The following is a 56,407-nucleotide window of genomic DNA, read 5'->3' on the forward strand; positions in this document are numbered from 1 at the left end:
GGTGGCTTAGGTAAAACCTGTCAACCTATTTTAGGACGTGACACTGTCCCGTCCTGCGCAGGCCAGTCGAATTCTGCCCTTGCGCAAAGAAAAAGACCGGGAGCCCCATGGGCCGCCGGTCTTTTATTGTTGTGGAACAGTCTATTTTTTCAGCTCGATGCCAAAACTCTTTATCTTCCGGTGCAGATTGGAGCGTTCGATTTCGATCGCCTCCGCCGTGCGGGAAATGTTCCAGTCGTTCTCCTCCAGCTTCTGGATGATGAACTCCCTTTCGAAATCCTCCTTGGCTTCCTTGAAGGTCACCGCGCCGGGATCCCCGTTCGCCGCCACGGCCACCCGCGGGGCGCCGCGCCGGTCGAGGATGCCCGCCGGCAGGTCCCCCTCGGTAATCAGGGTGCCCGGGGTCATGATCACCAGGCGTTCGACGATGTTCTTCAGCTCCCTCACGTTGCCCGGCCATGCATGACGGACCAACGCGTCCAAGGCTTCCGGGGTGATGGTCTTGGTTGCACGACTCTCCTTGCCGCAGAAGTATTCCAGAAAATGCCTGACCAGGAAAGGGATGTCGGTTGGGCGCTCGCGCAGCGGCGGCACATGAAAAGGAAGGACATTCAACCGATAATAGAGGTCCTCGCGGAAATTGCCGCTGCGGATCTCCTCCTCGAGGTCCTTGTTGGTGGCCGCAATGACCCGGACGTCGACTTCGATGGTGCGGTTGCCGCCCACCCGTTCGAACTTTCTCTCCTGCAGGATGCGTAGGACTTTGGCCTGGGTCTTGAGGCTCATGTCGCCGATTTCGTCGAGAAACAGGGTTCCCTCGTGCGCCTGGTCGAACTTGCCCTTGCGGGCGGCGGTGGCCCCGGTAAAAGCCCCCTTTTCATGGCCGAAAAGCTCGGATTCGATAAGCTCCTCGGGGATGGCCGCGCAGTTGACCTCGACGAAGGGCTTGTCCCGCCGCCGTGACTGGTTGTGGATCGCCCGGGCGACCAGCTCCTTGCCGGTGCCGTTTTCCCCGGTGATGAGAACCCAACCAGAGGTGGGCGCGGCAATGGAGATCTGTTCCTTGAGCCGGGCAATCGGCTGGCTGTTGCCGATCATCTCATGCTCCTTGGCAAATTTCGCCTTCAGGGAGCGGTTCTCCTCCACCAGGTCCCCCACCTTCATGGCGTTCTGGATTCCCAGCAGGACCTTTTCCAGGGATAGCGGCTTTTCGATGAAGTCGAAGGCGCCCAACTTGGTCGCCTTGACTGCGGTTTCGATGGTGCCGTGCCCGCTCATCATGATCACCAACTGTTCGGGGCTGGTTTCGCGGATGCGGCGCAGCACTTCGAGGCCGTCCATGCCGGGCATCCAGATGTCGAGCAGGATCAGGTCAGGGTTCTCCTCCAGGGCGAGGGGCAGGGCCTCTTCGCCATCTTTGGCAAACAGGGTGCGAAAGCCCTCGTCCTGAAGGATGCCCTTGAGGCTCTCGCGGATGCTCGCTTCGTCATCAACGATCAGAATGGTTTTCATGATGGTTTCCTGTATTCAATCCAGGCTGCCCGGGTAGGGGTTAAACCTGGGTGGCGCTGTTGCCGTTGACCGGCAACTCGACGATGAAGCGCGTACCCTTGGGCTGATTGTCCTTGACCCGGATGTAGCCGTTGTGGTCTGAAATGATGCTGGATACGATCGCCAGACCGAGTCCGGTGCCTGACTTTTTGGTGGAAAAATAGGGCTCGAACAGCCGCGGCTTGTCTTCGGGGGCGATGCCGCTGCCGGTGTCGGAAACGGTGAAGGTGGCCATCTGCAAAGACGGGTTGTAGCTCGACTCGATGAGGATCTGCCCTTGGCCGTCGATGGCGCCTACGGCGTTGTCGAGCAGGTTGATGGCCACCCGCTTGATCTGGTCGCGGTCGAGATTGAACATGGGGACTTCGGGGTCCGGCTGAAACTGGAACTCGATCTCCTTGTGGCCCTCCTGGTAGAGAACCAGGGCGTCGCTGAGGATCTGGTTGAGATTATTGGGGGCCGGATTGCTGGCCGGCATTCGGGCGAAATTGGAGAACTCGTTGACCAGGTTTTTCAGCTCATCGACCTGCTGCACGATCATGTGGGTGCACTCGTCGAAGACCGTGTCATCGCCGCTGAACCGGTCGAGGTAGCGGCGGCGAAGCCGCTGCGCGGAGAGCTGGATGGGGGTCAGGGGGTTCTTGATCTCATGGGCGATGCGCCGTGCCACCTCGCGCCAGGCCGCCATGCGCTGGGCTTTGAGCAGATTGGTCAGGTCGTCGAAGACCACAACGGTGCCCATGAATTCGCCGCTTTCGTCGCGCAGGGTGGTGACGTTGACCAGCAGGGTGATGCGCACGTCCTGGATCGGCACGGTGATCTGCTTGCGGATCGAGTCTTTGCCCGACTCCACCAGCTCTTTCAGAAACTCCTTGATGATCGGCAGGTTGCCCGCCCCGACGACTTCCCGGAAGTTCCTTCCCAGGACCTTGCCGGTCTTGATCTTCAGCATCCGCTCGGCGGATTTGTTGATGGTGGTCAGATTGCCCTGCTTGTCGACGGAAATGACCCCGGCGGTGACGTTTTTCAGGACGATCTCCATGTAGCGGCGGCGCTGGTCGAGCTCCATGTTGTAGACCTGGAGTTCCTTGTTGGCCTGCTGGATCTCCATTTGCCCGCGCCTCAGGTCGGCGGTCATCTTGTTGAAGGCCTCGACCAGCGTGCCGATCTCATCGTCCGAGCGCGGCTCGATGCTGACTTCCAGGTCCCCCTCGGCGACCCGGCCGGTGGCCACGGCCAGCTCCTGGATGGGGACGGTGATGCCCCGGGCCAGGTGAAACCCGAACCAGGTAGCGAGGAAGATGATGATCAGGGCGATCAGCAACAACACGATGACGTAGCCCGACTGGATCTTGCTTTTCAGCAGCTTGGTGCTCTTGTACTGCTCGAAGGAAGCGCTGATCTCCTTCATCTTGTTGACCAGCGAGTAGGGGACGTAGTAGTTGACCACGACTACCCCGACCACATCTTCGGGGTTGAAGGTGGAGTAGACCGGGACGATGCCCCGGATCAGGTCGGCCTTGCCCACCGGAGTGATGCGGGTGAAGCGGTTGCCCTGGAGCCCCTCGCGGATGTTGTCCGAGCCGGGATCGGTGAATTCGGCGGCGGGCACCTGAGGGTTGGAGGCCCTCACCAACTCCTCGTAGGTGGCGGAAAAGACCTCGACGATCCCCAGGTTGTATTCCAGCTGTTTCTGCTTGATGACCTGGCGCAGCTTGGGGAGGTTGGCATCGTTGAGCAGCTTCTCCTCTTTGACGATGCGGGCCAACTGTTCGGCGTAATACAGGGCGTTGGTGGCCGAGTTCTTGTAGTAGGTCTGGGCGACCTCAAGTGACTCCTGCAGAGAGGCTTCGATCTGGTCGTTGAACCAGTTTTCGATGGAATTGGTGATGAAGCCCGCCGAAACAAAGAACAGCAGCATGGTCGGCACCAGGGACAGGGCGATGAACGCCACCACCAGCTTGGTGCGCAAGCGGGCCCCGGGAACCTCTCGTCGTCGTTCCAGAAGCAACTTGAAGAGGTTGCGGAAAACCAGAAAGAGAAACAAGATGATCAGCAGGATGTTGATGTTGATCAGGGCCAGAACCAGGATGCTGTTGGAAAGCGGCAGTCGGGACGCCAGATCGAACAACTGGGACTCGAAGCGCGAGAGCAGCGCCACGACCCCGATGATCATGAGAATCAGCAGCAGTTCCCTGCGTCGTTTTCGCGCTTCGGATTTTGGTCTGACGGTCTTGCCTGGGGGCGGATGCATGGGGACCCTCGGAACGTTTTGCTAATCTAAGGGCTTGATTTTACGAAAAAAACCATCTGAATGCAAGCAGCATGAACGAAAAAAGGCAGCCAGGGGCTGCCTTAAATTTTTCCAGGAAGAATTTTTCCGGCCTCAGGCCTCGGAAAGGGCCAGTTCCGAACCGATGAGCGGAACCCCGCCGCGCAGGGCTTCTTTCAGGTCCGCCTCGGTAAATTCCACGAGCTTCCAGCAATCAGGAGAGGCCAGGATCTGCTCGACCATCTTGTGGTTGATGTCGTGCCCCGCCTTGAAAGCCTTGAAGTGGCCGAGAATCGGGTAGCCGACCAGGCTGAAGTCGCCGATGGAATCGAGGATCTTGTGGCGGACGAATTCGTCGGAAAACCTCAGGCCCTCAGGGTTGAGAATCCGATCTTCTCCGATAACCACGGCATTCTCCAGCGAACCGCCGCGAGCCAGGCCGTTGGCCTTGAGGTATTCGACTTCCTTGTAGAACCCGAAGGTCCGCGCCGGGGCGATGTCGCGGCGGAACAGTTCGGGGGAGAACTTGATGGAGCGATGCTGCAGCCCGATGCAGGCGTGATCGAAGGCGATGTCGAAGGTAATGCGGAAGAAGCGCGAGGGAATCAGGGTGACGCGCTTTTCACCGTCGATGACGGTCATCGGTTTGCGTACGGCCAAAAATTTGCGGCTGCGGGGCAGGCTGCGCACGCCGGCCTCCTCGATCATCTGCACGAAAGGCGCTGCGCTGCCGTCCATGACCGGGACTTCAGGCCCGTCGATGTCGATATGCAGGTTGTCGATGCCGAAACCGGTAAGAGTGGCCATCAGGTGCTCGATGGTGGAAACCGTCAACCCGCTTTTGCCGATCACGGTGGCCAGGCGGGTATCCACGACGTTGGCCGAGATGGCTTCGATGGATACGGTCCGATCCCCCTCGGTCCGGTGGAAGACGATGCCCGTTCCGGCATCCGCAGGGCGCAGGTTCATGTTGATGCGGCGCCCCGAGTGCAGCCCGATACCTGAAATGAGCACGGGATGGGCGATGGTACACTGGTATATCATTGAAAGAAAAATCCTCCACAAAAGCGGTAGCACAATTTGCAGAGATGGACTTGCAAAGACTTTGCCATCTTTTTTGTGGTTGCAAGTTGTTGAAAATGCGAAGGATTATTGCGCCGGACGATGGGCTTTCTGTGGTTAATTTGCAAGGCGGAAGGTCGGGTGTGTGGTTGCTGCAACACAGCCACAGGGTCGCTGGGGAGTCCTGCAGGGATACTAGGAGGGTGTCGGACTATACGGGCCGAAGCGAAAATTTGGAAGCTTGAGGCCAGAATTCGGCTCGTTTGAGAGCTCATAGCCATAGCTATGGGCCGAAAAGGAGCTGAAATCCGGGCCAAGCAGCCGAATTTGCAGCCGGCTCATCGATAGTCCGACAGCCTCCTAAAGGCGCCCCGAGCGCAGGATGGCAATGGCGAGCCAGAGACCGAGAAAGCCGGCGATGGAGTAGCCCAGGATGCCCAGGGCCGGAAACCCCAGCAGCATAGGGCCTTTCTCGGTCTGCATGATCAATGAGGAGCCGATGATCAGAGCCGCGATGATCAGGCTGAAGGACAGCCGGTTGCTCGATTTGTCGAGGTCATTGATCAGTTTCTCCAGCCCGCGGTGCTCGAGGTCGATCTTGAACTTGTTGCGATTGACCCGGTTGATGAATTCTTTCAGATCCCGTGGCAGGTTCTTGGCCAGAGCGGAGTAGGACTGCGCCACACGAAACAGTTCCTTGGAGAGACTCGTCGGGGAGAGCCGGTCGCGAACCATCCGGGTCATGAAAGGCCTGAGATGTTCAACCATGTTGAAATCCGGGTCCAGTTGGCGACCGATCCCCTCTATGGTCACCAGGGCCTTGCCGAGTAACATCAGGTCCGCGGGAAATTTGATCTGGTAGCTGGTCAGGATTTCAATGAACTCCACCAGCAGTTTCCCGGCGTTGATCTCCTGCAGGGGGATCTCGTAGTAGGCGTCGATCAATTCGCCGAGGTCGCGCTTGAGGGCTTTGAGATTGACCTCGTCGGTGACCTCCCCGGAGTAAAGAAGCTGGCTGATTACCGCGTCCACGTCCCGTTGCAGGATGTTGACCAGCAGGTCGATGAGCTGGTTTTTCAGGTCGTCGTCGACCCGCCCGACCATGCCGTAGTCGATGAAGCAGACCCGGTTCTCGTCCAGCACGAATATGTTGCCCGGGTGGGGATCGCCGTGAAACAGCCCGTGCACCAGCACCTGGTTGAGAATGGCGTCCGCCCCGTTGCGAGCGATGATCTTGCGGTCCAGCCCCGCTTCGGCGAGCCGGTCGAAATCGGAAATCTTGATCCCTTCGACCAACTCCATGGTCAGCACCCCTTCGCCGGTCGCCTCCCAGAACACCTTGGGGACATAAACGGTCTCATCCTCGGCGAAATTGGCCGCGAAACGGTCGATGGTGTGCCCCTCACGGCTGAAGTCCATTTCGCGGTGAATGGTGCGGCGGAATTCTTTGACCACGCCGATGGGATCGTAGATTTCTCCGGTAGGGATGTGGTGCTCGATGAGGTAGGCCAGCCCCATCAGGATGTCCAGGTCGGTTTCGATGACTTTTTCGATGCCCGGGCGGCGCACCTTGACGACCACGTGCTCGCCGCTGTTCAGGCGGGCCTTGTGGACCTGGGCGATGGAGGCGGCGGCAATGGGGACCGGGGAAAACTCGGCGAACAGCTCCGCCACCGGATAGCCGAGTTGACGCTGGATCTGCTCCTGGATCTCCTCCAGGGGGATGGCCGGCACCTTGTCCTGGAGCTTGCGGAACTCGTCGGCGTATTCCCGGGGAATGATGTCGGGGCGGGTGGAAAGAATCTGTCCGAGCTTGATGAAGGTCGGGCCGAGTTCCACCATGGCCAGGCGCAACCGCTCGGGCTGGGTAAGGCGTTCGATCTCCTTGGGGGCGGTCCCCAGGGTTACGATCTTTTTTCCCAACTCCAGGTAATAGTTGATATTGAGCTGTTCGACGACGTGGCCGAAGCCGTACTTGATCAGGATGCCCAGGATGTTCCGGTAGCGCCGGATTGAGCGGATGTTGCGGTTGATCCGCGAAAAGGTCAGCATGCGTAAAAACAGTCCGCCGGGTTATTCACCCTGCTCCTTGAGCTTTTTCTCCAGGGTCTGGACTTTTTTGCGCAGCTTTTCGAACTCCTCGAGGGTGACCACGCCCATGCGCTCACAGGCATTGCGCACTTCTTCCCGGGCCAACTCCTCGAGCTTCTTCTGGTTTTCCTTGGCGGTTTGCTGAAGTTTGTCAAAAAAAGCCTTGCCTTCCTCCTCGGTAACGTTGAAGCGCTGCTTCATTTCCTGAACCAGCTCCTCGGCTTTTTTCTGGCTGAGGGAGACGGCGCCCATGCCTGCCAGCAGGGTTTTCTCGAGCAGTTCGAACATGGTGACCTCCTGTAAGGGCTTGTAATTTTAACTAGTTAAATACTAGCACAGCAAGCCATCCTTTCAATGGCCAAAATTGCCCTGGCCATCCCCGAGCTCAACCTCCTACCAGCCGGAGAATTTCCGGCATCCGGGCGCGGGTTTCCAGCTCGCCGGCCCGGATTGCCTCGGCGGCGCGGTTGAACTCCAGCAGGGTGATGCCGTTCAGATCGGGGCGGATGACCAGGTCGGCCTCGTTGCGGTCGAGCTGCAGGGCGTTGATCTGGTTCTCCATGATTGCCACGCTCTGGGCGAAAATACGGAAGATCCCTGGAGGCTTGCGCCTGGGACTGGGAGCCGGGCTTGGCTGGGTGAGCTTTTCGCGGGGATTGGAGCGAAGAATTTCGCGAAAGATTTTTTCCACCCCCTGCGAGGTCAGAAATTCTCTCAGCCCGCTGGGATGCACCTCCTTTTTCCCCTCCATGGGCAAAAAGGTCTCCGTCGGGCGTTTGCGGACTTCCGGGATGGCGCAGACCCCGATCACCACCTCGGCACCCAGCTCGTAGGCCACATCGACCGGCACCGGGTTGAGCAGACCGCCGTCGATTAGAAAACGTTCCCCGAAGGGGACCGGGGTGAAGATGCCCGGGAAGGCGACCGAAGCCCTGAGTGCCTCGAGGAGGTTGCCGCGGCGGATGACCACCGCTTCGCCGGTTTCCACGTCGGTGGCCACCACCCCCAGGGGGATTTTGAGCTCCTCGAAGGTGCGCGCCGGCAGCATCTCGGCCATGAAGCGGGTCAGCTTGCGCCCGTCGATGAGTCCGGAGGTTGGGATGGTCGGGTCGAGGAGCTTGGCGAGATGTTGCCAGTCCACCCCCCGAGCCACCTCTTCCATCTGCGCTACACCCACCCCCGCGGCGTAAAGCGCTCCGATGAAGGCGCCGAAGGAGGTCCCGGAAAGCACGTCCACCTTGACCCCGCCGGCTTCAAGCGCCTTGAGCACGCCGATGTGGGCCATTCCCCGCGCGGCGCCGCTGCCGAGGGCCAAGCCGGTTCTGCGGGGGGAAGGCTGAGGGTTCATCGTCGGGCCACCTTCAATAGGGATGGTTCGCCCTCAGCGGCGAAACAGCCAGAGCAGAAAGGAGACCAGCACAGAGAGCAGAATGCAGGTCGAAAGGGGAAAGTAAAAGGAAAAATTGTCCCGTTGGATGCGGATATCCCCCGGCAGTTTGCCCAGGAAGGGAAGTTTGCCGCCGTAGAGATACAGCAGTCCCGCCGCGATCAGCACCAGGCCGGCCAGGATGAGCAGCTTCCCGGGGTGCATGGCTCAATTCCTGTTTTTCGGGCAGTAGCGCTCTTTTTCCGAAAAGATGCAGCCGCAGTACTGCTGCCGGTAGAGCCCCATGGCCTTGGAGGCGTCGATCCCCTCGCGCCAGCCACGGCGAAAATCATCGTAGACGAAGACCAGTCCGTATTTTTCCGCCAACTCCTCGCCGAATTCGCGAATCCGCTCATGCTGCTGGTAGCGCGAATAGAGCAGGCTGGTGGAAAAGGCCTCGAAGCCCTTTTCCGCCGCCATGCGCGCCGTGGCCTCCATGCGCGAGCGGTAGCAGTAGTCACAGCGCAGGGCTGGGTTGAGGGCGACCTCGCCGAGAAATTCCTCAAGCAGGTACTCCTCATTGTAGAGCACCTCGAGTTCGACCCGTGTGGCGTACTCCCGCACGGTCTCCAAGCGCCGCTGGAATTCGAGAAAGGGATGGATGTTGTGGTTGAAAAAGTACCCGGTCACCGCGTGGTTCTGCTCGCGCAGGACCTTGACGGGGAAAATGGCGCAATTGGCGCAGCAGAGGTGAAGTAGAACGTTCATCGACCTGCCCTGACGTTGAAAGGAAAACCAAGCAAGATCCCCTATTCTAGCAGTTTTTGGCTTTTAGGGAAGGGGTTTCTCCCTCCAACTCCTTACTCCTCGCCGAGGGGCTCCTTAATAAGCCGGTGTTTGATCCGCTGAGTCAGCCACCAGACCGAGCCGAGCATGAAGGGGACCAGGGTGGCCAGGACCACTTTCTTGTCGAGGTGCAGCGCTTCCAGGGGGACCCCGTTCAGCACGTAGCTCAGCAGGCCGACCAGGTAGTAGCTGATGGCCGCAACCGAGAGTCCTTCGACGGTCTCCTGCAGGCGAAACTGCAGCCTGCCGCGCCGGTTCATGGCTGCCAGCAGGCTTTTATTCTGCTCCTGCAGGGTCAGGTTGACGCGGGTGCGCATCATGTCGCCGGCCCGTTCGATACGCTTGGAAAGATCCTCCATCCACCCCTGCACCGACTGGCAGGTACGCAGGCCGGGAGTGAGGCGCCGGGTCATGAATTCGGCCACCGTCATGTGCCCGTTCACCGCCTCTTCCTGGATATTCTGCAGCCGCGTCAGAACCAGTTCGTGATAGGCCCGGGTGGCCGAAAAACGGGTGTTGGTCTCGGCCCGGTAGGATTCGAGCCGCGCCGAGAGGGTCGAAAGGCGAAACAGCAGGTCGCGGTTTCCTTCGCCGGTTTCGATGTGTGGGATCTGCGCCAGCATCTCGGCCAGCTGCTGGTCCATCGCGTTGAGTTCCGGCGAGATGCGCTTGGCCAGGGGCAGCGAGAGCTGGGCCAGCAGACGGTAGGTCTCCAGCTCGACGATGCGCTGGACCAGCCGCCCCATCTGGTAATCGGAGATCCCCCGGTTCTGGATGAGAAAGCGCCCGAAGCCGTCGCTGTGCAGCTTGAAGGCGGTGCAGAGCAGCGCCTTGCCTTCCTTGGGTTGGCTCATGATCAGCCGCTGCCCTTCGAAGTAGCGGGTGAGCGCATCGTGGTCCATGGGCAGCTCCCCGTCGTCGACGACGATATGGAAGGCGGCCACCGCCTGGCCCGGAAGCTGGGCGGTCCAGTCCTGGGGAATCATTTCGATCACCGGGTGGCGAAACGGCTCGGCCCCGCATCCCGCCGGGCGCAGGAAGGTCAGGGAGTAGAATTCCATGTGCCGCTCCCAGCGGACCGTGAATTCGCCGAAGTTCTGCTCGAAGGAGACCGTCTCGGGGCCGGGCTGATTGACGCTGTAGCGCCGGCACAACTCGCAGAGCAGCCGAAACGCCTCGTTCAATTCGGCCGGCTGGGCCTTGAGCGCCAGGTGGGAGATCTGCTGGGGCGTGCTGATGATCTGGAAGGGGCGGGCGTGCAGTTCGTCGTAGAGATTGTCCCGCAGCGGGTGCGTGGAGAAAGGGAGGCAGAAATATTCGGACATGGGATGACCCTCGAAAAATGAAAAATGAGTTGCCGGGAAACAGCTGCCCCCGCCATGGCGGGGGCAGGGGGCGGCTTACGCCTGAATCCTAACCATAATCGTAATGGATAGAGAATTCAACCCGGAGAAGAAAGTATACGGGATCCGGCCCATCACCCGGTCCGTCGCTCGCGCAGAAAGTCCGCCAGAATCCTGGCCGTGTGGGATTTGCGCTTTTTCCGGGCGAGGGTTTCGGGCGGCCCCTCGGCGACGATGCGGCCGCCGCCGTCGCCCCCTTCGGGGCCGAGGTCGATGAGCCAGTCGGCTTCGGCGATGACGTCCAGGTTGTGCTCGATGACCAGCACGGTGTTGCCGGCCGCCACCAGGCGGTGCAGCACCCGGATCAGTTTTTCGACGTCGGCCATGTGCAGGCCGATGGTCGGCTCGTCGAGGATGTAGAGGGCGTGGTTGGGGCCGAGGGTTCCCGCCGGCGGTTCGGCCAGGTCCGGGCGCACCTTGGCCAGTTCGGTGACCAGCTTGATGCGCTGCGCCTCGCCGCCGGAGAGGGTGGGACTCTGCTGGCCCAGGGTCAGGTACCCCAGCCCCACGTCCTGCAGCAGACTCAGCGCGTGGTGGATCTTGCGATGGGCGCTGAAAAACTCGGTGGCCTGGTTGACGGTCATCTTCAGCACCTCGCCGACGCTCTTGCCCTTGAAGCGCACCATCAGGGTCTCGGCGGAGAAGCGGGCTCCGCCGCAGGCCTCGCAGGCCACCTTGACATCGGGGAGGAAGCTCATCTCGATCTTTTTCATCCCCTGCCCCTCGCACTCCGGGCAGCGTCCCCCCTTGACGTTGAAGGAGAAGCGCCCCGGCCCCCAACCGCGCATCTTCGCCTCGGCTGTGGCGGCGAACAGGCGGCGGATCTCGTCCCAGAAGCCGACGTAGGTGGCCGGGCAGGAGCGGGGGGTCTTGCCGATGGGGGTCTGGTCGACCTCCAGCAGACGCTTGACCTGCTGCCAGCCGCGGATCTCCCGGCAGCCGCGCAGCGGCGGCGTCTTGCCGGCGCGGCCGCGCTTTTCGGCGAGCAGGCGCTGCAGGTTGGCGTGCAGCAGCTGGCGCACCAGGGTGCTCTTGCCGCTGCCGCTGACCCCGCTGACGCCGATCAGCCGTCCCAGGGGGAAGGCGACATCGATCCCCTTGAGGTTATGCAGGCCGGCGCCGAGGATCTCCAGCAGCGGCGTCTCCCCGCTGCGCCGCTCCACCAGCGGGTGACGCAGCGGCTCGGCGAGAAAGCGCCCGGTCAGCGAGTCGGGGGCGGCCATCAGCTCGGCCACCGTCCCCTCGGCGACCAGGTAGCCGCCGTTGGCCCCGGCGCCGGGGCCGAGATCGACCACGTGCTCGGCGCGGCGGATGGTCTCCTCGTCGTGTTCGACCACCACCACCGTGTTCCCCTTGCCCTCGAGCTTGGCCAGGGTGTCGAGCAGCATGCGGTTGTCCCGCGGGTGCAGGCCGATGGTCGGCTCGTCGAGGATGTAGCAGACCCCGCGCAGGTTGGAGCCGAGCTGGGCGGCGAGGCGGATGCGCTGGGCCTCGCCGCCGGAGAGGGTCGGCGCCGAGCGGTCGAGGGAGAGGTAGCCGAGGCCGACCTCTGCGAGAAACTGCAGGCGGCCGCTCAACTCGGCGACGATGTCCCGGGCGATCTCCCCCTCGCGACCCGCCAGGCGCAGGTCGGCGAAGAAGGCGCCGGCCTCGGTCACCGGCAGGGCGGTCAGCTCGGCGATGGAGCGCTCGCGGAAGCGGATCGCCAACGCCTCGGGACGCAGCCGCTGTCCCCGGCAGACCGGGCAGGTCTGTTCGGACCCCTCCCACCACTCGTTCCACCAGATCTCTTCGCCGCTCTGTTCGGCGTCGAAGCCGGGGAGCACCAGCCCGGTGCCGTAGCAGGAGGGACACCAGCCGTGTTTGGAGTTGAAGGAGAACAGCCGCGGGTCGGGCTCCTCGAAGCTCTTGCCGCACCCCGAGCAGGCTCGCCGGGTGGAGAAGAGCAGGCCGTCCTCCCTGGCCGGGTTCCGTTTCGGCCCGCCGCGTTTCTTGGCGCCGGCCGGAGCCGGAGCGCCCCCCTCGCTGACCTGCACCACCCCTTTGCCGAAATCGAGGGCGCGGGCCAGCAGCTCGCGCAGCTGTTGCTCGGATTCCGGGGCGACGAGGATCTCGCCGAGGGGCAGCTCGATGTCGTGTTCCTTGAAGCGGTCGAGGCGCGGCCAGGGGTCGGTGGGGGTGGCCAGGCCGTCGACCCGCAGGTGGTCGAAGCCCTTGGCCGCCGCCCACTTGGCGAGGTCGGTGTAGTACCCCTTGCGCCCTTTCACCAGCGGCGCCAGCAGGGTCAGGGTCTTGCCGCGGAAATCGCGCAACAGGCGCTCGAGGATGATCTCGGAGGTCTGCGGTTCGATGGGCAGATCGCAGTCGTGGCAGTACTGGGTGCCGAGCTTGACGAACAGCAGGCGCAGAAAATGGTAGATCTCGGTCAGGGTCGCCACGGTGCTCTTGCGGCCGCCGCGGCTGGTGCGCTGCTCGATGGCCACCGTGGGGGGGATGCCGAAGACCGCGTCGACCTCGGGGCGGGCCGAAGGCTGCACGAACTGGCGGGCGTAGGCGTTGAGCGATTCGAGGTAGCGGCGCTGCCCCTCGCCGAAGAGGATGTCGAAGGCGACGGTGCTCTTGCCGCTGCCGGAGATGCCGGTGATCACCGTGAAGCGCCCCCGGGGCAGGCAGATGTCGACGTTCTTGAGGTTGTGCTCCCGCGCCCCGTGCATGCAGATGCGGTCGGTGGCGTGGGGCGGCGGCGCCTCCTGGACCAGCACCGCGGCCTCCGGCGGGCGGGCGGTGCCGGGGGTGGCGGCCCGGCGGTAGTCGCGCAGGGCGGCGCCGGTGTGGCTGCGGGGGTGGCGGGCCACCTGGTCGGGGGTGCCGGTACAGACCAGCTCCCCGCCGGCCTCGCCCCCCTCGGGGCCGAGGTCGATGAGCCAGTCGGCGGCGCCGATGACGTCGAGGTTGTGCTCGATCACCACCAGCGAGTGCCCCTCGGCGAGCAGGCGGCGGAAGGCGCCGAGCAGCTTGGCGATATCCTCGAAGTGCAGGCCGGTGGTCGGCTCGTCGAGCAGGAACAGGGTTTTCCCCTGGCCGCGCCCCTTGGCCTGGGCCAGGTAACCGGCCAGTTTGAGGCGCTGCGCCTCGCCCCCCGAAAGGGTCGGCACCGGCTGGCCGAGCCGCAGGTAGTCGAGCCCCACCGCCGCCAGCGGCTCCAGGCCGCGCAGCACCGCCGGGTTGGCGGCGAAAAAGGCGAGGGCCTCGGCGACGGTCAGCTCCAGCACCTCGGCCAGGTCGCGGGCCTCGCCGGTAGTGGCCGAGTGCAGCTTGACCTCGAGCACCTCGGCGCGGTAGCGGCGGCCGTTGCAGTCGGGGCAGCGCAGGTAGACGTCGGAGAGAAACTGCATCTCCACGTGCTCGAAGCCGTTGCCGCCGCAGTTGGGGCAGCGGCCGGTGCCGGAGTTGAAGCTGAAGGTGCCGGCGGTGTAGTCCCGCTCGCGGGCCAGGGGCTCGGCGGCGAAGGCCTTGCGGATGGCGTCGAAGACCCCGACATAGCTGGCCGGGTTGGAGCGGGTGGTCTTGCCGATGGCCGACTGGTCGACCAGGGTCACCTCGTCGATCAGCCCCAGGCCGCGGATGGCGCGGTGGACGCCGGGCAGCTCCGCCGGCTTGCCTAACTCCTTGCTCAGGGCGTTGTAGAGAACGTCCTGGATCAGGGTCGATTTGCCCGAACCCGAGACCCCGGTCACCACCACCAGGCGGTTCAGGGGCAGGGCGACGTCGATCCCCTTGAGATTGTGGGCCGCCGCGCCGAGCACCTCGAGCTGCGGGTGCGACTTGCCGATGGGGGTGGGCCGGTGTTCGGCGAGCACCGCCCGCTTGCCGGTCAGGTACTGGGCGGTCAGGGAGTTTTCGGCGCCGGCCAGCTGCGAGGGAGGGCCGAAGAAGACCACCTCGCCGCCGCGCTCGCCCGGGCCCGGGCCGAGATCGAGCAGGCGGTCGGCGGCGTGCATCACCAGCGGGTCGTGCTCCACCACCAGCAGACTGTTGCCGGCATCGCGCAGCCGCCGCAGCACGGCGACGATCCGCCCCATGTCCCGCGGGTGCAGGCCGATGGAGGGCTCGTCGAGGACGAACAGGGTGTTGACCAGCGAGGTGCCCAGGGCGGTGGTCAGGTTGATGCGCTGCACCTCCCCGCCGGAGAGGGTCCGGGACTGGCGGTCGAGGGTCAGGTAGCCCAGCCCGACCTCCTGCAGGTAGGCCAGCCGCCCGCGCACTTCGGCCAGCAGCAGCTCGGCGGCCTGGTCGAGGGGGGCGGGGAGCTTCAGGTGTTCGAAAAACGCCCGGCAGCGGTCGATGGGCAGCAGCATGACGTCGTGCAGGCAGAGCCCGGGGGGAATCGCGGCGCCCTCCGCTTCCCCGGGGCGCAGGCGCTTTTCGGCCGGCAGCACCCGGTCGGCGTCGCCCTGGCCGCCCAGGCGCCAGTAGAGGGCCTCGGGCTTGAGCCGGGCGCCCCGGCAGGCCGGGCAGAGATCGTAGGAGCGGTAGCGCGAGAGCAGCACGCGAATGTGCATCTTGTAGGCCTTGGACTCGAGCCAGTCGAAGAAGCGCTGCACGCCGTACCAGTGGCCGCTCTCCCAGGACTTCCAGGCTGCATCCCCCTGCAGCACCCAGCGCTGCTGCTCGGCGCTCATCTCCCGCCAGGGGCGATCCACGGGCATCCCCGCCTTGGCGGCATAGCGCAGCAGGTCGTCCTGGCACTCGCGAAAGCTCTCGGTCTGCCAGGGCTTGACCGCCCCCTCGGCCAGGGTCTTGCCCGCGTCGGGGATCACCAGGTTGAAGTCGACGCCGATGGTGCGGCCGAAGCCGCGGCAGCTCTCGCAGGCGCCCACCGGGGAGTTGAAGGAGAAGAGGTTGGGGACGGGGTCGGCGAACTGCAGGTCGCAATCGGGGCAGTGCAGGTCGGCCGAAAAGCGCCAGGGCTCCCCGGGCTCCCCCGCCGCGTTGACCGGGTAGACGGCAACCCGCCCATGGCCGACCTTGAGGGCCGCCTCCAGGCTCTCGGCGATGCGCGCCCGGTCGCGGGCGCGCAGCCGCACCCGGTCCTGCACCACCTCGATCAGATCCGGTGCCTCGCGGTGGATGCGGGTGTAGCCCTGGGCCGCCAGGTGCCCCTTGACCTCCTCGGCGGTGAAGTTCTCCGGCACCGGCACCGCGAAGGTCAGCAGCAGGCGCGGTTCGTCCCCGGCGCTGCGGGCCAGCAGGTCGCGGAAGATGCTCTCGGGGGTGTCGCGGCGCACTTCGCGGCCGCAGCCGGGGCAGAACAGGCGGGCGGCGCGGGCGAACAGCAGCTTGAGGTGGTCGTTGAGTTCGGTCATCGTCCCGACCGTGGAGCGCGAAGTGCGCACCGGGTTGGTCTGGTCGATGGCGATGGCCGGGGGAATCCCCTCGATGGCGTCGACCTGCGGCTTGTCCATGCGGTCGAGGAACTGGCGGGCGTAGGGGGAGAAGGTTTCGACGTAGCGGCGCTGTCCCTCGGCGTAGACCGTATCGAAGGCCAGGGAGGATTTTCCCGAACCGCTCACGCCGGTGACCACGATCAGTTCGCCGAGCGGCAGGGCCAGGTCGAACCCCTTGAGGTTGTTCTGGCGAGCCCCCTTGATGACGATGGCGTTGTCGTGACTGGACATGGAAGCTCCGCGGGTTTGGAGGGCTGCGGCCGGGCTACTCTTCGACCAGGGGCCAGGGGGGCAGCGGTTGGCTTTCCCAGATCCTTTCCACCATGGCGGCTGCAGCCCGGGGGTTGGCTACCCGTTTATGTGCCAGGCGTACCAAGGCCCGGCGCAACTGGCGCAGATCCTCGAGGTAGCGTTCGAGAATCTCCGCGACCACCTTGCGCTCGGCGGGCATGGAGAAGCCCCCCCTGCGTTCCCCATGGGAACATAATACCAGCGCCCGGGCGGTTTCCGCACCCTCGACTTCGAGCTCGTTGCCCTGCTCGTTGTAGAGGGTATAGCGGCCGAAGAACTCCTCACCGGCGCGCAAGGGGCCGGCAATGCGAAAGTCGACCATGCGTGGCCGGTAATAGTCATACAGGTAATGATCGGGAAATTTCGGCAGCCCGTCGACAAAAACCTGTGCCGCAATCTCCCCGGCCGGGTCGTCCTGGGGCTGCTCCTGGGCGCGCTCCTGGCTGCGTTTGCGCGAGCGCGAGACAGCAGCGGTCTCCACGGGGACCTCCTGGCCGATCCAGGGGGCGATTTCCCGGTCGAGTTGCGCGGCGCCCGGTGCCGGTTCTCCATCCCGCCACTCGAACTGCCGCAGGTTGGCAAGGATTTCCCGGGGCGGCAGCGGCCATCCCCATCTCAGCGCTTCGCGCTCCAGGTAGCTGCGCTGGGGCAGGGGCGCCCCACCGCTGACCACTTTCCAGAGATGGCGACCCAGGGTCGTACGGCTGAACAGGAAGGCCTCCCGGTCCAGGTTTTTCGGCCAGCCGTTTTCTATCGGCATGGCCAGGAGCCCATCCTCGAGCAGCTTGAACAGTTCGGCGGAAAGTTCCAGGGCCAGGGGGAGCAGGCTGCGTGGCCCGGCTGCCAGGCGTTGCGCGGAGAGCTCCCTGGGGCCGCCGGGACCATCGACATGGCAGGGGGGGGCGCCGGATGGTCCCTTGACCAGATGCAGGGTCGTGCTGCCCGACTGATCGGCGGCGATCCTTAGCAGCTGAAACTCCTCGCGAAGCAGCTCGAAGAGCGGTTCGCCGAAATCGGCGGTCAGCCAGCCGGCCGGTATCCGCAGGTAGAACAGGCTCCCCTCGGCCCCCAAGCCCAGCAGGTGAATGAACTCCCAGACCCAGCGCGGGGTCTGCGGGCGCAGCGGAAACCTGCGGGTCGGCCAGGAATTGCGCAGCTGGGCGGTCAGGGCCTGGCGCTGCCTGGGCGGCGGAATGGTCTCGTCGCCCAGGGCGCCGACAATCCCCCGGGCTTCGGGCGGCGTGACCATGGTCAGCGGGGAGAATGCCTGCGCCAGCAAGGGTGGCTCCTGGCGCGTGCTGCGCAGCAGGGCGAGGTACCCCAGAAGGGGCTGGGGGGCGGAAACCATGAGCTCCTGCCCGGTTTCCCCGGGGAGTCGGTCCGGATTGACCAACAGCAGGGGCGCCGGTGCCGGCCGCTCCTGCTCCGGCAGGGGAAATCCTCCAAGGCCAGGTCCCTCGTGCAGCAGCAGCAAGTCCAGGGTTTGCCGGAACCGCTCGCGGTTGTCGCCGAGGCGCAGCTGGATCAACCGGCGGAACAGGTGGTGGAAGCGTACCGCGCTCTCCGCCGGCAGGGGCAGTTCATGGCGCCCCGGGGAAAGCGCATCTCGGAGTCCCTCGGGCAGTGTGTCGAGGGCAAAGTGCATGGCCCGCTCGAGTCCCTCGGGCTGGACCGCTGCAGGCAGGCGGTCGAAGAGCAGCAGGGCGAGCATGCGCAGCAGGGTCAGGTGCCCCTTGCCGCTGGCCAGCAGGTGGGCGTCCCCGGCTTCGCTTTCCAGGCGGTTTTCCCCCAGGGCGACGCGGTAGGCTTCATCGAGGTAGGGGACGGCGGAAAGCAGCGTGCCCTTGAACAGGTTGCCCAGAAAATGGGCCGAAAGGGCATTCGGAGGGACGGCACCGAGCACCGACAGAAGCTTCAGCTCCTCGAGCACCCGGACCAGGGATTCGCGGAAAATGACCGGCGAGGCTTCCTCCGCTGCCGGCAGAGCCAGGCTCTTGCCGCGAACCACGCCCTGGGGATGGTCCTCCCAAAATACGATCTCGCGGTCCGACCAGGTGACAAAGTGCTGCAGACCCAGGGCCCGAGCGCACTGGCACCCGGCATCGGTGACCTCCTGGGATTGCCGCTCCGGCACCAGCAACACCCCGCCGGCCATGAAACTGTCCCGGTTGATCCAGAAGACCAGCGGCGGGGCCTGGATCCCCCCCTCGGTCCACAGGGGCGGGAAGGTCTCAACCTTGCGGAAGGGGAGCCGGCCTTCTTCGATGGCCGCTTCGGCCCAATGTGCCAGTTGTCCGGTGAAAAGCTTAAGAGTGTTCTGGTCCATGCAAATCAGCGGCGGGCGGAGGGGAATCGGAGCCGGCCTGATATTCAGGATGCTCCCCGGGACAATATTTGAATTCGCAGGTCAATGGCTTGGCTAAGGCCAGGCCAGAGTTCACGGATGCAGCAAAAAGATAAAGGGCCGCCACGACGACGGCCCAGGGGGTGACTCAGCAGGGCTAGTGCGTAACTCCCCCCATGGCCGAAAACGTTAACACAGATAGTGACCGGCGCCAACGATTTTATGCGGCTTTGCGGGGCTGGCGGCCGGTCAGCGCGGGGAGTCCTTCAATTCCATTTCAATGGTCAGTTCCTTGAGACGCCGAATCTGTTGGTCCAACCGATCCCGCTCACTCCGACACCGGTCATTGACCTTTTGCAGCTGTTTAAGGTCGGCCTGCTGTTTTTGCGACTGTTCCAGGATGCTGGCGATGCTTTTTGCCCGCCGGGCCCAGGGGCTTTGCGGGTAGCTGCGCTGCAGTTCCACGAAGGGCTGGGGGAGCTGCGAGGCCGGCAACTGGTCGAGCCCCTGGCGGAACAGGGCTTCATCGTATGGCAGCACAACTCCGCAGCCGCACAGGGAGCCGAGCAGGAGCAGCAGGTAAACACCCCTCCGGATCATCGCTTGTCGCGCCTGTCGAAGAGAAAATTGCTCCCCGGTTTGTCCTTGAGGTATTTTTTCAATTTGGCGCTTTCCCGGCTGATCGCCTCAGGTGAGGGATGGCTCAGGTTGTCGGTGCAGACCACCGCGACCGAGATGGTCATCAGGGGGAATTGCCGCTCCACACCGTAGCGGTCGTGGGCCACAAAGGAACCCGCCTGGCGGTCTTCCGCCGAGTAGAATTCGGGAGCCAGCCGGTCGAACGCCTCAACCAGGCCAGGTGCCAGCATCTCGGCCCGTTCGGTGGTGGTGATGACCACGTAGTCATCCCCCCCCACGTGGCCGACCAAGTCGTCCGGGGCCCCGATTTCCTTCACCAGGCTGTTGATCATTCGGCCTACCCGGTTGATCACGTCGCTGCCGGCCTGATAACCGTAGCGGTCATTGTAGGCCTTGAAGTTGTCCAGGTCAATGTAGACCTGGGCGAAGGGGCTGCCGGCGCCCAGGCGCCGGGACATCTCCTGGTCGATGGCCAGGTTGCCCGGAAGCCGGGTCAGGGGGTTGGCGTCAAGATGCAGCTGGTCCAGTTCCCGCAGCTTTATCCCCATCTCCCCGAAGGCCCGGGCGAGCTGGCCGAACTCATCCCGGGAGCTGTTGCCGATCTGGTAGTCGAAACTGCCCGCTGCAATCTCGCGGGTGGCGGAGATCAGCCCGGAGACGGAGCGGTGAATATAGAAGATGACCGACAGGGCGACGGGGGTACCCAGGGCCAGCCCCAGCAGCGCAAAAAAAATGGCCCGATGAAACGCTTCGGCGCTCCTTCGAGTCAGCTCCTGGAGGCTTTGGTCGATGTGCGCACCACGTTCGGCCAGAAACGTATCTAAGGCGCCGATCAGCCCGTCGATGCTGGCAATCAGGGCACTTTTACCCGCCTCGCTGTTCCCAGGGGGGGGCTGCTTGGGGGCGGCGAGCTCCCCGTCGAGGATCAAGCGGTATTCGGTGACGGCAAGGTGAAGCGAATCGGGGAGCCCTCCCTGCAGGGGGAGCCGGCTCAATCTATCCCAGTTGTCCGCGAACTCTTCACCGCGGCGGACGAGCAGTTCGCGCAGCGCCGGGTCCTTGAGCAGCAGAAACTGTCTTTCCACCCGCTCCTGGGACAACAGATTCTGGCGCAGATCGCGGGCAATGCCCAGGGCGGCGAAGTCGCCGGCAACCAGCGCTTCGGTCCTGTCGGTCTGCTCGCCGAGGCAGGCCAGGGCATAGAGGATCGCCAAGGCTCCGAACAGAGCCAGCAGCAGATAGCTGAGGGCGATTTTGTGGGTGACGGTCAGTCGTGATGGTCGGCCCATGATTCCATTGCGCCGGCGGGCAGCCCCGCTGCTCAGGAGAAAAGCCCGCCTTCCGACCCTGGTTCGGCCGGCAGCCGGTGAAAGTGGCGGTAGGCCAGGGGGGTTGCCGTCCGCCCTCGCGGGGTGCGGTTGAGGTAGCCCTGCTGCAGCAGATAGGGCTCGATGACATCCTCGATGGTGTCTTTTTCCTCGCCTACCGCGGCGGCCAGGGTCTCCAGGCCGACGGGGCCGCCGGAAAACTTGTCGATGATGGTCAGCAGGATCTGCCGGTCCATGTGGTCAAAGCCGCACCGATCCACCTCCAGACGCTCCAGGGCCCGGTCGGCCACGGCGGCGGTGATGGTCCCGTTGGCTTTGACCTGGGCAAAATCCCGCACCCGGCGCAGCAAGCGATTGGCAATGCGGGGGGTGCCGCGGCTGCGGCGGGCGATCTCCAGGGCGCCCTCGGTTTCGATGGGCACGCCGAGGATGCCGGAGCTGCGGCGGACAATGGTGGCAAGTTCTTCCGGGGTGTAGAACTCGAGCCGCGACATGACCCCGAAGCGATCGCGCAAGGGGGAGGAGAGCAACCCGGCACGGGTGGTGGCCCCCACCAGGGTGAAGCGGGGGATGTCGAGCTTGATGGTGCGCGCCGAGGGGCCTTGGCCGATGATGATGTCGAGCTGATAGTCCTCCATGGCCGGGTAGAGGATCTCTTCCACCACCGGCGAGAGGCGGTGGATCTCGTCGATGAACAGCACGTCCCCGGCCTCGAGGTTGGTAAGGATCGCCGCCAGGTCACCGGTCTTCTCGATGACCGGCCCCGAGGTGCTCTTGATGCCCACCCCCATCTCGTTGGCGATGATGTTGGCCAGGGTGGTCTTGCCGAGCCCCGGCGGGCCGTAGAAAAGCACGTGGTCCAGGGCCTCGGCGCGGTTGCGGGCCGCGGCGATGAAGACCTCGAGGTTCTCCTTGGCCTTGGCCTGGCCGATGTACTCGACCAGGCTGCGCGGGCGCAGACTGGTCTCGTAGCTATCGTCGTCACCGGTTGTGCCGGCGGTAATCATGCGATCGGACATAAGACTCGTTCGAGGTTCGAGGTCTTTGCGTTCAACAGGGAACGTCGAACAGGATTTATTTGGCCAGCACTTTCAGGGCTCCCTTGAGGATCTCTTCCACGGGGGTGTCGGCGGGGATCTCCATGGCCTCGAGGACTTTTTTCGCCTGGTTTTCCTTGTAGCCCAGGTTGAGCAGGGCCGACAGGGTGTCGTCAAGGGCGTTGGCCGGAGCCTGAGCGGGGGCGGCTTTGCGGGCTCCCGCGGAGGGGGCCAGGCCGAGTTTGCCGATTTTTTCCTTGAGCTCGAGCACCAGGCGCTCGGCGGTCTTCTTCCCGATGCCGGGGATCGCCGAGAGCCGCTTGATGTTCCCCTCGGCCAGCGCCGCCATCAACTCATCGGAAGGGATGTTGGAGAGGATGTTGACCGCCAGCTTCGGGCCAACCCCCGAGACGCCGATGAGCAGGCCGAACATCTCCTTCTCGCCCGGGGTCAGAAACCCGAAGAGCTGGATCGCGTCCTCTTTGACGTGGGTGTGCACGTGCAGGCGGACCTTGCCTGTTTCGGGCAGGGAATAGAAGGTCGACAGGGGGATCACGACGCGGTAGCCCACCCCGCCGACGTCGACGATCAAATGGTCGATGGATTTGTAGGCGATCTCGCCGGTGAGCAGGGCAATCATGGAAAACCAGTGATCAGTAATGAGTGATTAGTGATTGGTGAAAAGCCACTGCAAAAATCATCGCTTTTTTGCCAGTGCTTGTTCGAGCCGATTGCTGAGGCCGGCGCTGTGGGCGTGGCAGATGGCGACGGCGAGGGCGTCGGAGGCGTCCTCCTGGGCGATCTCGGGCAGGTTCATCAGGACCTTGACCATCTGTTGAACCTGCTGCTTGGCCGCCTTGCCGTAGCCGACCACGGCGTTTTTTACCTGCAGGGCGGAGTATTCGTGGACCGGCAGCCCATGGTTCACCCCCACCAGCAGGGCGGCGCCGCGGGCATGGCCGAGCTTGAGAGCCGAAAGGGCGTTCTTGGCGACGAAGATGCTTTCCACCGCCACCGCCTCCGGGGCGTAGTCGGCGATCACCCGGCAGAGCCCGTCGTGGATCAGCTTGAGGCGGTCGGCCAGATCGGCATCGCTGCGGGTGAATATGGCCCCGTTGTCGATGTGGATCAGGCGGTTGCCCTGTTTTTCGATTACCCCGTAGCCGGTTATCCGACTGCCGGGGTCGATTCCGAGAATCCGCATAAATTCAGTGGGCAGTGGACAGTGGACAGTGAAAAAACTGATCACTGTTCACAGGTCACTGGTTTTACCCCATCACCTTTTCGATCTCCTCGTCGGAGATGTCGAAGTTGGCGTAGACGTTCTGGACGTCGTCGTTGTCCTCGAGCTTGTCCATCATCTTGAGCATCTGCTCGGCCTGCTTGCCTTCGAGCTGGACCATGTTCTGGGGGAGCATGGTGACTTCGGCGGTTTCCCATTTAAGCCCCTTGGCCGCGAGGGCCTCGCGGACGTCGATGAAATCCGCCGGGTCGGTGATGACCTCGTAGGCATCCCCCTCGTCCTTGACGTCCTCGGCGCCGGCTTCCAGAGCCGCTTCGAAAATCGCCTCGAAATCGCTGTCGGTGCTGAAGGCGATCAGCCCCTTGCGGTCGAACAGGAAGGCGACCGAGCCGCTGACCCCGAGGTTGCCGTTGTGCTTGGTGAAGATGTGCCGGACGTCGGCCACGGTGCGGGTGCGGTTGTCGGTCATGAACTCGACGATGATCGCCACCCCGCCGGGACCGTAGCCCTCGAAGGTTCCCTCCTCGTAGTTGACCCCCTCCAGGTCGCCGGTCCCCTTCTTGATGGCCCGGTCGATGTTGTCCTTGGGCATGTTCTCGCCCTTGGCCTTGTCAACCGCGGTGCGCAGGCGGGGGTTGGAGTCGAGGTCGCCGCCGCCGATCTTGGCCGCGACGGTGATCTCCTTGATCAGTTTGGTGAATATCTTGCCCCGCTTGGCGTCCTGGGCGCCCTTGCGGTGTTTGATGTTGGCCCATTTGCTGTGTCCTGCCATCTGTCTCTGCTCCTTGAGGTATTTCTGTGTGGCGGAAAACCGTTCAATCCTAGCATGAAAAAATGGTGTCCGACAAGGCCTTTCCCCGCCCGGGAGGCGGCCCCCGCCGGTTTACGGGCAGGGGAATCCTGTCGGCCTGCGAGCGGAGGATGCCGGCGAGTGGAAGCGCGCGAAAGTTGGCCTGTCGGCACAGAAAAGCCGACCCTCGCGGGCCGGCTCTGTGTCTGAACGGCTGTTTTCACCGGAGCCTTCAGTGCTCCCTTGGATAATTGCGATATTCGATGACCCTGAGCTGATCGTTGATCTTCTTGACCCCCTCAAGCCCCTTGACCAGGTTGATGGCGGCATCGTGTTCATCCTGGCCGTGGATGTGCCCGGAGAGGGTGACTACCCCGTCCTTGACCTTGATTTCCAGGTGATGGCCGTCGAGGTCATGGGAGGAGAGGATGGCGATCTCGGCCTTCTTGCGGATGATCAGGTCGGCGAGGACCTTTTTCGAGGCCCCCTTCTGCTCGACCAGGTTGGGATCCTTGACCCCGTCGCAGATGAGCTTGACCGCGGTGTCTTCGTTGATGCGCGAGGTGTTGATAATCAGATCGTAGTGCAGCGGGTCGGCCCAGTCGCGGTCGAAATAGTACTTGATGAACCCTGCCCGCTGCTGGTCGCTCTTGCGGACCAGGGTCCTGGCCAGGTCGGGGTCGAGCCATTCCCGTTCGGCCCAGCGTTCGACGCGCTCTTCGAAGGGGGCGATGATGCGCACCCGGAATATGTGGCTGACCCCCTTCAGAAGGTCCTGACCGCCGCGCCCGTAGATGATCACGTTCCCCTTGAGCGCGTATTCCAGAACGATCAGCTCGATCTGGTGCAGATCGACCTCGATCTGCTCGTCGAGCTTTTCCACGAAGGCCGGCGGCTTTTCGTCGGCTTTCTCCAACGCCTCGGGCGTCAGCCCGTAATCGGGGGCAACCTTGCGGATCGCTTCGCCGTCAACCAGGGTATAACCCAGTTTTTCCGCAGCCTTGTGCGCAATGGGAATGCCTGCGCTGCCCATTTCCCGCGAGATGGTGATGATGGCCATATCTCTCCCCTATCCATGTAATATTGCAACAGAAACGGAATCAATTCTAACAAGCTTTGCGCAGCTTGAAAAGAGTTAATTCCGATTCGGCCCCTCGGCGGGAGGCGGGGTCAGTAAATCGGCTTGTGGTCGAAGAAGTGTTTTGCCTCGATGAAGCGCACCGTGCGGCTTTTCGAGCGCATGACGATGGAGTGGGTATCGGCACCGCCCGAAAAATAGCGGACCCCGCGAAGCAGATCGCCGTTGGTGACGCCGGTAGCGGCAAAAAAGACGTCGCCGCGGGCCATGTCCTCGGTCGCGTAGACGCGATCGAAATCCTCGATCCCCATGGTGCGGGCCCGGTCGCGTTCCTCGTTGCTCATGAAGACCAGGCGCCCCTGCATCTCCCCGCCCATGCATTTAAGGGCCGCTGCCGCCAGGACCCCTTCGGGTGCTCCGCCGATCCCCATCAGCAGGTCGACGCCGCTGCCCTCGACGGCCGCAGCGATGGCCGGGGCTACGTCGCCGTCGCTGATCAGGTGAATCCGGGCGCCGGCCTTGCGGATCTCGTTGACCATCTTGTCGTGCCGAGGCCGCTCCAGGATAACCACGGTGAGGTCCTCGACGTAACATTTTTTCGCCTCGGCCACCCGTTTCAGGTTGGTGGCGGGCGAGGCGTTGATATCGATCGCCCCCCGGGCCGAAGGGCCTACGGCGATTTTCTCCATGTACATGTCCGGGGCGTGAAGAAAGCCCCCGCGCGGCGCCAGGGCGATGGTGGCGATCGAACCGTTCATCCCCTTGGCGCAGATGTTGGTCCCCTCCAGCGGGTCGACGGCGATGTCGACTTCGGTCCCCTCGTTGCCGTTGCCGACTTTTTCGCCGATATAGAGCATCGGGGCTTCGTCCATCTCCCCCTCGCCGATGACCACGATTCCGTTGATCTCGATGGAATCCAGCGTACGGCGCATGGCATTGGTGGCCGCCTCGTCGGCTGCGTTCTTGTTTCCCTTGCCGACCCAACGGCCACAGGCCAGGGCTGCTGCTTCGGTGACCCTGACCAGTTCCAGTGCCAGGTTGCGATCCATGTGTGAAGTCCTCCTTTAAGTCGGGTAGCCGCGAACCCGCAATCCTGGAGTCCGGGCCGTAACTGAATGGCCGGTATCATGGCATGAAACCAGGGGAAAGACAAGTTTTGGGGTGAAAGTATATGCAAATTTGCATATAATGACGGCAAAGCGATCGGTTTCCGCAATCAACCCGCGCAAGGAGGGCTGCCGCCAATGCGAGGCAAATTCATGATTTCCCTGTTGTTCCTGGTGGCGACCATCGGCTCCGCCTGGGCCGCTCAGGTCGGCCAGGTCAACTCAGCCGAGTCCCAGAAATTGCTGCGCCAGCATCCCGGGCTTTTCCTGCTCGATGTCAGGACGCCCGAGGAGTACCGGGAGGTGCGGCTGGAGGGGGCCCGGCTGATTCCCATCGACCAGGTCGTGGCCCGGCTTCGGGAAATCCCCTTCGACAGACCGGTTCTGGTCTATTGCGCGATAGGCTCGCGCAGCAGCCAGGTCGCGGATTATCTCGTTCGCCAGGGCCATCCCGAGGTTTTCAACATGACCGGCGGCATCTGGGGTTGGCAGCTCAGGGGGTACCCCGTGCTCAAGGGGGCGCCCTGATCCGTTATTCGTGGCGCCGTAGCCGTGGCGGCTTCTGGCGCCGCCGCGCAGCAGGGTAAACAGCATTGCGGCCAGCAGTAGGGCGGCAAGCAGCAGCAGCCAGATAGTTTCCTTTTTCATCCGTTTCAACCCTGATTCCTCCTGCGGCGGCTGCAGCCGCCGGAAAGGGACGTGCCATGCCACAAGGCGATCTGTTTGTCTGGGCTCACCGGGGGGATTCCGCCCATGCTCCGGAGAACACCCTGGCGGCTTTTGCCGCCGCCGAGGCGGCCGGTTGCGACGGCATCGAGCTCGACGTGCACCTGTGCCGCGACGGGGTGCCGGTGGTGATCCACGACGAGACCCTGCAGCGCACCACCGATGGCCGGGGGCGGGTGGCCGCCACCTGGCTGCGCCAGCTGCGGGAGCTCGACGCGGGAAGCTGGTACGCTGCGGCTTTTGCCGGTGAGCGCCTGCCGACCCTGCGGGAGGTCCTCGAATGGGCCGAGGACCGGCTGCGGATCAATATCGAAATCAAATCCGCGGCGGCAGGGATGGCGGTGCTTGACCTGCTGGGTGATTTTCGGCGGGCCCGGGTGCTGATTTCCTCCTTTGATCATAAGCTGCTCGCCGCCCTGCGCCGCGACGCGCCAGAACTGCCCCTCGGCTTTCTGGTCGATTCCCGATTCTGGCGCGCTGGCCTCAGGCGTGCCGTGGCCAGCGGCGCCGAGAGTTTCCACCCCCGCCAGGACACCCTCAGCCGGGCCATGCTCAGCGCCTGTCGCGATGCGGGGCTGGCCCTTTACCCCTGGACCGTCGACGATGACAAACGGCTCAGCGAGCTGCTCAGGCTGGGGGTGGACGGCGTCTTCACCAACGACCCGGCCCGCGCGATTGCCTGTGCCCGCCCCCGCCGCCGGCCCGGCCCGGGCTGGTAACTGCCGGTTTTGACAAGCAGTTCGCCCATGCTAAACTGGGATAGCATATAGCCCTCAGTTTTCCCCGTAAGGAGCAGTCACCCGCGGCCCGCTGGGCAAGTTCCCGGTCCTCGGGGCATATCAAATAATGCTGACCAGTCTGACCAGCGTCAAGTCCATCGTCTTCGATCTGGACGGTACGCTTTACACCAGCGACGGAATCGCCCGGGAGATCCACCAGGCGGCTGTCCAGGTTGTCGCCGAATCCCGAGGCATCTCGCCCAAGGAAGGGCAGAGCCTGCTGGACTGCTCCCGGCGGCGGCTCGGCGAGACCCTCGAGGAGGAGCCGACCCTGACCCGCATCTGCATGGAGCTGGGGATCGAGGTCCGCGACCTGCACCGCGCTTTCCGCCGCAACGTTCATCCCGAACGTTACCTCGAAGCCGACCCCGTGCTCTACGCTTTGCTCGATTCTCTGCGCGACGATTTCGATTTATACATCTACACCAACAACAGTCTTCCCCTCTCCCAGAAAATTCTGGCGCTGTTGGGGGTGGAGGGGCTGTTCCGGCGCCTGTTCACCATCGAGTTCACCTGGGTTCCGAAACCCGACCTCGAATCCCTGCACAAACTGCTCGAGGAGATCGGCGGCCAGCCGGATTCCTTCCTGTTCATCGGCGATCGCCATCAGGTCGATCTGAAAGCGCCCGCCAGGCTCGGCATTCCCACCCTGCAGGTTAATGAAACCGCGGACCTGCTGCAGATTCACAAGCTTCTGGGGATCATTCCCTGATCTTTGCTTGTCATTCCTGACCTGCTGGGTTAGAATCCCCCCCGCTTAAAAAATCACCAGGAGGAAAGCAATCGTGGATTCTGCGGCCGGCAGCGAGCAGGCGGACAACAATCCCCGGCTGGAAGCATTTATCCGCCAGCGGGTGCGGGAGGCGGGGGGGATCACCTTCGCCGAGTTCATGGGGCACTGCCTCTATCACCCCGAGCTCGGCTACTACACCTCGCCCCGCGAGCGAATCGGCAAACAGGGTGACTTTTTCACCTCGAGCAGCGTTCACGCCCTGTTCGGCCGGCTCATCGCCCGGCAACTGGTGCAGATGTGGGAGTTGCTCGGCAAGGGCGCTTTCACCATCGCCGAGCAGGGGGCGGGCGAGGGGCACCTGTGCCTGGACATCCTCGATGCCCTGGCTCAGGAGGCGCCCGAATTCTACCGCTGCCTGCGCTACTGCCTGGTGGAGATCGGTGCGAGCAGCCGTGAGCGGCAGCGCGCGCGCCTTGGCGCCCACCTGGAGCGGGTGCACTGGTGTAAACTGGACGAGCTGCAGGGGATGGAAGGGTGCGTTCTCTCCAACGAGCTGGTCGACGCCATGCCGGTGCACCTGATCGAGAAACAGGAGGGCGCCCTGCGCGAGGTCTTCGTGGTCGAACGCGACGGGGCTTTGAGCGAAGAGCTGCGCGAACCCTCATGCCCCGCCATCGAAGCGCACCTGCTGCGGCTGGGAACCGGCCCGGTGGAAGGCAACCGGGCCGAGGTCAACCTCGAGGCGGCGGACTGGATGCGCCAGGTGGCCGGGCTGCTCAAGCGCGGCTTCGTCGTCACCATCGACTACGGCTACCCCGCCGAGGAGCTCTACGCCCCTTTCCGCCGCAACGGCACCCTGATGTGTTACCACCGCCACACCACCAGCGAGGATCCCTATCAGCGCTTCGGCAGCCAGGACATCACCGCCCATGTCGACTTCACCGGGCTGCAAATGGCTGGCGCCGAGGGCGGGCTGGAAACCCTGTACTTCGGGGAGCAGTATCGCTTTCTCCTGGGGCTCGGGTTTCTCGAGTCCCTGATGGAGATGCAGGCCCGCGAGACCGATGAAAAGCGCGCCATGGCCCTGCGCATGACCTTGAAAAACCTCATCCTGCCCGATGGGGGCATGGGGTCGCTGTTCAAAGTGCTGGTCCAGGGCAAGGGGGTCGGCCGCCCCCGGCTGCTGTGCAGCAGGAACATAGCCGATATCCCGCTGCCCGCCGGCGGCATGTTCTGAGCACCCACACCGGAGCGGTTCCGGGGTATAATAGGTGCGTGACAGGTGCATCTTGCAAGGCCCCTTTGCGGGGTTATACTAAAACGTAACGAGCCAGGAGGAATGCATGAAAGAAAAAGTCCAGGAAGTTCTGAACATGGTCCGTCCCGCCCTGCAGGCCGACGGTGGCGATGTCGAGCTGGTCGACGTGAGCTCCGAAGGCGTGGTTTCGGTCAGGCTGACCGGCGCCTGCGGGTCGTGCCCCATGTCGACCATGACCCTCAAGATGGGGATCGAGAGAACCCTCAAGGAAAAAATTCCCGGCGTCAAAGAGGTGGTCCAGGTCTGAGTTGATGACTCTTTGCATGGAGGAGCCTTCCATGATCAAGGTAAAAACCTTCGGTGAGCCTTTGCAGCCCTTCAAGACCCACAAGGAACTCGATGAGCTCGATCAGCGGGTAAACCGCTTCATCCAGGAGAAGAACATTACCAAGGTCATTTCGGTCAGCGACACCACCACCAGCGACACCACCGGGGCGAGCATCGGCCTGGTCCGGGTGCTGGTTTACGAATCCTGACCCCTCCATACAGGAAATCTTGCGGAAAAGGAGCTCACACGGGCTCCTTTTCTGTTTAACCTGCCTGTTGGCATTAAACGGGTTACAAGGTTCGGAAAAAATGCTATGAAGAGAGCATTGTCCAAGCGGGCAGACCCGCGTTTTGACAGGAGGAGCGAAACACCGTGAACGGTTCCCATGACACCCATTCCAAGACCATCGGCTACATCCTCTGGATCTTCGGCTTTACCGGCGCGCACCGCTTCTATTACGGCAAACCGGTTTCGGGTACCATCTGGTTCTTCACCCTGGGGCTGCTCGGCATCGGCTGGCTGATCGACCTGTTCCTGATCCCGTCCATGGATCGCAAAGCCGACCTGCGCTTCACCCCCGGGCGACTCGACTATAACGTAACCTGGATCCTGCTCACCTTCCTTGGCCTGTTGGGCATCCACCGCATGTACATGGGCAAATGGCTCACCGGCATTCTCTACCTGGTCAGCGGCGGGCTGTTCGGTATCGGCTATATCTACGACTACTGGACCCTCAACGACCAACTGAGCCAGATCAACCGGGGAGGATGATGCCGGCACTGGATACCATGCTCCATTCGCAGTTGTTCAACCAGGTGCTGCTCTCCGCCGCGATTCTGGCGGGGGGAACCCTGGGCGGTTTTATCCTCTGCTACCTGATGGGCAGCTTCGCCGACCGCCGCCACATCAAGCGGCGGCGCACCCTCTACCTGCAGAAATTTGTCCGCTACAGCCTCGGCGTCGCCATCGTGCTGCTGATCTGCCTGGTCTGGGGGATCAATCTTTCGGCGGCCTGGGTGGTTCTCACCTCCCTGTTCGGCATCATCGGCATCGCCTTGTTCGCCCAGTGGAGCATTCTGAGCAACGTCACCTGCTGTTTCATCCTGTTTTTCTCCGCCCCCTTCAAAATCGACGACTTCGTCACCGTCAAGGACGGCGATAACAGCGTCACCGGCCAGGTCGCCGACATGACCCTGTTCTATGTCCGGCTGCTGACCGGGGAGGGCGAGCTGGTCAACATCCCCAACAACCTGATCGTGCAGAAGACGGTTTTCACCCATCGGCAGGGCACCACCGCCCAGCAGAACCCGGGCTGAGGGGCCCCAGGCCGCCGCCCGCCAGGTTTGATCATGCCCAGATACCTGTTTTCTTTTATCTCCCTGTTTGCCGCCGTGCTGGTGCTGATGCTCGGCAACGGACTGTTCGGTTCGTTTCTCAGCCTGCGTATGGTCGCCGAAGGGTTCTCCGAGCAGACCATCGGCCTGGTCATGGGCGGCTTTTACGTCGGCCTGGTCTCGGGTTCATTTTTCTGCCAGCGGCTGATCCAGCGGGTGGGCCACGTGCGGGCCTTCACCGTCTACGCGGCGATCAACACGGTAGCGGTGATGCTGCAGGCGCTGCACGTCGGCCCCTTCTGGTGGGGGGCGTTGCGGGTGGTCAGCGGCGTGGCCATGACCGGGATCTACATGGTTGTCGAGAGCTGGCTCAACGAATGCGCCAGCCCCCAGACCCGCGGCCGGGTCTTCTCTGTCTACATGGCGTTGACCTTCCTGGGGATGGGGGGCGGGCAGTTCCTGCTCAATTTCAGCGATATCCGCGGCCAGGACCTGTTTCTGATCGTGGCGGTGCTCTTCACCCTCTGCCTGGTGCCGGTAGCCGGAACCAGGACCGTGCACCCCGAGCTGCCCGAATCGGCCCATTTCAACCTGGGCAAGCTGTTCCGACTGGCGCCCCTGGGGATGCTCGGCTGCCTGAGCGCCGGCCTGGCCAATGGCTCCTTCTACACCCTCGGCCCGGTGTTCAGTCACCAGATGGGCTTTCCGGTTTCCGGGGTCGCCTGGTACATGGGGATCACCATCCTCAGCGGCCTGCTGCTGCAGTGGCCGGTGGGCGGACTCTCCGACCGCTTCAACCGCCGGTTGGTGCTGGGGGGGCTGAGCCTGATGGTCTGCCTGATCAGCCTCGCCATCGTCGCCGCGGGGGAGAGTTCCCTGCCGCTGCTGCTGGGCTTGACCGCGGCCTACGGCGGGATCGCCTTCACCATCTACCCGGTTTCGGTGGCCCTGGCCCACGACGGGCTCGAGCGAGGCGACATCGTACCGGTCAGCGCCGCCCTGATCCTCTCCTTCGGGGTCGGAGCCGGAATCGGCCCGGTGGCCGCCTCCTCGCTGATGGCCGCCTTCGGCCCCATCGGCATGTACCTGTTCATCGCCGGCTGCAGCGGCCTGTTCGGTGCCGGTGCGCTTCTCTACCGCCCCCGCCGGCCGACCCCGTTCGAAGAGCAGGTTCCCTATGTTCCCGTCCCCCGCACCTCCCCGGTGATAACCGCCCTCGACCCGCGGGTGGAACCCGCCGAAGAGGACGATTTGACCCAGAAGGCCTAGGTCCTGAGCTGGGCCTGGCATGATTCTGGCTATTGTCGGCAGGCATGGGCCGTTGGGGGATGCCAGGCAAGGAGGAGGGAGAATGACGCGGAAGACTCTCGGGCTGCTGCTGGCGCTCGGGCTTTTCGGCGCGCCCCCGTGCGACGCGGAAAAACTCTACCGTTACCGGGATCCGGCGGGGACCCTGAGCTTCAGCGACCGGCCGCCGGCCGGCAGCGTCCCTTACGCCGTGGAGCAGGTCCGGGTGAGCCAGCCGCCGCCGCGGGTGACGGTGGAGAACCGCGGCAGCCGCACCCAGCCGCTGCTCTACGCGGTCAACGAATACCGCGGCCCGGTGGAACTGGAGCTGGCCTTCGAGTCAAGCGAGAACCTGGCCAGCGACCCGCCCCTGCCGCTGAGGGTGGTGCTTCCCGCGGGTGGCGAAACCCGGCTCGCCGCTTTTCGCCCCCTGCGCTCCGACCGCTCCTGGTCGTACCGTTACCGGTACCGCTACGTGGTCGGCGACCCTGGCGCCCGCCATGCCCCTCCCGGGCCCTACCGGCTGCCGTTTTCCGCCGACGCCAGTTTCCGGGTTTCCCAGGGATTCCGGGGGGACTTCAGCCATACCCAGCCCCACAGTGAATACGCCGTCGACATCGCCATGCCCGAGGGGACGCCGGTGCTGGCCGCCCGTGGCGGGGTGGTGATGGAGATGGCCAACGATTATTTCTCCGGCGGCATCGACCAGCCCGCCTTCGCCGAGCGGGCCAACTACATCCGCATCCTGCACGATGACGGCACCATGGGGGTCTACGCCCACCTGCAGCTGGAAAGCGCCCAGGTCGGGGTCGGCTCGCGGGTCTCGGCCGGCCAGCTGCTGGCGCATTCGGGAAACACCGGCTTCTCCAGCGGCCCGCACCTGCATTTTGTCATCGAACGCAACCGGGGGCTGGAGATCATCTCGGTCCCCTTTGCCTTCGCCGGGCCTGACGGCGAGGAGTTGGAGCCCCGCCAGGGTCAGGTGCTGGGCGCCCGTTAGAACCTCACCAGGAGAGACGCTTTGACCGATCATGCCGAGCGACCATCGATTTTCGAGCAAAGCTACCCGGTGCGCAGTTTCGAGGTGGATTTCACCGGCCTGCTGCGCCCGGTGGCCCTGCTCAATTACCTGCAGGACATCGCCGGCGAGCATGCCGACCGCCTCGGCTTCGGGGTCCGGACGCTGCTGGAGCGGGGCCTGACCTGGGTCCTCTCCCGTTCCCACACCCGCATCCTGCATTACCCCCGTCAGGGGGAGACGCTGCGGGTTGCCACCTGGCCTTCGGCCCGCCAGGGGGTGTTCGCCCTGCGCGATTTCGAGGTTCACGACGGCCAGGGGCGGGTGGTGGCGCTCTCCTCCAGTTCCTGGGCCCTGCTCAATATCCAGACCATGCGCCCGGTGCGCCTGGAGGGGAACCTGCCCGATTACCCGACCCGGGGGCGGCGGGCCCTGGAGGTCAGTTTCGACCCGCTGCCCGAATTGACCGATGCGGAACTGGAACTGCCGTTTCGGGTGCGCCTGGCCGATCTCGACATCAACCTGCACGTCAACAACGCCATTTACGCCGCCTGGGCGCTCGAGGCGGTCCCCGAGGAGGTGCTCAAGACCTTCCGTCCCGAAGAAATCGAGATCGGCTTCCGCTCCCCGGCGTTTTATGGTGATAGAATTCTCTCCAGAAGTCGCGCGGTCGGAGCGGCCGACGCCCCATGCTTTCTGCACCAGCTGCTCCACGAGCAGGAGGCCCGGGAGTTGACCCGGCTGCGCACCCGCTGGAGGCCGCTCGGGGAGTTCTGATCCGCCAGGCTCCGCCCCTGCGGTTAAGGCCAAGGAGGCCGCGTGAGCCGTCCCCGTTTTGTCCACATCTTCCCCTGCCTGCCCCTGGCCTGGCTGCTGCTGGTTCTGCTGCTTGCGGCCTGCGCCCCCCAGCGCGGCTACGAGGCCGCCTTGGTGCTGGCCGACATTGCCGCCCGCGACAAGCCCAGCCGGCTCAAGGAAACCACCCCCACCCCCATTCGCCGTCCCCTGCACTTCAGCGTGGAGGGGCGCAGCTACCAGGGCGACCTCTACCAGCCGGTGCCGGGGTCGCTGGCGGCCATCCTGCTGGTGCCCGGCGCCGCGGAAACCGGCAAGGACGACCCGCGCCTGGTGGCCTTTGCCCGCAGCCTGGCCCGGGCCCGCTTCACCGTGCTGGTCCCCGACCTGCAAAGCCTGCGCGAACTCAAGGTCAACCCCGGCAACGTGGGCGAACTGACCGACGCCTTCAGTGCCCTTATCTCCCGCCCCGATTATGCCCCCGGGGGGCGGGCCGGCATGCTTGCCTTCAGCTACGCGGCGGGCCCGGCGCTGCTGGCGGCGATGGAGCCGTCGATCCGCGAGCGGGTCCACTTCGTGTTCGCCGTCGGCGGCTACCACGACCTGCCCGGGGTGCTCGGCTTCTTCACCACCGGCTATTTCCGGGAAAACGGCCGGCTGCGCCATCTGGAGCCCAACGAGTACGGCAAGTGGGTTTTCGTGCTGAGCAACCTGCACCGGCTTTCCGAGCCGGCCGATCGCCGGAGCTTCGAGGCCATGGTCGAGCGCAAGCAGGTCGACCTCGCCGCCGACCTGAGTGATTTGGCCGCCGACCTCTCCCCGGAGGGGGAGCGGCTCTACGCCTTCATCACCAACCGCGACCCGGCGCGGGTCGCCGAACTGATCGGCGGGCTTCCCTCTAGCATCCAGGAAGACATCGAGGCCCTCGACCTGGCCGGCAAAGATCTCTCGGAACTGCGGGCGCGGCTGATCCTGGTGCACGGCTACGACGATCCCATCATCCCCTATACCGAAAGCATCGCCCTGGCCTCTGCGGTGGGCAAGGAGCAGGCGAGCCTGTTTCTCGCCGAAGGGCTGGCCCACGTCGATCTGCAGCCGGGGCTGGTCAGCCGCTGGCGGCTCTGGCGGGCGATCGACGCCCTGCTTGCCGAGCGCGGAACCGATCCCGCCTTGCTCCATTGACTAACTACCGGACTCTGGTAACGTGCAGGCAGGGGCCAGGAGGGCTCTGCAGGCAGCCTGGCGGGACCGAACCGATGGAGGATCGCATGCGGATCGACAGCGGCGTGTTCGAGCAAGGCGGGATAATTCCGGCTAAATACACCTGCGACGGGGCGAATGTTTCGCCGCCGTTGGACTGGTCCGGGCTCCCCGGCGGGGCGGCCAGCCTGGCGCTGATCTGCGACGACCCCGATGCGCCCGTCGGCACCTGGGTGCACTGGGTGGCCTACAACATTCCCGTCGACCGTCCGGGGTTCGGGGAACATATCCCCGGCGAGAGGCAGCTGGCCGACGGCTGCCTGCAGGGCCACAACGACTTCAAGCGCATCGGCTACGGCGGGCCCTGTCCCCCCAGCGGGACCCACCGCTATTTCTTCAAACTCTATGCTTTGGACTGCAGGCTTGCCCTGGCTGCCGGGGCCACCAAGGAGCAACTGCTCGCGGCCATGAAGGGGCACATCCTGGGCGAGGCCGAGCTGATGGGGACCTACCGGCGCTCCTCCCGGTAGGCGCAAGTAGGGGAGCCGCCGGCGGGCGCTCGATAGATGGGGGCGCAGTGCAGGCCACACCCGCCGCGACCGCTATTGGGAGATGCCGGGGGAGGAGGTGCGCAGGGTGGGGGCGTGGCTGCCCTGGCGGGGCGAGGTGAAGGCCAGCAGGGGGGCGAACGAGAAGAGATCCTTCTCCGACACCTTCCAGTAGGCCAGGGAGAGAAAACCGAGGAAGTCTTCATCCAGGGGGACGTCGATGCCGCCGCCGACGATGGTTTCGTTTATGCCCTCGGCTGAATCGGCGATATCCTTGCAGTAAAGCTTGAACAGCGAGGCGCCCTGGCCGCGCTTTTCCAGGCCGAAGGCGGCCCGTTTGGCCGCTCCACCTTGGCGGTAGCGCCCGAACCAGGTCCCCAGGTCGGTCTTGAGCCGCAGCTGGCTCTCCCAGGCCGGCGCCAAATCGTCCGCTCCGGGGGTGAAACCCTCGGAATAAGCCAGCATGCGCTGGCCGACCAAATCGAGGTCCAGGCGGTATTCGCGGACCAGGCTAAGTTTCTGCAGCAATTCCCCCGGGTCGCCACCGAAACTGAGCCTGAGCCGGTTTTCCACCTTTTCATAGAACTCCCCCCCATCCCCGGCATGCTGAGGCTGCGCGTCCAGCCCGGTGTACTTGTAGGCCGTAAGGGTGTTGCCGAGGGTCCGCAGCAGACCCTCGAAGTGCCCGGTGTAGGCCAGGGCCAGGGCCTGTTCGTAAAACCCGGGGCGCACCTCCGGTTCCCACTCCCCGGGTTGCTGGGCCGGGCGGTGCAACAGGCGGTAGGTCGCGGTCAGTTCGCCGAGCCGGGCCGGGAGGAAGGTGCCCAGGCTGTAATTCATCCGTTGAATCTCGTCGCCGGTCCTGCCCAAAGTCAGCTTTTGAAATCCGTGATAGCGCGGTTTGGCCGGCAGCATCCGCAGCCCCAGACGAACGCCCGCCTGCAGCCAGAGCTGGCGATCGAGCACCTCGTCCGCACCGGCAGGAATGCCGACGTTCTCTAGCACCGCGACAATCTCCCCGGCAGGGCTGCCGGTGGCCCGGGAGAGCTGCCGGGCGCTGAAACGCGGCGGGGTCTGCAGGGTCGGGGGGCGGTCCTTGTCCCCCAGCAGCAGAAGCGACTCCGCGGCAGGCCAGAGCAGGGTGGTCAGTTCGGCGTTGACAGCCAGCGTGAAGGGGCTCTGCTCCTCAAGGGACCGCTCCATCCTGAGGTCAGTCTCCAGCAGCCAGGTGCGGGCGAGAAACTCGCTGTCCAGCAGGGCACGGTCAAGCTGCCAGCTCTCTTCGTCGAAGTGGAGCTTGAACTCCGTGTTGTCGCCGCGCCGGGGGTTGGCGTACGTGAATTTCAGATCCCGCGGGGCGGAAAAGGGCTCGGTTTCCGGATTCTGGGCCAATTTCAGGGTCGGGTCCGCCGCCAGTTGCTTGTGCAGGACAAATTGCCGGTTCAGCTCGGGCGAGCTGATTTTCAGGCGCGAATCCGCGGCCAGGTCGTAGGCGAGATAGCAGGAGGAGTTGTTCGCATCCGCCACCAGGTATTTGCCGCTCTGGCAGGCTGCCAGGGCCAAGGCCAGGCCGATGGCTACTGGTGCGATATGCAAGAATTTGCAGATTCTCCCTGCCATTCCCTGGGCCTTTCCAGCCTTGCGCTATGGTCGAGGCTTCTTCCTTGTCGCCCCGGGCGAGCGCCCCTCCGCCGCCTCTGTCTCGAGTTCCTGCAAGTCAGAGGCCATTGTAGTGGATGGCTGCGGAGATGGCAAGCCAGGGGCTGGCCGGCAGGTGGGGATGTGCGGTGAAGGCTATTGCGGGGGACCGGCCGAGTCCCGGGGGGAAAAGATAGCCTGGATTTTATGGGTCAGGGTTTCCAGGTTGAAGGGCTTCTGGATGAAATTTCTGCCGTCGGTGACCTCCGAGGGGGCGCTCACCGCGGTCTCGGCATAGCCCGACATGAACAATACCTTCAATTCCGGATGGATCTGCCGCAGGCGCTCGGCAAGCTGAAAGCCGTTGCTCCCCGGCATCACCACGTCGGTCAGCAACAGGTCGATGCCGGGGGCCGAGTTTTCCATGATTTTCAGTGCCCTCTCCGGAGAATCGGCCTCGACCACCTGGTAGCCGCAGGAGCGAAGCAGTCGGGCGGTCAGATCCAGAACGCCTTGTTCATCCTCCACCACCAAAACGCCTTTGGCTAGCGCTGGCAAGGCCTGGGCGGCCGGGGCCGCTGGTTTTTCAACTCTGCGTTCGGTACACGGCAGGTGAATCAGAAAGGTCGCCCCCTCTTCGGGCTTGCTATGCACTTCAATATATCCGCCGCTCTGTTTAACGATGCCGTACACCGTGGAAAGGCCAAGCCCGGTCCCTTTGCCCCGTTCCTTGGTGGTGAAGAAGGGTTCGAAAACTTTCAGGCGAATCTCCTCGCTCATGCCGCAACCGGTATCCTTGACGGATAATGTTGCATAGGTGCCGAGGACGGCTCCCGGGTGGAGATCGACAAACGCCTGGTTCAGGACGCTGGTCCCGGTTTCGATGAGAATTCGACCGCTATCCGTGATGGCGTCCCGGGCATTGACCACCAGGTTCATCAGGATCTGTTCGATTTGTACCGGGTCGGCCCAAACCCTGGGGATCTTGTCCGCCAGGGTAAGCTCGATCTCGATATCTTCCCGGATGACCCGGCGGAGCATTTTTTCGGTGCCGCGAATCAGGTGGTTGAGATCCAGAACCTGGGGCTCGAATACCTGACGGCGGCTGAAGGCGAGCAGGCTGCGGACCAGCTCGGCCGCCCGTTCACTGGCCTTGAGGATGGTGCGGGCGTCGTTCTGGCGCGCTTCGTCCTGGGTTAGTGCCCGGATCAACAAGGTGCTGTAGCCCTGGATAACCGTCAGCAGGTTGTTGAAGTCGTGGGCGATGCCCCCGGCGAGTTGTCCCACGGCCTCCATTTTCTGGGACTGTCGCAGGTGGTCGATGGCGGTCCTGCGCGCCATTTCGGTGCGGGTGGTCTGGACAGCCAGGGACGCGGTCTGGGCGAATGCCTCGATTTCCAGCTGCTCACGTTCGCCGAAACCGTTGGGCCGGTTCGCCAATCCCAGCACGCCAACGATCTCCTCCCCGATAAACAGCGGGGTGGCCAGAAAGGAACTGATCGGCAGATGGTTTGGCGGATAGGGACCGCCGGCGCACTTGGCCCCGTCTGGAGAGTTGGTCAGGATGGTCTGTTTCCGTTCCACCGGGGCAAAGACCAGGGAGTGTGACCTGGGAATGGCATAGACATGCTCCCGGTCGGCGGCCTTTCCAATCTGCTGGAACAGGCGTTTTTCCGATGCAGGAGCGCCTTCGTGCAGGGCGAGGATCCGGGCATCACCTCGGGAATCCAGCTCATAGAGAAAGCCCGCACCGGCTCCGGTGATTTCCACGCAGCGGCTGACCATGACCTTGGCCATTTGCCTGATGTTTCCGCCTTCGAGATAGCTGAGAATCGCCTCGGTCATGGCGCTGGAGAGCTGGTGGTTGCGCCGCTCGTTCTCTTCGGCACGTTTGCGTTCGGAGATATCGCGGACGATGTGGATGGCGCCAATGACTCTGCCGCGGGCATCGACCCGCGGAATCGCCCGGGTTTCGATATATTTTTGCAGATGGGGTTCGAATAACTCCGCGGATACCGGTTGGCCGTCGGCAAGCATCCGGGCGATCACGCATCCCGGGTGGGGGCTGTCGAGGCCGTGGAGGTACTGATGACACTTCTGGCCGCTGCGGCAAACTTCCGGGGCAATTTTCAAATGCGCCCTGGCTGCCCGGTTGCTGAGCAGAACATTGAACTCGGTGTCATGGACGGTGATCATGTCATCGAGGCTCTCCAAGGTGTCCTGCCATTCCTGCCGGGTCCGGATCAGCTCCGCTTCGATCTTGTGGCGTTCCAGGGCATAGCGGATGGAACGCGTCAGCAGCTTTTCGTCGAAATGCCCCTTGACCAGATAGTCCTGGGCCCCGGCATGGAGTGCCCCCAAGGCGATCTCGTCATCATCGTTGCCGGTCAGAACCACCACCGGGTGGTGCGGAACCCGCTCCCTCAGGGTGTGAAGGGTGTCAAGACCATGACTGTCGGGCAGGCTCAGGTCGAGCAGGACCAGGTCGACCGGGTTCGCCTCCAGGAAATCAAGCCCACCGCCCAGGGTGGGGCGGGTGGCCAGGTCGAATCGGCTGCGGTCCAACATTTCCCGGAGCAGGCGGGCGTCCCCCGGATTGTCTTCGATAAGCAGCAGGGCGATCTCAGTTCTCAGCGGCATGACTCTCTCCAAAAATCATTCATGGCAGGATGCGGAATATGCATCCACGGCAAAGTCAGCCCCATGCAATAGTAACTATGGGGGCAACCCTCGCAGCTCAGGCGGATCTCAGGGTAAAATGAAAACTCGTTCCGGATCCGGGTTCCCCTTCTACCCAGATGTTCCCGCCGTGTCTATCTATGATTTTTTTACAGATGGCTAATCCTATGCCGGTGCCGGGGTACTGGCCGATAGGGTGGAGTCGCTGAAAAATCTGAAAAATCCTCTCCCGATGGCGGGCGTCAATGCCGATGCCGTTGTCGCTGATCGCGAATTCCCAGAACCCGCCCCTGGGGGTGGCCCGTACCTCGATCCGGGGGGCCGCATCGGTTTTGAATTTAAGGGCGTTATGCACGAGATTCTGAAACAGCTGGGTCAGCTGCAGGGGATCGGCCATCACTTCCGGCAGCTCTCCGATCCGCAGCTCCGCGCCGCTTTCCCTGATGCTGGCGGCAAGATTGTTTAGAACCGTGGAAATCAGCTTGTTGCAGTCGACCTTCTCGGGCGGTTGGCCTTTCCGGCCGACCCGGCTGTAGGCAAGCAGATCTTTGATCAGCGCCTCCATCCTGCGTGCGCCGTCGACGGCAAAGCCGATGAAATCGTCGGCATCCTGATCCAGCCGCCCCTGGTAGCGGCGGGAAAGCAGTTGGATATAGCCGGTGATCATGCGCAACGGTTCCTGCAGGTCGTGGGAGGCGACGTAGGCGAAATTTTCCAGCTCCTGGTTGGAACGCTGAAGGTCCACCAGCAGTTCGTTTAACCGCTGCTGGGATTGCTTCGATTCGCTGATGTCGTAGCATGAGCCGATATAACCGGCGAACCGCCCCTCCAGATCGTGGAAAGGGCGACCGATATGATTGATCCACCGGTACTCACCGCTGTGGTGACGCAGCCGGTACTCCATGGCGAAGGGGCGCCTGGCCGGAAACGATTGCTGATACGTCTGCAGGCAGCCCTCCAGATCCTCCGGGTGGACCCCTTGGGTCCAGCCATCGCCGGTTTCCTGACTCAGCGAGCGCCCGGTAAAGTCCAGCCAAGTGCGGTTGAAATAGTTGCAGCGGGCGTCCTTCCCCGCCCGCCAGATCAGCGCCGGGAAATCCTCGAACAGCTTGAGATAGAAGTCGCGGGCGGCGCTGATGGCCGTCTGGGCGCTTTTGAGCTCCGAGACATCTTCGAGAACGACTGCGGTTCCGATGAATTTCACACTGACGTCGAGCATGCGCTTCAACCTGACCTGGAAAACCGATGGCTGGCCCTGGGTCTGGAGGCTGGTCGTGAAACTCAGCTCGGGGCTTTCGGGGGAAAGTTCGCGCAGTCTCTGGACGAGCCAGTCCAGGTCATTGGTCGGGCGCGCATGGCCGTAATAGGATGCGCCGGGAATGGATTTGCCGGCAAAAAGATTGGCCGCGGCATGATTGAGGTTAATGAGCTTGTGGTCCGGGCCGAAAAAGAGCACCGGGCCCTGCAAACTCTCGAACAGCGTCAGGTAGAGGTTTTTTTCGTTGGTCAGCCGCCGGTTGGCATCCTGCAGTTCGTCCAGTTTGGCGCCTTCGGTCTTTTCCGTCCACTCGGTGCAGAATCCGAGTTCGATCCGGTCAAAGAAACGATCTAGATACTGCCGCAGGTCATTTTGTTCCCTGGCAGAAAAATCCCCTTCCTGGAGCAGGTCCTGGAAGGCCTGGCGGCAGTACTTCATCATCCCGAGGAACATGGCGAGGGTGACCCCGCGGGTGCGGTGTCGCCGGGCCTGAAGAATGCCGAATCCGGCAATGGGGTCGTTGGCGAAATCTTCGTCCGGCCCGATAATTGGTGGATCCGGATTGGCGTTGAGCGCCTGGATCAGAGCGGCGGAAAGCCCCTTCACCGCTGCCCGCCAGGCTTCGGCCAGGGTCGAGGTGTAACGGGTGTAGCCGCATTGCTTGGCATACTCCAGCATACGCAGCATCAGCCACTCTTCGTGGCTTTCAAGGCAAGTGGCGATTTTCAGCGTATCCATGTACCCATCCTTCCTGTTCGCGGAATCCAGAATGTTCGCTCCGTCCTGGTCAATTGGCGGCGGGAAGCTTGACGATGGAAAACCAGAATGCTTCGATCTGCTTGACGATCTCCATGAACTTTTGCAGGTCGACCGGCTTGTTGATGTAGCAGTTGGCGTGCAGGTCGTAGGCCTTGAGGATATCCTCCTCCGCATCCGATGTGGTCAGGATGACCACCGGGATCGAGCGCAGTTGGGGATCCTGTTTGATCTCCCCCAGAACCTCCCGGCCGTCCAACTTGGGAAGGTTCAGGTCCAGTAGGATGATGTCAGGCCGCGGTGCCTGGAGGAACGGAGCGGTGCGCTTCAGAAATGCCAGGGCCTCTTCGCCGTCCCTGGCGACATGGAGGTTGTTGAAGATCTTGGCTTCTTTCAGGGCCTCCTGGGTCAACCGGATGTCCCCGGGGTTGTCTTCGACCAGAAGGATTTCTATGAGGTTCGGCTGCATGTATGGCTCCTTTTTTTAATCCCTGGGGCTTGGCGGGCTCGAGGATGGACCGCCAATGGTAATCCTCCGCTGCCTGTCGAAAATGGATTAGGAAAAAATGCAATATCGGTGCCAGCTAAGCTTGTTTCCAGGGGATTTTTTAATCAACGGGCCAGCCAGCCGCTTGGGTACGGATCAGGGGGGGAACAATAGCGGGATGTCAGACTTCAGGAGATTGTTTCCGCCAGGGCCGCCCGCACCCCTTCCTCGAAGGGGGTCAATTCGAAGGGGATCAGCTGCCGCAGGCGGGTGTCGCGGCAGACCACCTGGTTCTTCAGCCCCTCGATCAGGGGGACGGCGATGGACGGCTTGACCGACGAGGCCAGGCCCACCGCCCAGGCGAACATCCTGGGCGAGACGAGGGGGATGGGCAGGTACAGGTTGGTTTGCCCGGAAACCTTAGCGAAGCGTTCCAGCATCTGGTGATAGCTCAGAACCTCGGGGCCGCAGATATCGAAGGTTTGGCCGACGGTCTCTTCCCGCTCGAGGCATTCGGCGAGGTAACGGATCACGTCGGCGACGGCGATGGGCTGGCAGGGGGTGTCGATGCTCATGGGAATGAGCATGAGCGGCAGGCGGCGAACCAGCGAGCGGATGATTTCAAAGGAGGCCCCGCCCGCGCCGATGATGACCGCGGCGCGCAGCACCGTGACGGGGAAGCTTGCCTGCTGCAGGAGCGCGCCGACCTCCGCCCGGCTGGACAGGTGTTTGGAGAGCCCCTGGTCCGGTTCCCCCAGCCCGCCCAGGTAGATGGCGCGACGCAGCCCGGCGCGCTCCCCGGCGGCGACGAAGTTCTCCGCCGCCCGTCGGTCCAGGGCCGGGTAGCGGGTGCGGCTGGCGCCGAGAGAATGGACCAGGTAGTAGGCCGAGTCGATGCCCGCCAGGGCTTCCTCGAGGGAGTCCCGGTCGAGCAGATCCCCCCGGTGCCACCTGGAGACCCCGGCGGAAGTGTTTCCCTGCTGCCGTGACAGGCCGTGCACCTGGTAGCCCCGCTCGTGCAGGGCCGCAACCAGCCGCCGACCGATAAAGCCGGTTGCGCCTGTCACCAGCACCCGATGGTTTCTGCGCATGGCCCCTGCCTCCGCTTGCCTGTACCCAGTTTACCCTGATTTTGCCCGAGATCGAGCCGGGAAGGGCTGGAGTCACCACGGAGCGGGCCGCGCCTGCCGGCTCAGCTGGTCAGTTGGTCGAGCCAGCGTTCCTTGATTGCGCGGGGAAACCGCTCCCAGAGCGGACTCAGGATCAGGTCGCGCACCTGCTGCTTGTGCCCCTCCTCCTTGGGCCGTCGGAGCGGGGCGGGTGAGGATTTTCGCGGATCTTGTCGCGTTGAATGGCGTTCGAGCATGGACTCCTCCTTGGGCGGTGTGTTGTCCCCGGCCGCGATGGCGGGGGCTCAGTAGTGCCAGGCGACGCTCAGGTAGGCGAAGCGACCCGGCTCGGGGACCTGCACTCCCGAAGCGAAGGGGGTGCGCTGGTAGGAAAGGTGCCGGGTGTAGAACTTGTCGAACAGGTTGTCGACCCCCAGGTACAGGTCCCAGGCGCTGCGCGTGAGCCCGGCCTTGAGGTTGGTGATGGCCCAGCCGGCAGTCGGTTGTTCATCCAGGGCCGGGTCCACCCGGTCCTGGTGGTCGGCGAACTGCTCGCTGGCCTCGACGAACCAGCGGCCCGAATCGTAGCGCAGCGTCAGCGACCCGTTCAGCGGCGGGATTTCCGCCAGCGGGGTATCATCATCGCGGTTTTCCCCTTCGCTGTAGGCCAGGGCGGCGCGCAGGAACAGATCGCCGGGCAGCGCCAGCTGGGCGCCGATTTCCCCTCCCCAGAGGCTCGCCTCGATGTTCTCGAAGCTGGTGGCCGGCAGCAGGGGGTCGGCACCGTCGGGGTCGGGGAGCCGGACCAGCTCGATGTAGTCCTGCAGGCGGCTGTAGAAAAGCGAAGCGCTCAGGTAGATCCGCTCGGCGGTGTATTTCACCCCGAGATCCACCTGGTTGTTGCGGGTCGGGTCGAGTTCCGGATTGCCGACGCGGTTCGAACCCATCGGCTTGCGCAATCCGACATACAGCTCCTGGGGGTCGGGGACCCGCACCCCGCTGCCGAGCCCGGCGAAGACCTCGAGGGCGTCGCCGGCGGACCAGCTCAGCTGCAGGTTGCCGGACCACTCGGCGAAATCGGCGTCGGCCTCCAGCGTGGTTCCCGGAAAGTAGGGCTGGTAGAGCGAGCCGAGCCGGTCGCTCTCGAGCTTGTTGGCTTCGACCCGGGTCAGATCTCCGCGCACCCCGCCGGTGAGGGTCAGCGAATCGCCCAGCGGCAGCGAATATTCGCCCCAGGCCCCCAGGTTGTCGGTGTCGACGTCGGGGATCATCGGCTGCTTTTCATAGCCGAAGGCCGCCAGCTGGTTGGCGGCGTCCCAGGTGCGCCGGTAGGCGTCGAGGCCGGTTTTCAAGGTGCCGTCCCCGGCGGCCAGGGTGGTGCCGAGCTTCAGGCCGACCACCCGTGAGTAGGCATCGGTGCGCATCATGTAGTCGCGGGTCACCATCATGCTGGGCCGCGAGCTTTCCCGCAGTTCGTCGTGCATCAGGTGGTTCACCTGGTTCCAGAAGGCCTGCAGCTGAATTTGCTCGAGACCGGGCACGGGATCGGCAATCCGGTAGAGCCAGTTGAGGCGGTGGGTGCGGTCGTACTCGGCGTCCATCTGCAGGTAGGGGTAGAGGACGTGGTCGGCTTCCTGGTACGAGTAGCCGAGTTCGCTGCGCGAGCCGGCCGTGGGGTTGAGCCCGGCCTTCAGCCAGGTGGTGTGGATGTCGTAGGCCCGCGAGTCGATCTGCTCGGGCCGGTAGCGGTTGCTGCTGGTCACCGGGTAGATGTCGGTGATGCGTTTGCCGTCGCCCGAGCGCGGCGGCAACGAATATTTGTAGGCGTGGCCGGCCAGTGCGTCGCCCCCCTCGCCGCCGAAGCCGATGGTCCCAGCGGCGTTGACCATGTCCCAGGAGCCGAGGGTCAGGTTCAGGTCGCCGCCGAAGCCGGGGGCGGCGCTGCGCGTGGTCGCCTCGACCAGCCCCCCCAGGCTGCCCGGGTTGCTCAGGTCATAGGGCCCCTTGAGGATGTGGATCTGCTCCACCTCGGCGAAATCGAAATGGAAGGCCGGGGAATCCATGCGGTTGGGGCAGCCGCCGTAGAGCCGCACCCCGTCGAGCAGGACATTCAGGTCATCCCCCTGGAAGCCGCGCAGGACCACGTCGTTGGCGATGGCCCCCTTGCGGACGAAATCGAGCCCCTCCACCCGTTGCAGGGCCTCGCCGATGTCCCGCGCCGGGCTTTCGCGCACCTCGCGGATGCTCAGACTCTCCATGGCCGGCGATTCGTGCTCGCCGCGGACCACGATCTCCTCCAGCAGTGGAACTTCCTCCGCGAAGGCGAGGGCTGCCACCGACAGGCAATGCAACATAAGGACTCCGGTCGCAACGGATTTCCGCATATTCCCTCCCTTGAAATGTTATGGAATGTTATTGAAATGTTTTTCAGGTGTAAAAAGTATCATCAAAATAACACGGTGGCAAGGTGTGAAATGCTATCCGCTTTGCGATTTTTTAAAAAACATGTTACGTTGCTAACATTGTGATCTTCGGCAAGGAGAAATGGAATGAAGGGTGTTCAGCGTAGAAAAGCGATCCTGGAAGCCGTCCGGCGCGAGGGGGGGATTTCGGTGAGCGATATCGCGGCGCGCTTCGCCATCTCCAAGATGACGGCGCACCGGGACCTGGAGCTGCTCGAAGGGCTGGGGGAGGTGAAGCGGATTTTCGGCGGAGCCATCCCCGTCGGCGGAGAGCCGGCGGAGGCCGTGACGGAGAGCGTGGGCCCGGCACCGGGGGCGGGGAAGACCGATTGCATGATCTGCTCGCGGCCGGCCACCCAGCACCTGCTCTACACCCTGACGCTGGCCGGGGGGGAGCAGCGCTTCGCCTGCTGTCCCCACTGCGGCATCTCGGCGCACCTGGTGCTGAAGGACAAGGTGCAGATGGCGATGGCCGCCGATTACCTCAACGCCCGGCTGCATCCGGCGCAGCGTTCGCATTTTCTGATGGAGAGCGCCGCGGCCCCCTGCTGTCACCCGTCGATTCTTGCCTTTGAAAACCAGGAGATGGCCCGCCGCTTCCAGGCCGGCTTCGGCGGCCGCCTCGGTGGGTTGCAGGAGGCCATCGACTTTCTCGAGCAGGACCTGGCGCTGAACAAGGGGGAGAGTTCCTGTCCCCATTGTGCCGCAGCCCGGGGCAAGTAGACTCCCAGTCCCCGGTCAACTCCCCCGCAAAAAGCGGCTCAGCCGCAGCAGCAGCCCCTGGCGGGTCAGGATCGCCCCGTGCGGGCAGAGCTCCTGGCAGCAGAAACAGCCGATACAGCGCTCGAGGTCGATCTGCAGTCTGCCGGTCTCAACGGTCATGGCCCGGGGCGGACAGTGCTGCACGCAGAGGCCGCAGGCCAGGCACTTTTCGAAGTCGGGTTCGGGCAGGGCGGTGGTGGTGCGCTTGAGGGGGTTTTTCAGAAACGGGGGGAGACCGAAATTGACGTCCGTGGCCTTGGCGGGGCGAAAATGGGCCGGGCGCAGGGCCGCCGGGCGCTCGCCGTAAATCTCGAGTTCTTCCAGGCGGCTGCCGGGGCGCCCGGTCTTGCGGGCGATCTTTTGGGTCCAGCAGGCATCGGGGCGCAGCCCGACCAGCTCCATGGCCAGGGTGTCCACCGCCAGCGCGTCGGCTCCGGCCAGCAGGGCGCCGATCTGCACCGGGTCGCCGCCGCCGGGGCCCTGGCCCTCCATGCCGACCACCGCGTCGACGATGTTCAGGGCGGGGCGGATGTGCTCGGCCAGCTCCAGCAGCATCAGGGCGAAAAACGCCTTGTCGGTCCCCGCCTGCAGGTGCAGGCGCGGCTTGCGCATGCCGACTACGGCGCCGAACAGGTTCTTCACCGCGCAGGTCAGGCCGATCATCTGGTGGGTTTTTAGCTTGGGCAGGTTGATGACCACGTCGGCCTCGAGGATGTCGCGGGCCACCTCCAGCTCGTGAAAGGTCGAGCCCTGGGGGCGCACCTTGACCGAGTCGGCGAAGGGGGCGAAGCGCGCGCCGCTCTCCTCGATCACCTGCAGGATCCCGCAGCGCTGCGCCACCTGGCGCGGGGTGCCGATGCCGGGGGAGTCGCCCACCGAGACGATGCCGCCGCACCCCTGGACCAGGGCGATGACGGCGCGGACGACTTCCGGGTGGGTGGTGACGGCCTTTTCGGGGGGCTTGGCGGAGAGCAGGTTGGGTTTGAGGAGCACCTTCTGCCCGGGACGGACGAAGGCCTGCATCCCGCCCAGGGGGGCGAGCAGCCTCTCGATGGCCGCGGTGATGGTTTGGGGGGAATAGTCCGGAGCGGCGACCAGGCTGACCGGGTGTTTCATGCGCCGATGACCTGCACGAGCAGCTTGCGCCGGCGCGGACCGTCGAACTCGCAGAAATAGACCCCCTGCCAGGTGCCGAGCAGCGGCTCGCCGTTCTCCACGATCAGCGTTTCGCTGGCGCCGACCAGCGAGCTCTTGATGTGCGCGGCGCTGTTCCCCTCACCATGCCGATAGTCATCCTGGAAGGGGACGATTTTATTCAGTTCCATGGTCAGGTCGCGCACCACGTCGGGGTCGGCGTTTTCGTTGATGGTCACCGCGGCGGTGGTGTGGGCCGCGAACACCACGGCGAGACCCGAGCGGATGCCCGAGTCGCGGATGGCCTGACGCACTTCGCGGGTGACCTCGATCAACTCGACCTGCTGGCGGCTGACGACTTCGATGCCGGTCATTCGGATTCTCCCTGGAGCCCCTCCAGGATCGCCTGAAACGCCCGGGGGTGGTAGAGCAGCGAGGTGTGCCCCATGCCGCTCAGTTCGATTTCCGCTGCCCCCTCGAGGCGCGCGTTGGCATAGGGCAGGACCATGTTCTCGTGGCGGGTGAAAATGGCGGTGAAGCGCACCCCGGGGGGGCGTTCGGCCGCCGCGAGCCGTTTCAGAAAGTCGGCGCCGGGAACCAGCAGCTTACCCAGGGGCGAGAGGGCGAAGGGGGCCAGGCGCGAACCGCTGTTGGGCGAGCCCAGCAGCACGCAGCGTTCGACCTTGGCAGCGCCGCCGCGGATCTGCACGTAGTTGCGGGCGATCATTCCGCCCATCGAATGCCCGACCAGGTGAACCCGGCGGGCGCCCCCGGCGTGACGCAGCTCATCCACCTTTTTGGCCAGACGCTCGGTGAGGCTTTCCAGGTCTTTCCAGGGGGGCAGGTTCAGGCTGTAGACGGCCTGGAAACCCGCCCGGCGCAGCCGCTGACGGGTCAGCAGCCAGCAGATGCGGTTCTGGAACAGCCCGTGCAGCAGGATGACCGGGGTGCCGTCGGCTGCCGGCAGCGGCTTTTCGCGCCCCCCGAACCAGCCGAGCGGGTGCAGCAGCACCGTTGCCATCAGCACGGTGAATTCCTGGATGAGCAGCTGCGCCGCCAGCCCCATCGCGGCCGGAGTGAAGCGCATTTCGACCAGTTCCGGTGAGCTGTTGGCGCTCTCATACCAGGCAAAGGCGAAGGTCAGGACCACCACCGTTGCGACGATGGCGGCAACCAGGCCCAGCAGGCCGACGAAAAGGCACAGGACAGTTGCCATAATCCCTCCTGGAGAAGGCGGTATTATGGCATGGGGGCCGGGGGCCGTCAACGCGGCGGATGGTTTGAGCCGGCTGTTTTTCACTTAGCCAACCCCGGCTGCCCGGGTTATAATCGCTCTTGTTGCCGCCCGGGCCGCGATCGACCAGTCGAACCAGGTAGGCCCGAACATTCAAGTCCCCAGACCGGGCAGAGTCCCCCAAGGGCTGCTCGGCCGGGAAACGCCCGCTTAGGTGACCCCGTGGAAGAGTTGATCCGCCGCTTCGAAAAACACCTGTCCGTCGAGCGCAACCTCTCGCCCCACACCCTGCGGGCCTACCGCCAGGATCTTGAGGAATTCCGCGCCTTTCTCGAGCAGGGGCAGGCAGGCGGTGGCAAAGGGCGCGAGGCAGCCGGGCGGATCGACGCGATCGTTCTGCGCCGCTATCTGGCACTGCTGCACAAGCGCAACCGGAAATCGACCATCGGCCGCAAGCTTTCGGCATTGCGCACGTTTTTCAATTACCTGGTGCGCGAAGGGGTGGTCGAGGTCAACCCGGCCGAGACCATCGCCACTCCCCGGGCCGAGAAGTATCTGCCGAAGACCCTGAGCGTCGACGAGGCCCACGACCTGATGGAAAAGACTCAAGGGGGGGATCTGCTCGCCCTGCGCGACCGGGCCATCCTGGAAACCCTCTACTCCTGCGGCCTGCGGGTCGGCGAGCTGACCGCGTTGAATGTAGCCGGGGTCGACCTGGTGGAGGGGTTGGTGCGGGTGGTGGGCAAGGGGAGCAAGGAGCGCATTGTCCCCATCGGCGCCAAGGCCCGCCAGGCTCTCGAATATTACCTCGAGGCTCGCGGCACTCCCGCGGGGGACGAGCCCCTGTTTCTCAACCATCGCGGTGCCCGGCTCACGGCCCGCAGCGTCGAGCGCAACCTCAAGCGCCTGCTGCTGCAGGCCCACATCCTCAAGGACGCCACCCCCCATGCCCTGCGCCACTCCTTCGCCACTCACCTGCTGGATGGGGGCGCCGACCTGCGCGCCATCCAGGAGCTGCTCGGCCACGCCTCGCTTTCCACCACCCAGAAGTATACCCAGGTCAGCATCGACCAGTTGCTGAACGTTTACGACCGGGCACACCCGCGCAGCCGCAAAAAATCTTGAATCACATGTTCCAGGGGCTGAAACCCGGCGGCGATGGGGCTAGAGGATAAAAATTACCAATTTTGTCATGATTCGCTTGACAGCTGTCCGGCGCTGGGTAAACTAGACGCCAGGTTTTGCACTCGCCAATTTTAATCGAGGAACGAAAGGAGTTCATAATGAGCGTACTGGTAAGCAAAAAGGCCCCCGAGTTCACCGCTGCCGCTGTCCTGGCCGACGGGTCGATCAAGGACGATTTCAAGCTTTCCGATTTCAAAGGCAAGTACGTTGTGCTGTTTTTCTATCCCCTTGACTTCACCTTCGTCTGCCCCACCGAGCTGATCGCCTTCAGCCGCCGCATCAAGGAATTCGAAGAGCGGGGAGTCCAGGTCATCGGTTGTTCGGTCGATTCCCAGTTCACCCACGTCGCCTGGCGCAACACCCCGGTGGATCAGGGCGGCATCGGTGCGGTTCATTATCCGCTGGTGGCTGACGTCAAGCATGAGATCTGCCGGGCCTATGACGTCGAGTTCGATACGGCGGGGGTCGCCTTCCGCGGCTCGTTCCTCATCGACCGGGAAGGGGTGGTCCGCCACCAGGTGGTCAACGACCTGCCCCTGGGGCGCAACGTCGACGAAATGCTGCGCATGGTCGATGCCCTGCAGTTCACCGAAAAGCACGGGGAGGTCTGCCCCGCCGGGTGGACCCAGGGGGAAAAGGGGATGAAGCCCAACCGCGAGGGGGTTGCCTCCTATCTTGCCAGCGAAGCGGAAAAGCTCTGATCCACACCATTGCCAGCGAAACTCCACCAATTGAAAAGGGCGGCTGCCAGCCGCCCTTTTCATTTTCCTTCCTCCGCGAGGACCCCCCGGTAAATCTCCTCGAGTCTCTGCGCCTCCCGTTCGGGATGGTATCGTTCCCGCAGCGGAACCGACAGGCGCCGGCGCAGCTCGGCGCTCTCCAGCAGGGCCGCAGCCTTGTCGGCAAACTCTTCGGCATTGGCGTAGAGCAGGCCGTTGACCCCCTCTTCGACCACGGCGGCGTTGCCGGGGATGTCCCTTGCCAGCATCGGCCGGCCGAGGCTGGCTGCCTCCAGCAGCGCATTGGGCAGCCCCTCGCTTAAGGAATTGTTGACCACCACATCCGCTTCGGCCAGGGCCGCGGGAACGGCCGAGGGAGGAAGTATCCCCAGGTAACGGGTCCAGGGGCAGCGTTCCACCTCGGCCAGGAAGGACTGCCCGTACCGGGCATCGAGCACCGGCCCGCAGAAGCCGAGCATGAACTTCCACCTTGCGGCCAGCGGTGCGAACAGCTGGAGCAGCTCGAGGTTCCCCTTCACCGGCCGGATCCCGGCGGGATGCAGGAACACTACCGTCTGCGGGGCGATCCCCGCCTGTCGGCGCAGCGGCCAGGGATCGGTGCCGAGAATGATCCCCGGGGGGAGGTAGCGGATTTTGCCGGCCAGCTCGGGAAACCTTGCGGGGAGGGCCTCTGCGGTTGTCGGGTTCTGGGTGAGCAGCGCCGCGCTGTTTTCCAGCACCCCCCGCACCAGCGGCCCCAGGGCGGGATCGTCGAGGTCATGGTTGACGTCGGTTCCGGTCAAGCTGGTCACCCCGGGGAGGTGCAACCGATCCCTGATTTTCAGCCAGGGCAGACCGACGCGGCTGGCATGCAGCAGGTGGAGCAGGTCGGGGCGGAATGCGGCAACGGTCTCTGAGAGTCGCTCCGCCTCGCCCGGGGCGACGGTCAGCAGCTGCGCTGCGTGCCCTCGCAGGAGCATCCCCTGGAGGTAGCGGCGGGCGGTGACCAGGTTGCCGCTGGCTTCTGTCTGCTGGGGGGCGACGATGAGGATGCGCACGTGGAGCTCCGATGAATGTCCCCGGCGGTGGCCGTTCAGGGGGCCTTGAGGCAGGTTTCCAGGGCCTCCGCCAGGTTTCGCATCAGCACGAAGTAGGCCTCCGGCCCGGCAGGCAGGTCGGCCCCCAGGGGGTCGAGCACTCCTGCCCGGGCGCCTGTCCCTTCGATGACGGTGGCGGCCAGGCGCGGTTCGAACTGCGGTTCGCTGAAGACGCATCGGGCGCCCAGTTGGCCGATGGTGGCGCGGATTTCCCTGAGGCGCCGGGCTCCCGGCTTGCGGTCCGGGCTGACCGTGATGGCTCCCACGGCGTTGAGATCGTAGCGCTTTTCGAGTGGCTGGTAGCCGTCGTGGAAAACCACATAGGGGGCTTTGCGCAGCGGTTCGAGCCTTTGTTCCAGTTCGGCGTCGAGGACCCTTAGCCGCTCCGCGAGCTTTTGTGCGTTGCTGGCATAGGCCTCGCGGTGGGCGGGATCGAGCCGGCCCAGTTCGGTGGCGAGCAGTTCGGCGATGGCTAGGGCATTGTTCGGGTCGAGCCAGAGGTGGTAGTCGAAGTCGCCGGAGGCGTGATGGTCGTGGTCATGCTCGTCCGGGTGCTCCGGGGAGGCCTCCCAGGCTCCCCCCGCCCGGCTTGGCAGGAGCTTCACCCCGGGCGCCCGGGCCAGGGTGAGGACGCGGACCTTTTCCCCCAGAGCGGCGAGGGTCCGCTGCATGAACGATTCCAGCCCCTCGCCGACCCAGACCACCAGGTCGGCCTCGTTCAGGGCGCGGGCGTCCGAAGGGCGCAGGGAATAGCTGTGGGGGGAGCCTCCCCCCTCGATCAGCAGCTGCGGCGAGGCGACCCCGGCCATGACCGCGGCGGCCAGGGAGTGGATCGGCTTGATGGTCACGACCACCTTGGGTGGCGAGGCCGCAGCGGCCGGCCAGGCAACCATGGCGAGCAGGGCCAGCAGCAGGGTGGCCGGAAAAATTCGGGTGGGCATCGACACTCTCCCCTCTGTAAAATTCCGCTTGCGGAATGTTTGTAATGTTATATTGTAACAAAAATGTCAAGCTGAATCAGGAGCTCCGCAGATGGACCCAACCCCCTCGCCCTTCGCCCGCAGCGGTCACGATCATCGGCACTGCGTCAGCAGCGCGCTGAATGCGGCAGAGCGCCTCTGCAAGCAGCGCCGGGTGCGGCTGACGCCCCTGCGCCGGCGGGTGCTGGAACTGGTCTGGGCCGACCACAAACCCGTGGGCGCCTACGAGCTCCTCGAGGCGCTGCAGGCCGGGGGGCGCGCCGCACCGCCCACAGTATACCGGGCGCTCGATTTTCTGCAGGAGCAGGGCCTGGTCCATCGGCTCGCCTCGCTCAACGCCTATGTCGGGTGCGCCCATCCCGGGACGCCCCATGCGGGGCAGTTTCTTATCTGCCAGTCGTGCCGCGAACTTGCCGAACTCACCGATCCCGGGGTGGCCGCCGCCATCGAACAGAGCTCGCGGTCCATCGGTTTCATGCCCCGGCACCAGACGGTGGAAGTTCTCGGGGTCTGTCCCCGCTGCAAAAAGCAGGAGACCAGTTTTGGCCAATAACCGTTCGGGCCATCCAGGGGAAACCCTGATCGCCCTCGACAACGTATCGATGAGTTTCCAGAAGCGCCAAATCCTGCGCGAGGTCAGCCTCACCGTCCAGCCGGGGGAAATCACCACCCTGATCGGGCCCAACGGGGCCGGCAAGACCAGCCTGCTGCAGGTCGCCCTGGGACTGCTCACCCCCGACAGCGGATCGGTTTATCGCCGGCCCGGTCTGCGCATCGGTTACATGCCCCAGCGCATCCAGGTCGACCGGACCTTTCCGCTGACCGTGCGGCGCTTCTTGGGGCTCGCCGGGAAGCAGGCACACCAGCGGGTGATCGACACCCTGGGGGAAGTCGGCGCAGGCCATACCCTGGAAACCCCGATCCAGGGACTCTCCGGAGGGGAAACCCAGCGGGTGCTGTTGGCCCGGGCGCTGCTGCGCGATCCCGAACTGCTGGTGCTCGACGAACCGGTCCAGGGGGTCGACGTGCACGGCCAGGTGGAGCTCTACCAGCTCATCACCCGCCTGCGCAGCAGGCGTGGCTGCGCGGTGCTGATGGTCTCCCACGACCTGCACATGGTCATGGCCTCCACCGACCGGGTGATCTGCCTCAACCGCCATATCTGCTGCACCGGCACCCCCGAAGCGGTCACCCGCAGCGCCGCCTACGTCGAGCTGTTCGGGCCGCTGGCGGTAAAAAACCTGGCCATCTACTCCCACGACAAGGATCACCGGCATGAAATTTGAGTTGCTCCCCGGAGAGGGTAGACGTTGAGGAAGGCGGAAGTAACCGATGCTCGATGATTTTCTCTGGCGTGCCCTGTGTGGCGGGGTCGGCGTGGCCATCGTTGCGGGGCCCTTCGGCTCCTTCGTGGTTTGGCGCCGCCTGGCCTACTTCGGCGACACCCTGGCCCATTCGGCCCTGCTTGGCGTCGCGCTCGGCTTTTTACTGCACATCAACCTGACGCTGGGGATTGTCGTCGTCTGCCAGGCGCTGGCCCTGCTGCTGTTTTTTTTCCAGCGGCAGAAACGCCTGGCCAGCGATACCCTGCTCGGCATCCTGTCCCATGGGGCGCTATCCCTGGGGCTGGTGGCCATCGCCTTCATGGAAACCTTGCGGGTAGACCTGATTTCCTACCTTTTCGGGGACATCCTGGCTATCACCCGGGCCGATATCTATTGGATTCTCAGCGGTGGGGCGCTGTGCCTCACGGTGCTTATCCTGCTCTGGCGGCCCCTGCTCTCCATCACCGTCCATGAGGACCTGGCGCGGGTCGAGGGGATCCCGGTGGATCTGGTGGAGGCACTGTTCGTTTCGCTCCTTGCCCTGATCGTCGCGGTCATGATGAAGATCGTCGGCCTGGTCCTGGTCACTTCCCTGTTCATCATCCCGGCCGCCACGGCCCGCCGTTTCGCCAGGACGCCGGAAGCCATGGCTGCCCTGGCCAGTGCCCTGGGAAGCGTCGCCGTCGCGGGGGGGCTCTACGGCTCGCTGTTGTACGACACCCCCGCGGGACCCTCCATCGTGGTTGCCGCGACGCTGCTCTTTGCGGGCTCGCTGCTGCTGCCCGCACCCAGAGGTTGATATCCTGCCTCTTTTGGGTACTTGCCAGGGAAGAAAAAAAACGGGCACCCCGACCGGGGTGCCCGAAAGTTTGTTTATTTCAGATGTCCGCAATAGGGGTCAGCGTTTGCCCTTTCTGCTGTAACTGGGTGCCGCTGCCGGTTCAGGCTCGGCGACAGGCAAGGGGGCCGCAACCGGCTCCGCTGCGGGTTCGGCCGGCAGCGGGCTGATTCCCTGGGCGCAATCGGCCACGCAGCGGTTGAGCGTATCGATGCTGCTGACCACCTGGCTGCGCACCTCCGCGGAGGTCGGCTGGCTCATCAAGGCATCGATTTTCCCCAGATACAGGTCCTTGCATTGCTGGTGGCAGGTGTCGAAATCGAGTGCCTGGCTTGTCGACGCCGTCATTGCGACCACTGCGAAGGCCACGACCATCGCCCCGCTGATACTGCTCCTGGTTCTCTTCTTCATTTCCCCTTCTCCTTTGTTCAATTGGTTGGTGCTTGCCCGGAGTTTCTCCGGATGCCCCCACGGCCCCCTGGCAGGACGGGTGCCTTTTTTACCCATTTGCTCATACTAAGTAAACAGGGCTCGGAAAGTCAACAGAATGATTTTCTCGGCGTTTTTCGGGGCAGAAGGGGCGGCGGAAAGGAGGGGAGGGGGGGGCGCGTCGTGCTCCTCGGCTAATCCGTGTCGAATCGCTCGGAGGGTTCCAGATCGTGATCCACCGACACCTGGATGCTGGTTCCGCATCGAGGGCAGATGCGAACTTTTCGGATCGCCACATCCTTGGCATGATGACGAATCCGCCGATCACAATCGGGGCATTTTAAAAAGATATAACCCATCAACATGGCTGAGTCCTTTTTCCTTATACCGAGCCCAATGGTGGGGTATAGCGTAT

At 64.0% G+C, this 56,407-nt stretch carries 52 protein-coding genes (1 of these 52 only partly in view); 20 read left to right on the forward strand and 32 right to left on the reverse strand.

Annotated features, from left to right (window positions below):
• Positions 1–10 (forward strand): IS3 family transposase gene (locus DESUT3_RS06395; protein ID WP_404826969.1); it begins 1,225 nt to the left of the window's first position. Within the gene, positions 1–10 belong to an annotated coding region that runs on past the window's edge; the region does not span the whole gene.
• Positions 11–141: 131 nt separating this feature from the next.
• Here DESUT3_RS06395 and DESUT3_RS06400 read toward each other — a convergent pair.
• The 19 genes from DESUT3_RS06400 to glpX all read right to left on the reverse strand — a co-directional run bounded on the left by DESUT3_RS06400 (position 142) and on the right by glpX (position 25,837).
• A complete protein-coding gene (locus tag DESUT3_RS06400) occupies positions 142–1,512 on the reverse strand; it encodes a sigma-54-dependent transcriptional regulator (protein ID WP_318836000.1) in 1,371 nt (456 codons plus the stop codon).
• A 40-nt stretch (positions 1,513–1,552) separates the two neighbouring features.
• A complete protein-coding gene (locus DESUT3_RS06405; protein WP_221251591.1) occupies positions 1,553–3,805 on the reverse strand; it encodes a sensor histidine kinase in 2,253 nt (750 codons plus the stop codon).
• A 132-nt stretch (positions 3,806–3,937) separates the two neighbouring features.
• Complete coding sequence (gene lpxC, locus DESUT3_RS06410; RefSeq protein ID WP_221251592.1) at positions 3,938–4,867, reverse strand: UDP-3-O-acyl-N-acetylglucosamine deacetylase; 930 nt, start codon at positions 4,865–4,867, stop codon at positions 3,938–3,940.
• 378 nt (positions 4,868–5,245) lie between these two features.
• On the reverse strand, positions 5,246–6,937 hold the full coding sequence (ubiB, locus tag DESUT3_RS06415; RefSeq protein ID WP_221251593.1) for a 2-polyprenylphenol 6-hydroxylase: 1,692 nt from the start codon (positions 6,935–6,937) through the stop codon (positions 5,246–5,248).
• A gap of 21 nt (positions 6,938–6,958) precedes the next feature.
• Complete coding sequence (locus tag DESUT3_RS06420; RefSeq protein WP_221251594.1) at positions 6,959–7,264, reverse strand: phasin family protein; 306 nt, start codon at positions 7,262–7,264, stop codon at positions 6,959–6,961.
• A gap of 97 nt (positions 7,265–7,361) precedes the next feature.
• On the reverse strand, positions 7,362–8,324 hold the full coding sequence (locus tag DESUT3_RS06425) for a patatin-like phospholipase family protein (protein WP_221251595.1): 963 nt from the start codon (positions 8,322–8,324) through the stop codon (positions 7,362–7,364).
• A 33-nt stretch (positions 8,325–8,357) separates the two neighbouring features.
• Positions 8,358–8,567 carry a DUF2905 domain-containing protein gene (locus tag DESUT3_RS06430; protein ID WP_221251596.1) on the reverse strand — a complete coding sequence of 70 codons (210 nt, stop codon included), beginning with the start codon at positions 8,565–8,567 and terminating at the stop codon, positions 8,358–8,360.
• A 3-nt stretch (positions 8,568–8,570) separates the two neighbouring features.
• Positions 8,571–9,110, reverse strand: coding sequence for an epoxyqueuosine reductase QueH (locus DESUT3_RS06435; protein ID WP_221251597.1), 540 nt, complete (start codon positions 9,108–9,110; stop codon positions 8,571–8,573).
• A gap of 92 nt (positions 9,111–9,202) precedes the next feature.
• A complete protein-coding gene (locus DESUT3_RS06440; RefSeq protein ID WP_221251598.1) occupies positions 9,203–10,513 on the reverse strand; it encodes a DUF3422 family protein in 1,311 nt (436 codons plus the stop codon).
• Between the two features lie 152 nt (positions 10,514–10,665).
• Positions 10,666–16,269, reverse strand: a complete 5,604-nt coding sequence (gene uvrA, locus DESUT3_RS21200) for an excinuclease ABC subunit UvrA (RefSeq protein WP_221251599.1) — start codon at positions 16,267–16,269, stop codon at positions 10,666–10,668.
• A gap of 34 nt (positions 16,270–16,303) precedes the next feature.
• Entirely contained in the window at positions 16,304–18,655 is a 2,352-nt protein-coding gene (locus tag DESUT3_RS06450) for a hypothetical protein (RefSeq protein ID WP_221251600.1), read from the reverse strand.
• A gap of 267 nt (positions 18,656–18,922) precedes the next feature.
• Entirely contained in the window at positions 18,923–19,273 is a 351-nt protein-coding gene (locus DESUT3_RS06455; RefSeq protein ID WP_221251601.1) for a hypothetical protein, read from the reverse strand.
• Positions 19,270–20,601 carry a diguanylate cyclase gene (locus DESUT3_RS06460; protein ID WP_221251602.1) on the reverse strand — a complete coding sequence of 444 codons (1,332 nt, stop codon included), beginning with the start codon at positions 20,599–20,601 and terminating at the stop codon, positions 19,270–19,272. Before DESUT3_RS06460 ends, DESUT3_RS06455 begins: the two co-directional genes overlap by 4 nt.
• A gap of 32 nt (positions 20,602–20,633) precedes the next feature.
• Entirely contained in the window at positions 20,634–21,659 is a 1,026-nt protein-coding gene (ruvB, locus tag DESUT3_RS06465) for a Holliday junction branch migration DNA helicase RuvB (protein ID WP_221251603.1), read from the reverse strand.
• Between the two features lie 55 nt (positions 21,660–21,714).
• Positions 21,715–22,317, reverse strand: coding sequence for a Holliday junction branch migration protein RuvA (gene ruvA / locus DESUT3_RS06470; RefSeq protein ID WP_221251604.1), 603 nt, complete (start codon positions 22,315–22,317; stop codon positions 21,715–21,717).
• Between the two features lie 57 nt (positions 22,318–22,374).
• The gene (gene ruvC / locus DESUT3_RS06475; protein ID WP_221251605.1) at positions 22,375–22,881 is read right to left on the reverse strand and encodes a crossover junction endodeoxyribonuclease RuvC; all 507 of its coding nucleotides are present in this window, start codon (positions 22,879–22,881) and stop codon (positions 22,375–22,377) included.
• A 64-nt stretch (positions 22,882–22,945) separates the two neighbouring features.
• On the reverse strand, positions 22,946–23,692 hold the full coding sequence (locus tag DESUT3_RS06480) for a YebC/PmpR family DNA-binding transcriptional regulator (protein WP_221251606.1): 747 nt from the start codon (positions 23,690–23,692) through the stop codon (positions 22,946–22,948).
• A 250-nt stretch (positions 23,693–23,942) separates the two neighbouring features.
• Positions 23,943–24,770, reverse strand: a complete 828-nt coding sequence (locus tag DESUT3_RS06485; protein ID WP_221251607.1) for a cytidylate kinase family protein — start codon at positions 24,768–24,770, stop codon at positions 23,943–23,945.
• A 110-nt stretch (positions 24,771–24,880) separates the two neighbouring features.
• On the reverse strand, positions 24,881–25,837 hold the full coding sequence (glpX, locus tag DESUT3_RS06490) for a class II fructose-bisphosphatase (RefSeq protein WP_221251608.1): 957 nt from the start codon (positions 25,835–25,837) through the stop codon (positions 24,881–24,883).
• A gap of 195 nt (positions 25,838–26,032) precedes the next feature.
• Between glpX and DESUT3_RS06495 the strand changes: the two genes are divergently transcribed.
• The 13 genes from DESUT3_RS06495 to DESUT3_RS06555 all read left to right on the forward strand — a co-directional run bounded on the left by DESUT3_RS06495 (position 26,033) and on the right by DESUT3_RS06555 (position 35,882).
• Positions 26,033–26,422: a rhodanese-like domain-containing protein gene (locus DESUT3_RS06495; protein ID WP_221251609.1), complete on the forward strand. Its 390-nt coding sequence runs from the start codon at positions 26,033–26,035 to the stop codon at positions 26,420–26,422.
• A gap of 176 nt (positions 26,423–26,598) precedes the next feature.
• Positions 26,599–27,339, forward strand: a complete 741-nt coding sequence (locus DESUT3_RS06500; protein ID WP_221251610.1) for a glycerophosphodiester phosphodiesterase — start codon at positions 26,599–26,601, stop codon at positions 27,337–27,339.
• Positions 27,340–27,466: 127 nt separating this feature from the next.
• Positions 27,467–28,111: an HAD family hydrolase gene (locus tag DESUT3_RS06505; protein ID WP_221251611.1), complete on the forward strand. Its 645-nt coding sequence runs from the start codon at positions 27,467–27,469 to the stop codon at positions 28,109–28,111.
• Between the two features lie 73 nt (positions 28,112–28,184).
• Positions 28,185–29,369 (forward strand): class I SAM-dependent methyltransferase, encoded by a 1,185-nt coding sequence (locus DESUT3_RS06510; RefSeq protein WP_225911639.1) that lies wholly within the window; start codon positions 28,185–28,187, stop codon positions 29,367–29,369.
• 106 nt (positions 29,370–29,475) lie between these two features.
• A complete protein-coding gene (locus tag DESUT3_RS06515) occupies positions 29,476–29,697 on the forward strand; it encodes a NifU family protein (protein ID WP_221251612.1) in 222 nt (73 codons plus the stop codon).
• Between the two features lie 31 nt (positions 29,698–29,728).
• A complete protein-coding gene (locus DESUT3_RS06520; RefSeq protein ID WP_221251613.1) occupies positions 29,729–29,926 on the forward strand; it encodes a hypothetical protein in 198 nt (65 codons plus the stop codon).
• 164 nt (positions 29,927–30,090) lie between these two features.
• Positions 30,091–30,489 (forward strand): NINE protein, encoded by a 399-nt coding sequence (locus DESUT3_RS06525; protein ID WP_221251614.1) that lies wholly within the window; start codon positions 30,091–30,093, stop codon positions 30,487–30,489.
• Positions 30,486–31,034 carry a mechanosensitive ion channel family protein gene (locus DESUT3_RS06530; RefSeq protein ID WP_221251615.1) on the forward strand — a complete coding sequence of 183 codons (549 nt, stop codon included), beginning with the start codon at positions 30,486–30,488 and terminating at the stop codon, positions 31,032–31,034. The genes DESUT3_RS06525 and DESUT3_RS06530 overlap by 4 nt, the downstream gene beginning before the upstream one ends.
• 33 nt (positions 31,035–31,067) lie before the next feature.
• Positions 31,068–32,321 (forward strand): MFS transporter, encoded by a 1,254-nt coding sequence (locus tag DESUT3_RS06535; protein WP_221251616.1) that lies wholly within the window; start codon positions 31,068–31,070, stop codon positions 32,319–32,321.
• Between the two features lie 82 nt (positions 32,322–32,403).
• Positions 32,404–33,339, forward strand: a complete 936-nt coding sequence (locus DESUT3_RS06540; protein WP_221251617.1) for a peptidoglycan DD-metalloendopeptidase family protein — start codon at positions 32,404–32,406, stop codon at positions 33,337–33,339.
• 21 nt (positions 33,340–33,360) lie between these two features.
• Positions 33,361–34,134 (forward strand): acyl-[acyl-carrier-protein] thioesterase, encoded by a 774-nt coding sequence (locus DESUT3_RS06545; RefSeq protein ID WP_221251618.1) that lies wholly within the window; start codon positions 33,361–33,363, stop codon positions 34,132–34,134.
• A gap of 42 nt (positions 34,135–34,176) precedes the next feature.
• Positions 34,177–35,334: a tannase/feruloyl esterase family alpha/beta hydrolase gene (locus tag DESUT3_RS06550; protein WP_225911640.1), complete on the forward strand. Its 1,158-nt coding sequence runs from the start codon at positions 34,177–34,179 to the stop codon at positions 35,332–35,334.
• A gap of 74 nt (positions 35,335–35,408) precedes the next feature.
• Positions 35,409–35,882: a YbhB/YbcL family Raf kinase inhibitor-like protein gene (locus DESUT3_RS06555; protein WP_221251619.1), complete on the forward strand. Its 474-nt coding sequence runs from the start codon at positions 35,409–35,411 to the stop codon at positions 35,880–35,882.
• A 72-nt stretch (positions 35,883–35,954) separates the two neighbouring features.
• On the opposite strand, the gene DESUT3_RS06560 is transcribed toward DESUT3_RS06555, so the two are convergent.
• The 7 genes from DESUT3_RS06560 to DESUT3_RS06590 form a co-directional block, all read right to left on the reverse strand.
• Positions 35,955–37,496, reverse strand: coding sequence for a hypothetical protein (locus tag DESUT3_RS06560; RefSeq protein WP_221251620.1), 1,542 nt, complete (start codon positions 37,494–37,496; stop codon positions 35,955–35,957).
• A gap of 198 nt (positions 37,497–37,694) precedes the next feature.
• Positions 37,695–40,178, reverse strand: coding sequence for a response regulator (locus tag DESUT3_RS06565; protein WP_221251621.1), 2,484 nt, complete (start codon positions 40,176–40,178; stop codon positions 37,695–37,697).
• A 97-nt stretch (positions 40,179–40,275) separates the two neighbouring features.
• On the reverse strand, positions 40,276–42,213 hold the full coding sequence (locus DESUT3_RS06570) for a sensor histidine kinase (RefSeq protein WP_221251622.1): 1,938 nt from the start codon (positions 42,211–42,213) through the stop codon (positions 40,276–40,278).
• A 49-nt stretch (positions 42,214–42,262) separates the two neighbouring features.
• Complete coding sequence (locus DESUT3_RS06575; protein ID WP_221251623.1) at positions 42,263–42,700, reverse strand: response regulator; 438 nt, start codon at positions 42,698–42,700, stop codon at positions 42,263–42,265.
• A gap of 206 nt (positions 42,701–42,906) precedes the next feature.
• Positions 42,907–43,809, reverse strand: a complete 903-nt coding sequence (locus tag DESUT3_RS06580; protein ID WP_221251624.1) for an NAD-dependent epimerase/dehydratase family protein — start codon at positions 43,807–43,809, stop codon at positions 42,907–42,909.
• A gap of 101 nt (positions 43,810–43,910) precedes the next feature.
• The gene (locus tag DESUT3_RS06585) at positions 43,911–44,084 is read right to left on the reverse strand and encodes a hypothetical protein (RefSeq protein ID WP_221251625.1); all 174 of its coding nucleotides are present in this window, start codon (positions 44,082–44,084) and stop codon (positions 43,911–43,913) included.
• 48 nt (positions 44,085–44,132) lie between these two features.
• Positions 44,133–46,181 (reverse strand): TonB-dependent receptor domain-containing protein, encoded by a 2,049-nt coding sequence (locus DESUT3_RS06590; RefSeq protein ID WP_221251626.1) that lies wholly within the window; start codon positions 46,179–46,181, stop codon positions 44,133–44,135.
• Positions 46,182–46,376: 195 nt separating this feature from the next.
• On the opposite strand from DESUT3_RS06590, the gene DESUT3_RS06595 reads away from it, so the two are divergent.
• Positions 46,377–47,012 carry a DeoR family transcriptional regulator gene (locus DESUT3_RS06595; protein ID WP_221251627.1) on the forward strand — a complete coding sequence of 212 codons (636 nt, stop codon included), beginning with the start codon at positions 46,377–46,379 and terminating at the stop codon, positions 47,010–47,012.
• 15 nt (positions 47,013–47,027) lie between these two features.
• Here DESUT3_RS06595 and DESUT3_RS06600 read toward each other — a convergent pair whose 3' ends face one another.
• From DESUT3_RS06600 to DESUT3_RS06610, 3 genes are read right to left on the reverse strand one after another with little or no spacing between them, the layout of a single operon-like run.
• Positions 47,028–48,167, reverse strand: coding sequence for a DUF362 domain-containing protein (locus tag DESUT3_RS06600; protein ID WP_221251628.1), 1,140 nt, complete (start codon positions 48,165–48,167; stop codon positions 47,028–47,030).
• Complete coding sequence (locus DESUT3_RS06605) at positions 48,164–48,559, reverse strand: secondary thiamine-phosphate synthase enzyme YjbQ (RefSeq protein WP_221251630.1); 396 nt, start codon at positions 48,557–48,559, stop codon at positions 48,164–48,166. The genes DESUT3_RS06600 and DESUT3_RS06605 overlap by 4 nt, the downstream gene beginning before the upstream one ends.
• The gene (locus DESUT3_RS06610; protein WP_221251631.1) at positions 48,556–49,401 is read right to left on the reverse strand and encodes an esterase/lipase family protein; all 846 of its coding nucleotides are present in this window, start codon (positions 49,399–49,401) and stop codon (positions 48,556–48,558) included. The genes DESUT3_RS06605 and DESUT3_RS06610 overlap by 4 nt, the downstream gene beginning before the upstream one ends.
• 240 nt (positions 49,402–49,641) lie before the next feature.
• Here DESUT3_RS06610 and xerC point away from each other — a divergent pair, with 240 nt between their 5' ends.
• A complete protein-coding gene (xerC, locus tag DESUT3_RS06615) occupies positions 49,642–50,544 on the forward strand; it encodes a tyrosine recombinase XerC (RefSeq protein WP_221251632.1) in 903 nt (300 codons plus the stop codon).
• Positions 50,545–50,702: 158 nt separating this feature from the next.
• A complete protein-coding gene (locus tag DESUT3_RS06620; RefSeq protein WP_221251633.1) occupies positions 50,703–51,305 on the forward strand; it encodes a peroxiredoxin in 603 nt (200 codons plus the stop codon).
• Between the two features lie 59 nt (positions 51,306–51,364).
• Here DESUT3_RS06620 and DESUT3_RS06625 read toward each other — a convergent pair whose 3' ends face one another.
• Entirely contained in the window at positions 51,365–52,381 is a 1,017-nt protein-coding gene (locus tag DESUT3_RS06625) for a glycosyltransferase (RefSeq protein WP_221251635.1), read from the reverse strand.
• A 35-nt stretch (positions 52,382–52,416) separates the two neighbouring features.
• On the reverse strand, positions 52,417–53,361 hold the full coding sequence (locus tag DESUT3_RS06630; protein ID WP_221251636.1) for a zinc ABC transporter substrate-binding protein: 945 nt from the start codon (positions 53,359–53,361) through the stop codon (positions 52,417–52,419).
• A 91-nt stretch (positions 53,362–53,452) separates the two neighbouring features.
• Here DESUT3_RS06630 and DESUT3_RS06635 point away from each other — a divergent pair, with 91 nt between their 5' ends.
• From DESUT3_RS06635 to znuB, 3 genes are read left to right on the forward strand one after another with little or no spacing between them, the layout of a single operon-like run.
• Positions 53,453–53,953 carry a Fur family transcriptional regulator gene (locus DESUT3_RS06635; RefSeq protein WP_221251638.1) on the forward strand — a complete coding sequence of 167 codons (501 nt, stop codon included), beginning with the start codon at positions 53,453–53,455 and terminating at the stop codon, positions 53,951–53,953.
• The gene (gene znuC, locus DESUT3_RS06640; protein ID WP_225911641.1) at positions 53,943–54,686 is read left to right on the forward strand and encodes a zinc ABC transporter ATP-binding protein ZnuC; all 744 of its coding nucleotides are present in this window, start codon (positions 53,943–53,945) and stop codon (positions 54,684–54,686) included. The genes DESUT3_RS06635 and znuC overlap by 11 nt, the downstream gene beginning before the upstream one ends.
• 46 nt (positions 54,687–54,732) lie before the next feature.
• The gene (gene znuB, locus DESUT3_RS06645) at positions 54,733–55,524 is read left to right on the forward strand and encodes a zinc ABC transporter permease subunit ZnuB (RefSeq protein WP_221251639.1); all 792 of its coding nucleotides are present in this window, start codon (positions 54,733–54,735) and stop codon (positions 55,522–55,524) included.
• Positions 55,525–55,623: 99 nt separating this feature from the next.
• On the opposite strand, the gene DESUT3_RS06650 is transcribed toward znuB, so the two are convergent.
• A complete protein-coding gene (locus tag DESUT3_RS06650) occupies positions 55,624–55,974 on the reverse strand; it encodes a hypothetical protein (RefSeq protein WP_221251641.1) in 351 nt (116 codons plus the stop codon).
• Positions 55,975–56,407 lie beyond the last annotated feature (433 nt).

Source organism: Desulfuromonas versatilis, assembly GCF_019704135.1.
In the GTDB taxonomy this organism is placed as follows: domain Bacteria; phylum Desulfobacterota; class Desulfuromonadia; order Desulfuromonadales; family NIT-T3; genus Desulfuromonas_A; species Desulfuromonas_A versatilis.

What these genes read in the sequence shown, in the direction of transcription:
- DESUT3_RS06400 (WP_318836000.1), bottom strand. Translation starts at nt 1,512, where the DNA reads ATGAAAACCATTCTGATCGTTGATGACGAAGCGAGCATCCGCGAGAGC.
- DESUT3_RS06405 (WP_221251591.1), bottom strand. Translation starts at nt 3,805, where the DNA reads ATGCATCCGCCCCCAGGCAAGACCGTCAGACCAAAATCCGAAGCGCGA.
- lpxC (WP_221251592.1), bottom strand. Translation starts at nt 4,867, where the DNA reads ATGATATACCAGTGTACCATCGCCCATCCCGTGCTCATTTCAGGTATC.
- ubiB (WP_221251593.1), bottom strand. Translation starts at nt 6,937, where the DNA reads ATGCTGACCTTTTCGCGGATCAACCGCAACATCCGCTCAATCCGGCGC.
- DESUT3_RS06420 (WP_221251594.1), bottom strand. Translation starts at nt 7,264, where the DNA reads ATGTTCGAACTGCTCGAGAAAACCCTGCTGGCAGGCATGGGCGCCGTC.
- DESUT3_RS06425 (WP_221251595.1), bottom strand. Translation starts at nt 8,324, where the DNA reads ATGAACCCTCAGCCTTCCCCCCGCAGAACCGGCTTGGCCCTCGGCAGC.
- DESUT3_RS06430 (WP_221251596.1), bottom strand. Translation starts at nt 8,567, where the DNA reads ATGCACCCCGGGAAGCTGCTCATCCTGGCCGGCCTGGTGCTGATCGCG.
- DESUT3_RS06435 (WP_221251597.1), bottom strand. Translation starts at nt 9,110, where the DNA reads ATGAACGTTCTACTTCACCTCTGCTGCGCCAATTGCGCCATTTTCCCC.
- DESUT3_RS06440 (WP_221251598.1), bottom strand. Translation starts at nt 10,513, where the DNA reads ATGTCCGAATATTTCTGCCTCCCTTTCTCCACGCACCCGCTGCGGGAC.
- uvrA (WP_221251599.1), bottom strand. Translation starts at nt 16,269, where the DNA reads ATGTCCAGTCACGACAACGCCATCGTCATCAAGGGGGCTCGCCAGAAC.
- DESUT3_RS06450 (WP_221251600.1), bottom strand. Translation starts at nt 18,655, where the DNA reads ATGGACCAGAACACTCTTAAGCTTTTCACCGGACAACTGGCACATTGG.
- DESUT3_RS06455 (WP_221251601.1), bottom strand. Translation starts at nt 19,273, where the DNA reads ATGATCCGGAGGGGTGTTTACCTGCTGCTCCTGCTCGGCTCCCTGTGC.
- DESUT3_RS06460 (WP_221251602.1), bottom strand. Translation starts at nt 20,601, where the DNA reads ATGGGCCGACCATCACGACTGACCGTCACCCACAAAATCGCCCTCAGC.
- ruvB (WP_221251603.1), bottom strand. Translation starts at nt 21,659, where the DNA reads ATGTCCGATCGCATGATTACCGCCGGCACAACCGGTGACGACGATAGC.
- ruvA (WP_221251604.1), bottom strand. Translation starts at nt 22,317, where the DNA reads ATGATTGCCCTGCTCACCGGCGAGATCGCCTACAAATCCATCGACCAT.
- ruvC (WP_221251605.1), bottom strand. Translation starts at nt 22,881, where the DNA reads ATGCGGATTCTCGGAATCGACCCCGGCAGTCGGATAACCGGCTACGGG.
- DESUT3_RS06480 (WP_221251606.1), bottom strand. Translation starts at nt 23,692, where the DNA reads ATGGCAGGACACAGCAAATGGGCCAACATCAAACACCGCAAGGGCGCC.
- DESUT3_RS06485 (WP_221251607.1), bottom strand. Translation starts at nt 24,770, where the DNA reads ATGGCCATCATCACCATCTCGCGGGAAATGGGCAGCGCAGGCATTCCC.
- glpX (WP_221251608.1), bottom strand. Translation starts at nt 25,837, where the DNA reads ATGGATCGCAACCTGGCACTGGAACTGGTCAGGGTCACCGAAGCAGCA.
- DESUT3_RS06495 (WP_221251609.1), top strand. Translation starts at nt 26,033, where the DNA reads ATGCGAGGCAAATTCATGATTTCCCTGTTGTTCCTGGTGGCGACCATC.
- DESUT3_RS06500 (WP_221251610.1), top strand. Translation starts at nt 26,599, where the DNA reads ATGCCACAAGGCGATCTGTTTGTCTGGGCTCACCGGGGGGATTCCGCC.
- DESUT3_RS06505 (WP_221251611.1), top strand. Translation starts at nt 27,467, where the DNA reads ATGCTGACCAGTCTGACCAGCGTCAAGTCCATCGTCTTCGATCTGGAC.
- DESUT3_RS06515 (WP_221251612.1), top strand. Translation starts at nt 29,476, where the DNA reads ATGAAAGAAAAAGTCCAGGAAGTTCTGAACATGGTCCGTCCCGCCCTG.
- DESUT3_RS06520 (WP_221251613.1), top strand. Translation starts at nt 29,729, where the DNA reads ATGATCAAGGTAAAAACCTTCGGTGAGCCTTTGCAGCCCTTCAAGACC.
- DESUT3_RS06530 (WP_221251615.1), top strand. Translation starts at nt 30,486, where the DNA reads ATGATGCCGGCACTGGATACCATGCTCCATTCGCAGTTGTTCAACCAG.
- DESUT3_RS06535 (WP_221251616.1), top strand. Translation starts at nt 31,068, where the DNA reads ATGCCCAGATACCTGTTTTCTTTTATCTCCCTGTTTGCCGCCGTGCTG.
- DESUT3_RS06540 (WP_221251617.1), top strand. Translation starts at nt 32,404, where the DNA reads ATGACGCGGAAGACTCTCGGGCTGCTGCTGGCGCTCGGGCTTTTCGGC.
- DESUT3_RS06555 (WP_221251619.1), top strand. Translation starts at nt 35,409, where the DNA reads ATGGAGGATCGCATGCGGATCGACAGCGGCGTGTTCGAGCAAGGCGGG.
- DESUT3_RS06565 (WP_221251621.1), bottom strand. Translation starts at nt 40,178, where the DNA reads ATGCCGCTGAGAACTGAGATCGCCCTGCTGCTTATCGAAGACAATCCG.
- DESUT3_RS06570 (WP_221251622.1), bottom strand. Translation starts at nt 42,213, where the DNA reads ATGGATACGCTGAAAATCGCCACTTGCCTTGAAAGCCACGAAGAGTGG.
- DESUT3_RS06575 (WP_221251623.1), bottom strand. Translation starts at nt 42,700, where the DNA reads ATGCAGCCGAACCTCATAGAAATCCTTCTGGTCGAAGACAACCCCGGG.
- DESUT3_RS06580 (WP_221251624.1), bottom strand. Translation starts at nt 43,809, where the DNA reads ATGCGCAGAAACCATCGGGTGCTGGTGACAGGCGCAACCGGCTTTATC.
- DESUT3_RS06585 (WP_221251625.1), bottom strand. Translation starts at nt 44,084, where the DNA reads ATGCTCGAACGCCATTCAACGCGACAAGATCCGCGAAAATCCTCACCC.
- DESUT3_RS06590 (WP_221251626.1), bottom strand. Translation starts at nt 46,181, where the DNA reads ATGTTGCATTGCCTGTCGGTGGCAGCCCTCGCCTTCGCGGAGGAAGTT.
- DESUT3_RS06595 (WP_221251627.1), top strand. Translation starts at nt 46,377, where the DNA reads ATGAAGGGTGTTCAGCGTAGAAAAGCGATCCTGGAAGCCGTCCGGCGC.
- DESUT3_RS06600 (WP_221251628.1), bottom strand. Translation starts at nt 48,167, where the DNA reads ATGAAACACCCGGTCAGCCTGGTCGCCGCTCCGGACTATTCCCCCCAA.
- DESUT3_RS06605 (WP_221251630.1), bottom strand. Translation starts at nt 48,559, where the DNA reads ATGACCGGCATCGAAGTCGTCAGCCGCCAGCAGGTCGAGTTGATCGAG.
- DESUT3_RS06610 (WP_221251631.1), bottom strand. Translation starts at nt 49,401, where the DNA reads ATGGCAACTGTCCTGTGCCTTTTCGTCGGCCTGCTGGGCCTGGTTGCC.
- DESUT3_RS06620 (WP_221251633.1), top strand. Translation starts at nt 50,703, where the DNA reads ATGAGCGTACTGGTAAGCAAAAAGGCCCCCGAGTTCACCGCTGCCGCT.
- DESUT3_RS06630 (WP_221251636.1), bottom strand. Translation starts at nt 53,361, where the DNA reads ATGCCCACCCGAATTTTTCCGGCCACCCTGCTGCTGGCCCTGCTCGCC.
- DESUT3_RS06635 (WP_221251638.1), top strand. Translation starts at nt 53,453, where the DNA reads ATGGACCCAACCCCCTCGCCCTTCGCCCGCAGCGGTCACGATCATCGG.
- znuB (WP_221251639.1), top strand. Translation starts at nt 54,733, where the DNA reads ATGCTCGATGATTTTCTCTGGCGTGCCCTGTGTGGCGGGGTCGGCGTG.
- DESUT3_RS06650 (WP_221251641.1), bottom strand. Translation starts at nt 55,974, where the DNA reads ATGAAGAAGAGAACCAGGAGCAGTATCAGCGGGGCGATGGTCGTGGCC.